Below are 57671 nucleotides of genomic sequence, written 5' to 3'. Positions count from 1 at the left end.
AGTCATATTCTTCATGGAATCCGGAATATTCAGTGTAGGCATTTTCAGAGTTTCTGCGGAAGGGACCTCTGCCTTGACAGCGTTTTCAGTTTCTTCCTGCACTTCTTCAAAAGCTGCCGTTTCCTCTTTCACTTCGTTCTCAGGATCTGCAGATTCTTTAACAGCATCCACAGCTTGCTCCTTCACCTTGCCAGTCTCAGGCTCAAGCTCTGGAACACTCTCATATTCCTTCTCAAAAGCCGGATCACGAAGCATCTCCTCCTGAACTTCCTTGTTCTCCTCTGAAGAAACAATGCTTTCCTCTGTCTCATCCATCTTACGGTTTCCAAAAATATCACGAAGTCCTTTGGAAATCTTGTCCTGAAGACTCTCTACTCCGTCCAGGTCCTCACTCTTGATCTGAATACTCTCAATGCTCTCATCATTATGAGTTTCCTGAGTCTTCTCTTCTTTCTGCACTTTATCTGCATCTTCCGGTTTCAGAAGCTTCGGTACAAACTGCTCTTCATACCGCTCTTTTTCCTCACCAGTCAGGACACCCATACGCTGCTTCAGGTCCATGGCCTTCATTACGTAGCTGCCCTCGTTAAACCAAAGAATGATCTCATTGCAAAGCTCCAGACATTTCTCCTTGTCCCCATCCTGATAATACAGTTTGGCAAGCTCATAGGACCATTTCTCAGTAAATTCTTTCTCTTTGTACTCCTCCAGAACCTTAATCTGCTCTGCAAGAGAAGTTTTCTTGGCTTTCAGGATCTTATATTTCAGAATGTACTGGGTGTTGTCATTTGGTGCAACTTCCCTGTACTCCTGATAAAATTCTACAGCCTCAGAAATTTCGCCCAATTTCAGGGAAACCTCTACCAGACGATAAAGAATGTTCTTACCAATGGAGGCTCTGTGATAAGCAAGAAGGAAAATTTCCTTACTGTCCTCATAGCGTTTATTGGCAGCATAGATCTCACCAACTACACAAAGGGTACGAACATTTTTTACACGGCGCCAGTCAATGCTGTCTACCACATTCATGGCTCCTTTATAGTCTTTCTGTTCTACTAAATGATTAATCTCTTCAAGTTTAACCCGAAATTCCTCTTTGTCCAAATTTTTCACCAACTTTCCATAGTTAATGCCAGTTTAGCATATCGTATAATACTTCGCAAGTTTATTTATCAACAGCGCAACCCTCGAGTTACTGTTCACTCCGTGACCAGCAACTCGCTTCGCCGTGCACAGAAATCATGCATTCACATGATTTTACGCTGGCAAGTAAACCTGTCCAGCCACAACGTGAAACACTTTATTGATCTTGAACTGATGACTGACAAAATCGTCCAAACCTGTACAGGTGATCATGGTCTGGATATCATGAATACTCTCCAGAAGATAATTCTGACGGCTGCTGTCCAGCTCGGAAAGTACATCATCAAGAAGCAGGACCGGTTTGTCATGAATGATCTTCTCCACCAGATAAATCTCTGAAAGCTTCAGGGAAAGAGCTGCTGTCCTCTGCTGTCCCTGGGAACCATATTTTCGGATGTCAATTCCGTTTACCGCCACCATCAGGTCATCCCTGTGAGGTCCGGACGAAGTCATTTTCATCCTAAGATCACGGTCACGGTTGTGGAAAAGGCTCTCTTCCAAAGCCCGGCTCTCCACGCTTGGTTCATAAATCACTTCAATATTCTCGATACCGCCGGTGAGATTTCTGTGGATTTCCTTAATGATCTCATTCAGAGATTCCACAAATTCTCTTCTTTTGTCAATAATCTTGCGGCCATAATTTACCAGCTGCATGTCCCACACATCAAGAGTTGCCTCCAACTCCGGCTGCTTATACATATCCTTCAGCAGCTTATTTCTCTGGTTCAGAACGTGGTTATATCCGGCAAGATCTGTGAGATACAGTTTATCCAGCTGACAAAGCTCCGCGTCCATGAATCTTCGCCGCTCTCCCGGACCATTTTTGATAATATTCAGGTCCTCGGGGGAAAAGAAAACCAGATTCACAACTCCGAGAAGCTCTCTTGCCTTCTTTATGGGAAGCCCGTTGATAGCCACGCCCTTGGCTTTATTTTTCCGAAGGTGCATGTCGATCTTGTACGACATGGAATCTTTTCCAACCATCATGCGGATATGGGATTCCTCCTGATCAAACCGGATGATCTCCCGGTCCTTGCTGCCCTTGTGGGACTTACTGGTTCCACACAGATAGACAGATTCCAGGATATTTGTCTTTCCCTGGGCATTATCCCCGTAGAAAATATTGGTTCCCTTGTCAAAAGAAAGCTCCAGCGATTCATAATTTCTGAAATTGCTTAATTTTATGGATTCAATATAGGCCATTTTATTCGTTTCCTGACAGAACCTTCACATCCTGGCCATTATAGGAAATAACGTCACCGCCATAAACCTTGCGGCCTCTTCTGGTGTCCACCTCTCCATTTACTTTTACAAGTCCGTCGCTTATCACATATTTTGCTTCAACGCCATCTGAAACAAGATCGGCAAGCTTCAGCGCCTGTCCCAGCTTGATAAATTCATCTCTGATTCTGATTTCCAATTTTTTGCCTCCACTCTTCTGGCAGATTATAACTACTGTTCATACTTCCAAACCCCGATCTGCCATCCTTCTTCACTTCCGTTACTCTTCCAATTATCATCTACGCTTCATACTTTAGCCAGCAACAATTATCTAGCCTGGTTCTGATTTATGTTAACCGGAAGGATCAGATAGGTATAAGTTTCCTCTTCATCCCTGATAAAGCAAGGTGCTTTCGGGTTTACCAGGTAAATGTCAATGGTTTCATCATCAATAACCTTCAGTGCATCGATCAGGAACTTTGGATTAAATCCGATCAGGATATCTTTTCCCTCTTTTTCAATGTCAATATCCTCATTCATGGAACCCATTGCAGAATCAATCTTCAGCTCCATACTGTCATCTGTAATGTGGATAATGATTGGTTTCTTATCCCCTTCTCTTACAAGAAGTGTGGCACGGTCGATACAATCCAGGAATTCTTTTTTGTTAATGGAAAGCTTGGTCTCGTAATCGCTGGAAAGCATCTGATCAATACGGAAATATTCGCCTTCGATCAGACGGGAAACTACCATAGTCTGGTCAAATTCAAATAAAATATGATTATTGGTAAAGAAAATGCTGACTACATCATCCATTTCTCCAGATAAAATCTTACTGATCTCATTGAGAGTCTTTCCTGGAACTACAACCTTGCGGTCAGAATAGTCTTTTTTCAGAGGCATTTTGCGGATTGCAATACGGTGTCCATCCAGGGAAACAATTTTCAGACAATTATTCTTAATTTCAAACAGTTCACCAGTCATTAATTTGTTGTTATCATTGACTGCAATTGAGAATATTGTCTGATAAATCATATTCTTTAATGTGTATTGAGAGATAGTTAATGGCTCATCTCGCTCAATCATAGGGAGATATGCGAAATCTTCTCCTGATTTACCAGGAATATTGAATTTCGCTTTCTCACAGGTAATGGTTGCAGCAAATTTTTCGTCAGTTTTAATGGTAACATCGTTGTCTGGAAGTCTTCGGATAATTTCATAGAAGATCTTTGCATTTAGGGCAACCCTTCCTTTTTCTTCTATAGTACCATCAACAATGGTTTCGATTCCAAGTTCCATGTCATTGGTAGTAAATTTGATCTGGTTGGTTGTTGCATCGATCAGAATACATTCCAGAATTGGCATTGTTGTTTTGGATGGTACAGCTTTTAAGGAAATACTGACGCTCTTCAACAAGTTATTTTTGGAGCAAATGATTTTCATAATGTGTATAACTTCCTTTCTGGAGAAAATGGGTTTTTCAGTAAATATATTTAAGAAGATATCCGCAGTATCCGCCGTAGGGGATGTGAATATGTGAAAAACTCACTTCCGCCCAGTGAATAAAAGGGTTTCGGATATGGATAACTTCGTGTAAAAGCATGGGTTTAGGGTGTGAATAATCTGTGTAAAACCACATTAGTGATTTTTGCAACGAAAGTTATTCACATTAATACACATAATGTCAACATCTTATACACATGAAATGTGGAAAAAATGTGTTAAGTTTGTGGATTAATTTTTTTCTTTAAGGTATCGATGGTGCTCTGCAGCTGTTCGTTGGTCTGGAGCTCCTTTTCAATCTTTTCTACGCCGTGCATAACTGTGGTATGGTCACGATTTCCAAGATACTGGCCTACATTTTTCAGCGGGATCGCCAGAATTTCACGGCAAAGATACATAGCGACCTGTCTTGGCATTACGATCTTGGAACTTCTCTTATTTCCGCAAAGATCTGCAGTACTTACATTAAAGTGCTCTGCTACCATAGAAATAATGTAGTCGGCAGTGATCTGTTTGTTTTCATTGGGTGCGATGATATCCTTCAGGGCCTGCTCTGCAAGTTCCAGGGTAACCTCTTTTTTCTCAAGCTTTGCGTAAGCAACTACCTTATTAAAGGCACCTTCCAGTTCACGGATGTTGGATTTGATGTTATTGGCAATATATTTGATAACATCTTCGCTTACATTATAGCCGTCCATGTCTTCTTTCTTATGAAGAATGGCCATTCGGGTCTCGTAATCTGGTAGGGTGATATCCACGATCAGTCCCCATTCGAATCTTGAACGGAAACGCTCATCCAGAATCTCCATATCCTTCGGCGGTTTATCGGAAGAAATGATAATCTGTTTGTTAGCGCTGTAAAGGCTGTTAAAGGTGTGGAAAAATTCCTCCTGTGTGGATTCCTTTCCTATAATAAACTGAATATCATCGATCAGAAGGACATCAATGTTACGGTACTTCTCACGGAATTTGCTCATGGCGGTGTTGTTTCCGTTACGGATGGTTTCGATTAGCTCATTGGTAAATTCCTCACTGGTAACATAGAGAACCTTACTGTTATCATCATTTTCAATAATAAAGTGGGCGATGGAATGCATAAGGTGAGTCTTTCCAAGTCCGGCGCCACCGTAGATAAAAAGCGGATTGTAGGTATTTCCCGGAGATTCCGCTACTGCCAGGGCTGCTGCCTGAGCAAGTTTGTTGTTGCTGCCCACAATAAAAGTATTGAATGTATATTTCGGGTTCAGATTTGCTTCTTCGCATCTGTCCTTAAAACGGCTGTTCTGATCAGGTGCAGCTTCGGAAGTGGATTTTTTCGCTGGAACGTCTTCTGGAAGGATAAATTTCACTTCGCAGTCGGTCATTCCGGTGACTTCGCTTATGGTAACCTGCAGGGGCAGTTTGTAATTCTTATTAATGTAGCTTAATCGCACCTGGTCGGAAGCGACGATGGTAACTACATTTCCACTGACATCATAAACCTTCAGGGGTTTCAGCCAGGTGTCAAAGCGAACATCGGAAAGATCGTGCTCCTTTTTCACAATTTCCAGGATTTCATCCCATTTTTCTATTACTGTGCTCATTTTTTCCTCCCGTACATATCTGATGGATGCTATTTTGGCTGCGTTTAGCAGCGTTTTCTTTCTTAAATTAAGTAATGCCGTCCGTCGGCGACATGTCCGTTTATCAAAATATCAGCTATAAACAGGAGATTCTCTGAAGAATATAAGTAAAAAAATGATTCAATTTACTGGTATTTTGATAAACGGACATAAATATCCTTATATATATTATAATAAATCCTGTCTTTTCGCAACGACAAAATCTTATTTATATAGGAAATTTATGTGGAAAATTAGTTGCTGTTTACTCCGTTCACAAAAAACACCTCGCGGAATATTACCAGTGAACAGTAACTGGAAAATTATGCACATTACTATGGATAGCCGTAAAAGTAGGAATGCCTGGGTTGGAAAATGTAGTTTTTCATAAGAAAATAGGAAAAATAACTGGGGAAAAGTGTAGAATTGTCCACAAAACATCCACAATTTAAAAAAAATGCAGTGGATAATAAAAAAATTCTAGAAAAAAAATGGGGGATATCTTGTGAATAAACTGGAAAGTTATCAACATTTTGTGTGTGGATAAATGTGGATAAAAAGGTTGATAACTATTCTGGTTACCATAACATGGTTTTACTGGTTTCAATAATGAAAAATTATGTGTATAACTCTATCCACTGTCGAATCCCCTCGAAAAACGTGGATTTTTGTGATATTTGCGTTAAAATCAACAGTCAAAAGTGGATATTTTTGCTGATAATCCCTAGGTTATCCACAAGTTATCCACAAAATGTGGATAATGTTACGTAAACCTTTTTAAAATGACAGGTTATGCACAGTGTGGAAAACTTTGTGGATAATAAAAAATCGATTTTGCAAGAATTTTTACTTGACGGGAAGGGCATTTATGAATATAATTGAAATGATGTTCTGATTAGGTTAATTATTTTAAATTCCATATAGATAAAGGAGGTGCTTTACCTATGAAAATGACATTTCAGCCGAAAAAAAGATCTAGAGCGAAAGTCCATGGCTTCAGAGCTCGTATGAGCACAAAAGGCGGACGTAAAGTATTAGCTGCCAGAAGATTAAAAGGAAGAAAGCAGTTATCTGCTTAAGACCGTTAAGACCGCAGTTACTGTGGTCTTTTCTTCTATACAGAAATAATAAATAAAGGAGAATCAGATGGAATACTCAGACTCCTTAAAGAAAAATAACGAATTCCAAAAGGTATACCGAAAAGGAACATCACAGGCAAATCGGTATCTGGTGATGTATGTGCTTGAGAACCATGACAGGCACATGGAGAATCGTCTGGGAATATCCGTAAGTAAAAAAGTAGGGAATAGTGTGGTACGCCACAGAGTCACCAGACTGATACGAGAGAGCTACCGCCTGAATGAGAGATCCTTCCGTCAGGGACTGGACATAGTCGTAGTTGCAAGACCAAATGCAAAGGACAAGTCCTATCAGGAGATCGAAAGTGCGCTTATGCACCTGGCAGGCCGGATGAAGATCCGCCGTGAGGCTGAGCTTCATGTGGAAGAATCAAAGAAAACAGAAGAGTGATCCCAAAACAGTAAGATACCTGGTATTCTATGAATTGTAACATAGCAATCCAACGTTAAACGGTATTTGGGCAGTATTGTTGTTTCGGTAAAGGAGCGGCAATATTGGAACAGATTTGCAGGAGAGTTTATCATGAGCAGATTTAGTCCAAAGAATATCATGATCTACATGATTCGTCTCTATCAGAAATATATATCGCCGATGAAGAGAACAAAATGTCCTTATATTCCCACATGTTCTCAATATGGTTTAGAAGCAATTCAAAAATATGGTGCATTAAAGGGCGGGCTTCTGGCAGTGTGGAGAATTTTGCGCTGCAATCCTTTTTCACATGGAGGATACGATCCTGTACCATAAACCGTGCTGAAAGATTTGGTGTCCAATAAATGAGATTTTAAACTAAATTTCAGCACAAAACGCAAACTTTGACAATTGAATAGTTACACCGAAAAAGCCTAGGAGGAAACAAACTTGGATATGATTTTATTGACGAAGAGCAGTGTCCCGATTATCGGACAGGTTGCTTCTATTATGGGCTGGATTATGGACGGAATCTATAGAGTCCTTGATCTGGTGGGTATTCAGAACCTGGGTCTTTGTATCATTATCTTCAGTATTATTATTTATGCACTGATGACACCCTTGCAGGTTAAGCAGCAGAAGTTTTCTAAGTTAAGCTCTGTTATGCAGCCTGAGCTTCAGAAGATACAGAAGAAATACAAAGATAAAAAAGACCAGGCGTCCGTGCAGAAAATGCAGGAAGAAACTCAGCTTGTATATCAGAAATACGGTGTTTCACCTACCGGCAGCTGTGTGCAGCTGTTGATCCAGTTTCCTGTCCTGATGGCATTATGGCAGGTTATTTACAAAATTCCTGGTTATGTTGGCAGTGTAAAAAATGTTTTTACAGGCCTTGTTGATCAGATCACAAGCGTAAGTGGCTACACAGACCTGATTCAGAGCTTTATCACAGACAATAAGATGACTCGTGTACAGCTGGCGCTGGATAACGGAAAAGCGACCAGTAATTCCGTCATTGATTTCCTCTATGCATTATCCCCATCCCAGTGGAAAGATCTTGCATCAATGGATCAGTTTAAGGGATTTGCAGATACCATTAACACCACATCTGCGGAAATTTCCAAAATGCAGAACTTCTGTGGATTAAACATTGCAGATCAGCCTTTGAACTACATTAAGGCTGCCTTTGAGGGCGCATCTATTGCACTGGCAATCGCTGCACTTCTGATTCCTATTCTTGCATGGGCGACTCAGGTACTGAACTATAAGCTTATGCCACAGGCTACTTCATCTGCGGAAGGAGCCGTTGATACGATGCAGGCTTCCATGAAGACTATGAATACGGTTATGCCGCTTATGTCAGCAGTATTCTGTTTTACATTCCCGGTAGGTCTTGGTATTTACTGGATCGCAAGTGCGGTTGTAAGAAGTGCTCAGCAGTGGTTTATCAACCGTCATCTTGATAAGATGGATATCAATGATCTGGTAAACGAGAACATGAAGAAGATGGAGAAACAGCGTACGAAGGAAGGACTTCCGCCGCAGAAGATCACCAATCAGGCAAACCAGTCTACTAAGAATATCAATACCAGGATTGAGAAAGGTTCCAGTAATACAAACGCAGAAGAGAGAACCAGAAAAGTAGAGGAATCCTACCAGAATGCAAGAAATGCAAAACCTGGAAGTATTACAGCAAAAGCAAATATGGTCAGGGATTTTGACGAGAGAAACAAAAAGAAGTAATTGTTGTCGGGAACGGAGGGTTTCATAAATGGAGGAGTTTATCCAGTTTTCAGCAAAAACGAAAAATGAAGCAATCACCAAGGCGTGCATCGAATTAGGTGTTTCCAGTGATCAGCTGGAAATTGAAGTGGTTTCTGAAGGTAGTTCCGGATTTTTTGGTATCGGAAGCAAACCTGCAATCATCAAAGCACGCAAGATTAATACTGTTTCCGCAGAGGATGAGTTACAGGAGATCGTTGACACAGTGAAGGTGGATGCAATCAAAGAAGAGCAGACCAGAAAGCCTGCCAGATCTTTTGCAAAATCTGAAAAACCGGCACCAAAGAGCGAGCCGGTGAAAGAGAAAGCACCTGTAAAAGAGGCAAAAGAGCCAAAGCCTTTTAAGGAAACAAAAGAAAAACAGCCGCGCCAGCCGAAAGAGAAAACTTTCAAAGAGCGTTCTGTAAAAGAAAAACCGGCTAAAGAAAGAATGCCGAAGGAGCCAAGAGAAGAGAAGCCGAGACAGTCCAAACCTGTTGAGATCATCACAGATTCGGCTGAGATCAAGGATGTAGAAGAGAGAGCAATCGTTTTCCTTCGCGACGTATTTGCATCCATGAATCTTGGAGAAGTCCAGATCACTTCCAAATACAACACAAACGACGGTTGCCTGGAAGTTGCTTTCGAGGGAGAGGATATGGGAATCCTGATCGGTAAGAGAGGACAGACCCTTGATTCTCTTCAGTATCTTACAAGCCTTGTTGTAAACAAGGGTAAATCCAACTATATCAGAGTGAAGCTGGATACAGAGGATTACCGTAGACGCCGTAAAGAGACTCTGGAGAATCTTGCAAGAGGAATTGCATACAAGGTTAAGAAGACCAGAAAGCCAGTTGTACTTGAGCCCATGAACCCATATGAGAGAAGGATCATTCACTCAGCGCTTCAGGGCAATAAGTATGTGGAGACTGTCAGCGAGGGCGAAGAGCCGTATCGTCACGTAGTTGTGAAATTAAAAAGATGGTAAATCTGAAGGTAAGCTGTGGGATTTTTTTCAGGCTACTTGCATAAAACACTTGAATGTGTTATAAAAGATTTACAGAATGAATAAGAGGTTATTCCAGGTGAAAGATGGAAGAACTGAAGCGTTATGCTTTTGTTTTAATATCTTTCCCTGGGGTAACTTTTTTTGTATAATAAAACAGATAAGGATTGCAGTACCTGTTATTGAAAATGGCAGATATGCAGCCAGACAGGTTGGAAAGACTACTGTTTACAGAAAATAGGAACGAAAGTATGATTTATATGCGCTATAAAGTAATTTGTTTTGGATAGAGTGAGCAGTAGTGCTTAGTTTATAATTTGGATTATAATTTACATGGAGGAGATAACATGAATACAACAATTGCAGCGATATCTACTGCTGTGAGTGCTTCGGGAATCGGAATCATCCGGATCAGCGGCCCGGAAGCCATGGACGTTATATCCCGCATTTACCGTTCCAAGGGCGGGAAAAAGAAGATTAAAGAAGTGCCCACCCACACCATTCATTATGGTTATATTTATGACGGGGAAGAAATTGTGGATGAAGTTCTGGTCATGGTCATGCGTGCACCCAAAACATTCACAGGAGAAGATACCGTGGAGATTGACTGTCACGGCGGTGTCTATGCCATGAACCGGGTTCTGGAGACGGTTTTGAAAAACGGCGCCAGGATCGCCGGCCCCGGAGAGTTTACCAAGAGAGCCTTCTTAAATGGCAGGTTGGATCTTTCCCAGGCAGAGGCGGTTATGGATGTGATCCAGGCCAAGAATGAATATGCCCTGAAGAGCTCCATGAGCCAGCTGAAAGGCTCTGTGCAGAAGACTATCAAGGAGATCCGAAGTGACCTGATCTACGAGATTGCTTTTATCGAGTCTGCCCTGGACGATCCGGAGCACATCAGCCTGGACGGCTATCCACAGAAACTACATGGGATTGTGGAAAAAGAGCAGAAATCCATTGAGGAGCTGTTGAAAACTTCCGCAGACGGCAAGATCATCCGGGAGGGAATCGAGACCGTTATTGTGGGCAAGCCTAATGCAGGTAAGTCTTCCCTGCTAAACCTTCTTGTAGGGGAAAATAAGGCGATTGTAACGGATATTGAGGGTACTACAAGGGATATTCTGGAGGAATACATTACCCTTCATGGAATTACATTGAAAATTGTGGATACTGCAGGTATCCGTGAGACAGAAGATGTGGTGGAGAAAATCGGCGTTTCCAGGGCGCGCGAGGTTGCTAAGGGAGCGGACCTGGTGCTTTATGTGGTAGACAGTTCCACACCGCTTGATGAGAATGACGAAGAGATCATAGAAATGCTGAAGGGAAGAAAAGCCATTGTACTGTACAATAAAACAGACCTTGAGGCAGCTGTGAGCATGGATGAACTGAAGGCGAAAATGGATCATCCCATCACTCCCATTTCTGCAAAAGAAGAGACAGGGATCACCCAACTGGCAGATACCATTAAGACCATGTTTTTCACTGGAAAAATCTCTTTTAATGATGAGGTTTATATTACAAATGCCCGTCATAAGGAGGCACTGGAAGAGGCAGCAGAGAGCCTTGCAATGGTAAAACAGAGCATTGAGGACGGCATGCCGGAAGACTTCTTTTCCATTGATCTGATGGCTGCTTACGGAAGCCTTGGAAAGATCACAGGCGAGGAAGTTGGGGAAGATCTGGTAAATGAGATCTTTAGTAAGTTTTGTATGGGTAAGTAGTGGCAGAGGGACGCGATTGGGCAAATAATATTTCACGCAGGTTGCCGAAGCGCTGCGTACTGATTAGGACAATATATGAATGAGTGTGTTATAGAGGAGATAAAAATGAAAAATTTAGAGGAGAATTATGACATAGTAGTCGTCGGTGCCGGTCATGCAGGCTGTGAGGCTGCGCTGGCAGGGGCAAGACTGGGATTAAATACCATTATGTTTACAGTAAGTGCAGAAAGCATTGCGCTAATGCCCTGTAACCCCAACGTAGGCGGAAGTTCTAAGGGACATCTGGTTCGTGAGCTGGATGCTCTTGGCGGTGAGATGGGAAAAAATATTGATAAGACTTTTATCCAGTCAAAAATGCTGAACTGCTCCAAAGGTCCGGCGGTGCATTCCCTTCGTGCACAGGCAGATAAGCAGGCATACAGCAATGAAATGAGAAAAACACTGGAGAACCAGGAGAACCTGACTATTCGCCAGGGCGAAGTAACAAAGCTTCTTGTAGAGGATGGAAAGATCACTGGCGTAAAGACTTATTCCGGAGCTATTTACCATTGTAAGGCTGTGGTTTTGTGTACAGGAACCTACCTGAAAGCACGCTGTATTTACGGTGATGTAAGCAATTATACAGGTCCAAATGGCTTACAGGCAGCCAATTATCTGACCGATTCCCTAAAAGAACTTGGAATCGAAATGTTCCGTTTTAAGACAGGAACACCGGCTCGAATTGCAGGAAATACCATTGATTACAGCAAAATGGAAGAGCAGTTTGGTGATGAGAGAGTAGTGCCGTTTTCCTTTTCCACAGATCCGGAGGACGTGCAGATTGAGCAGAAATCCTGCTGGCTCACTTACACAAATGAGACTACCCACGACATCATCCGTGCCAACCTGGATCGTTCACCGCTGTACTCCGGTATGATCGAGGGAACCGGCCCACGTTATTGCCCGTCTATTGAGGATAAAGTGGTTCGTTTTGCAGATAAAAAGAGACACCAGGTGTTCATTGAGCCAGAGGGAATGTACACAAATGAGATGTACATCGGCGGTATGTCCAGCTCCCTGCCGGAGGATGTGCAGGAGGCCATGTACCACAGCGTACCAGGTCTTGAGCATGCAAAAATCGTGAAAAATGCTTACGCTATTGAGTACGATTGCATTAATCCGAGACAGCTTTATCCCACCTTGGAGTTTAAGAAAATTAAGGGACTTTTCAGCGGCGGACAGTTTAACGGAAGTTCAGGTTACGAGGAGGCAGCAGCCCAAGGCTTGATCGCTGGTATCAACGCAGCTATGGAAGTTCTGGGAAAAGAGCAACTGATTTTGGACCGTTCTGAGGCTTATATCGGCGTTCTCATTGACGATCTGGTTACAAAAGAGAACCATGAGCCATATAGAATGATGACCAGCCGCGCAGAGTATCGACTCCTTCTCCGCCAGGATAATGCGGACCTGAGACTTCGAAAAAAAGGCTGGGAAGTTGGTCTTGTAGATGACGAAACCTATGCAAAAGTAGTGGAAAAAGAACGCTTGATCAAGGAAGAAATCCAGCGTGTGGAGAGTACAAATGTAGGTATGACAGAGGCTGTCCAGAGCCTTCTGGAGAGCAAAGGAAGCACCCCGCTTAAGTCTGGAATCAGCCTTGCAGAGCTGATCCGCAGACCAGAGCTTTCCTATGCGGACGTGGCACCTATTGATAAGAACCGTCCTGAGCTTGCATGGGATGTGCAGGAGCAGGTAAACATTAACATTAAATACGACGGCTATATCCGCCGCCAGATGAAGCAGGTAGAACAGTTTAAGAAGCTGGAAGCCAAGAAGATCCCGGAGAATCTGGATTATGAAAAAGTAAAAAGCCTGCGCATTGAGGCACGCCAGAAACTGGAACTTTACAGACCTGTATCCATCGGACAGGTCTCCCGAATTTCCGGGGTTTCACCAGCGGATATTTCAGTGCTGCTGGTTTATATGGAGCAGTATGGGAAGGAGCGCCACTAAACGGATGCGTTTCTGCAAGGAATATTCCACACAGGCCGGTGCAATAAATACTACGGTGAACTGGTAACTACGGCTAAGACGCTCGGGAGAGCCCTCTCGTCTAAGCCGACCTGACCAGTGAATTTCACCTTCATTAAAAACGCACCTGAAATGATCTGCTAAGGAATATTACTTGCAAAAACGTTGTGTATTAGCAACTGAAAAGTAAAAAAAGTAAGTAGTTTGAGGTATAAGGAGACGTTTATGGAATACGATTTAACCCTTTTTGAGAAAGGATTAGAAGAGCTTGGAATTGCTCTGTCCCAGGAGCAGAAGAAGCAGTTTCTTACTTATTATGAGCACCTTGTAGAGAAGAATAAGGTAATGAATTTAACTGCAATTACTGAGTACAACGAGGTGATTTTAAAGCATTTTCTTGATAGTTTATCTATTGTAAAAGTAGGCAGCTTTGACCAGAAAAACCTGGCTGGAAAGTCCGTGATCGACATGGGAACCGGTGCCGGTTTCCCTGGAATCCCACTGAAAATTGCTTTCCCAGAATTGAAAATTACGTTGTTGGATTCCCTGAACAAGAGAGTAAATTTCCTCAATGAAGTGATCGAAATGCTTGGTCTAAAAGACGTAACAGCTGTCCACGGAAGAGCCGAAGACTACGCCAAACAGAAGGAGCACAGAGAAAAATACGACTTCTGCGTTTCCCGCGCAGTAGCCAACTTAAGCACCCTATCCGAATACTGCATCCCTTTTGTGAAAGAGGGCGGAAGCTTTATTTCTTATAAATCGGGTAAGATTGATGAAGAACTTAAACAGGCAGAAAATGCTGTGAAAATTCTTGGCGGAAAGGTTCAGAATGTGGTGAAATTCCCCCTTATGGACACGGATATGGACCGCTCTTTTGTAGTAATTAAGAAGATGAAACCGACTGCGAAGAAGTATCCGAGAAAAGCAGGATTGCCGTCGAAGGAGCCGTTAATATAAGAAGTAAGTAACCAGCAATTTTGCAAGGTATATTCATGTAGTCGTGTATTTTAGGAGTATTCTTAATGGAGCTGAGATCCACGGTGGTGAATATATCTTGTAAAAGCGCGTCCGAGAAAACACATCTTCAAGACACACTTCCAACACAAAATAATCACATATTTCTCACACAATCATCTAAATTTTCTCACAGGTTGCACATAGAATTATCATAGACAGATGCATGGGATAAGCCATGCATCTGCAACTTGAAGGAGGTAAGAAACTTGATTGAAGTAAAAAATCTGGTAAAACGCTACGGCGACCACACCGCTGTAGACCACCTTTCTTTTGAAATCGAGAAAGGCAAGATTTATGGCTTTCTGGGTCCAAACGGCGCCGGAAAATCTACAACCATGAATATGATAACCGGCTATATTGCGTCCACTGAAGGAACAGTAGTCATAGACGGTCATGATATTCTGGAAGAACCTGAGGAGGCAAAAAAATGTATCGGATATCTACCCGAAATGCCGCCCCTTTATTTTGATATGACCGTTCTGGAATATCTGAAATTCGTAGCAGATCTGAAGAAAATTCCTAAAGATAAAAAAGCATCCATGATCGAAGAAATCATGGACATGGTGAAGATCACAGACATGAAAAACCGTCTGATCAAAAACCTTTCCAAAGGTTACAGACAGCGTGTAGGAATTGCCCAGGCTGTCCTCGGCTACCCGGAAGTCATCATTCTGGATGAGCCAACTGTCGGTCTTGACCCGAAACAGATCAACGAGATCCGTGATCTGATCAAAAGCTTGAAAAAGAAACACACCGTTATCCTCAGTTCCCATATTTTGTCCGAAGTCAGTGCAGTCTGCGATTACGTGCTGATTATTTCCCATGGAAAACTGGTAGCCAGCGATACCCCTGAGAATCTGGGCAAACTGGCAGCAGGCTCCAACAACCTGAACCTGCTTATAAAGGGCCAGAAAGACACCATCAGAGCCGCTTTGGAGACTGTTGAAGGGGTAAAAGAGGTTGCAGCAAAGAAAAGTCCGGAGGAGGGCGTATACGCCATTACAGTGGGCACAGAGGAGAATACAGATGTGCGTGAAAAAGTATTCTACAGCATGGTAAATGCCGGCTGTCCGATCCTTGAAATGCAGTCTAAGAAAGTTTCTCTGGAGGAGATCTTCCTTGAACTTACAGAAAGTGAGAAAAGAGAGAAAGATGATACTGGGAAAAAGTCTGGAAAACCTTTCTTCAAGACGGCAGCAGATGCAGAAAAGTATCTGAATAAGAAAAATGAGGATACTGTCCCTGATAATGGACTTGAAGATAAAAACGCAGAAGAATCAGACGAAATATCTGATTCTGTGTCAGATAACGGACTTTCTGGTGAAAATCAGAGTAGTATGGATGAAGAAAAGGGGGAAAAGTAAACCATGCTTGCTATCTATAAAAGAGAGCTGAAAAGCTACCTGACCTCCATGGTCGGCTACCTGTTTATGTTTTTCGTACTGTTAATTGCAGGTATCTACTTTTCAGCATATCAGCTTAGCGCTGCTTATCCGAAATTTGAATATACCTTAAACGCCATGACCTTTGTGTTCCTGATCGCAGTGCCGATCCTGACTATGCGTGTACTTGCTGAGGAAAGAAAACAGAAAACAGACCAGCTGCTGCTCACATCCCCGGTATCCGTATTCGGCATCGTAATGGGAAAATATCTTGCGCTTGTAACCATATACGCGATTCCCATTGCAGTACTGGCTACCTATCCGCTGATCATGTCAAAATTCGGAACCGTTGCATTTGGCTCCGCGTATACAGCACTCCTTGGATTTTTCCTTCTTGGAAGTGCAAACATTGCAATCGGTGTATTTTTCTCAGCAATCACTGAGAGCCAGGTAATCGCAGCAGTCCTTACCTTTGTATTTTTATTTGCCTTTTATATGATGAACGGAATTTCCTCTTTCTTTTCACAGACAGCAATGTCTACATGCGTCACATTTGGTCTTCTGATCATAGCACTTTGCCTTATGATCTACAGCATGATCAAAAATGCAGTGATCTCAGGGGCTATTTGTGTAATCGGAGAAGTGGCACTGGTGATCGTTTATGTTGTAAAATCCAGTGTATTTGAAGGCGGAATCCAGAAGGTTCTTGAAGTGTTCAACTTAAGCTCACACTTCGAAAACTTTACAAACAGTATTTTTGACGTGACCGGAGTTCTTTATTTCCTGTCTGTCATTACCATTTGTATATTCCTTACCATGCAGACCATTTTGAAGAGACGTTGGAATTAAGGAGGTGGGGAAAATGTTTTTTAAGAAGAAAAATAATAACAATGTTGACAATAATGATATAAACAGCGAAAATACAATAAATACGGAAAATGTCGAAAACAATAACAATAATAACAAAAAAGAAAAACGAAGATTTAAAGACAGCATTAATAAAAAGTATTTAAAAAATGGAAGCTACAGTTCCATTATGATTGTTGTTTTTGTTGCAATCATTATTGTTATAAATATGATCGTGGGAAACCTTCCCTCAAAGTACACGCAGCTGGATATCAGCTCTGAAAAACTTTACACAATCGGCGATGAAACCAAGGCCATGCTGAAAGATCTGGACAAAGATGTGACCATATATCAGATTGCCCAGAGCGGAAGCGAGGATGAGACCATCAGTAATCTGCTTCAGAGATATGCAGATGAATCTGACCATATCACCGTAGAACAGAAGGACCCGGTGGTAAATCCCAAATTTGTCAGTGAATACACCAGCGACAACCTTTCTTCCAACAGCCTGATCGTTGTATGCGGCGATAAAAACAAGGTTGTAAATTATAACAATATTTACGAATCGTCACTTGACTACAATACGTACAGCTATCAGACAACCGGGTTTGACGGCGAGGGACAGATCACAAGTGCCATCGCATACGTAACTAGTGAAAATCTGCCGGTGTTGTACACATTAGAGGGACATGGAGAGCAGGAGCTTGATTCAACCATTAAGGAAGATATTGAGAAAGCAAACATGGAAATCAAATCCCTGAATTTGCTTACAGAGGGAAGCGTTCCGGAGGATGCAAGCTGTCTGCTGATCGATTCTCCTACAACAGATATCTCAGAGGATGAGAAGAATGTATTGATCGATTACCTGGAAAATGGTGGGAAAGCCATGATTTTCTCCGATTATACAGGAGAGAAGATGGAAAACTTTGATGCAGTCCTGGAAAACTACGGTGTAAGCAGAGTGGACGGCCTGGTATTTGAGGGAGATGCACAGCATTATGCAGCTCAGATGCCTTATTATCTGGTTCCTACTGTGAACAGCACAGACATTACATCTGATGTTGCTTCTTCCGGATACTATATCCTGATGCCGTACGCACAGGGAATCCAGAAATCCGATGATGTGAGAGATACAGTAAATATTGAAAGTCTTCTTACAACCTCTGGCAGTGCGTATTCAAAAACTGATTTAAACAGCGGCACTCTTGAAAAAGAAGACGGCGATGTGGATGGACCATTTGATCTGGGCGTCAGCATTACAGAGACGGCAGATGATGATAAAGAGACACACATTATTTATTATTCTACCTCTAACCTGCTGCAGAGCCAGATCAATCAGATGGTTTCCGGTGGAAATGAGAAGCTTGTGATGGTTTCCTTAAGCTCTCTGGTCGATACAGAAGACAGTACAACCATGTCTATTCCATCTAAGAGCCTGGAAGTATCTTACCTGACTTTGACAGCATATGATGCAAGCTTCTGGAAAATCTGTACCATTGGTTTGATTCCTGGAGCATTCCTGTTAATTGGATTTATGATTTGGTTAAAGAGGAGAAAAGCCTGATGAAGAAAAAATCGGTAAATCTTATAACTGCAGTAGGCGTTCTGGTAGTCCTCAGCGGAGCTTACGTAGGTGTAAAAGCCTACGTAGCAAAGCAGGATGCCGCAGAATCCGAGAGTGCGGAGGAGGAAAATTCGGAAATTGTATCTATAGCGTCTGCTGATGTGAAATCAATAAAATTTGTGATTGATAAAAAAGAGGTTACTTTTGAAAAAGATGGAGATTCCTGGGTGAAAAGTGATGAGACTGATTTCCCAGTGGATCAGGACAAAATTGATACACTGGTTAGTTCCCTAAATTCCATAACAGCGGAGAGAACATTGAAAGATGTGGAAGATGCCTCTGAATATGAACTGGATCAACCGGAAAATACCATCACAGTTACCACGGAGGATGGAGAGACAACAGTTATTCGGCTTGGAATGGAAAATGACGCTACCAGTCAGGAATATATTGATCTGAACAAGGATTCTTCCACTGTTTATGTGGTAAGCAATTCTACGTTTTCTTCCTTTGAGGGAAGTTTGTATGACTTTGCTAAAAGTGGTACGTTCCCAACAGTGGATTCCTCCACAGTCAGCAAAATTTCTGTAGATGCAAAATCTTCTTCTTATGTTGTGGAAAAAGACGAGAATAATTTCTGGAACATTACTGGAGATGGAGATACCGAAAAAGCAGATTCAGCGAAAGCAACTACGCTGAGCACCGCATTATCCAGCATGGCTTATTCTAGTTATGTAAACTATAACTGTTCAGATGACCAGCTTTCCCAGTATGGTTTAGATAAGCCTTATGCAGAGATTACTGTAGATTATCAGGAAGAGGTCGAGAAAGAGTCCACTGATACGGAAAATGAGGCTAAAAATGGCGCTGAGGACGTCTCAGAGACATCTGAGGATGAGAGCCAGGCGGATGAAAATACAGATGATAGTACCGCAGAGGGTTCAGAAAATATAGAAGACAGTGATACTGATAAGGAAGAGTCTGGAGAGGCAGATGAATCAGACATCACAGATTCTGATTCTACAGAAAGTACAGAGACTTCAGAGGAAGACGCAGAACCGGAAACAGAAATGGTAGACAGAGAACTTGTGATCCAGGTTGGAGACCTGTCCTCAGACGGTGGACGATACGTTCGTGTAAACGACAGCAACGAGATTTACACAATCTCCGAAGATTCGCTTGATACATTCCTCGGAAAAACATATTCTGATTTCTGGGATTTAACAGTAAGTTATCTATCTGTTAATAATCTGGATACTTTGGATGTGAACTATGAGGGCAAAGATTATATTGTAAATGTTTCACGTGAAACATCTGAGGATGAGTCAGATGATACGACAGAAGACAGCAGTAGTGATGCTTCTGATGAAAGCACTGCTGCAGATGCTTCAACTACCTCAGCTGAGACAACAGTTGCGGATATCGAAAGCTCAGACGACAGTTCTTCAGATTCCAACACCACAAGCTCTGCCAGCGTAACTTTATCTTACACATTGAATGGAAATGATCTGGATAGTACAACATTTACAACGTTCTACAACAAATTGATCAATATGGTGGGACAGAAACGTCTGACGGATGAATTTAAATCTAATACAGATCCGGAGATGGCTGTGAAATTTACAGATACAGATGGAAATGAAATAGATGTTGAGTATTATTCCTATGACACGAATTACTATGCTGCTGTCACGGACGGAAAAGTTTATCTGGTAAACAAAATGACAGTGAAAGAACTGTTCCAGGCATTTGAGCCTGTAATTGGTGAAAAAACAGAAGGGAAGAGTGTCGAAACAATTGAAGAGACTGAAAATTCAAAAGATACAGAAGAGTAGCACTGGAACGTGCCCCCAAAAATCATTCCCGTAATCTGTATGTCCCGCTTTGCGGTATATTTTGTCCGAATTCGGTTGTCGTAGCTTGCTAAGACGCCCTCATCCGGGCAAAATTTCCCGCAAATTGTGATGCACATCTTGCAGAAAGCTGTTTTCAGACACGCTCTAGAAAATAAGATTTGAAATAAAATGGATAAAATAAAAAAAGATCTTTGCCTGTGAGAAAACAGGATGGAGATCTTTTTTTTATTTTGGTCGAATTTGTTTGAAGAAGATAATACACTGTTCATCCTGGGATGTTTTGGAATTATATGCATAAACAATGATGGCAGAGTTTTTCTTCGTAACAGTAAAAGTACCAGTGGTCTTGATCCAGTTTTTTGTAAGATGTTCCTTTTGCAGCTGCATCTTCCAGATAGTGGATGTTTAAAGCCCATCCTTTTTTGGCACTATACTGAAGTTTAAGCGTTTTTCCCCGGTACTTATTATAACTCAGTGTATAATTGGATTTTGACTTGAATTTGGAAGCTAGGTTTAAATTATTAATCTTTAATGATTTAAATGGATTAGCGTACTTTTTGATAGTGACTTTTGGCTATATTTCTGCTTGCCAATTTTGTAAGTAATAGTGGTTGTACCTGCTTTTTTGGCTTTCAGATAAGCAGAAGTATAAAGCTTATCCTGTGTAAGGGCTAGAGCATAGTTGTTGTAGTACACAGCGGATACATAGGATGATTTTTTTGCCTTTATTGATGTTGCTTTGTTCCCGTAATAAAGGTTTGTGTTTAAAATAGTTTCATTTGCTGGCGCATACATGCGGCGATTCTCGTTATAAATTTTTGAGGATTTGGGGTATAACGTGAGAACCTGAGGCATGTTTGTCAATGTTTTTTCGTTAACACATACAGCGGACAGCATAACTGTTACGAAAGTTAAAATAACGGGTAAAATGTGTTTTAATTGCTTTTTCACGGGCTTTCCTACTTTTTTGTGAAATAATTATATCGCAAAATAGAAATAATTGAATAAGAAAATTTATAATGTTGCTATAGATTTCAGAGATAGCAAGTAAAGCGACTTTTTCACTGATTGTAATTCGATTTCCATTTTGAAGTGAACTGTATAGTTTAAGGTAGCGTGCCCACACGATTCTATCTCTGTTCCTGGTGCGAACCGACGAAGGTTACCTGGCTTCTTCAATAAATGCTGTTTCTGACAGATTATTTTTCATGGCAAGCTTCATCACAGATTCCGGTGAAGGACAGGAAGCACACATACGGCTGCAGGATTACCGGAAAATGGGGTGTTGGTAAATACGTCTACAGTATACTGCTTCATATTAGCCACTCCTGTGCAATGAAATAATATGCTGACCGATTATTACTTATTAAATGTTTACATAGTCCTAAAATAGGAACCTAGATGGGAAATACTATATCATAAATTGAACTGAAAGTAATTAAATGTGACGAGAAAATGCAAGAACAAATATAAAAGTACAATAAATAACACTTTTTGCAAATAAAAAAGAAGAAAGTACAATAAATAGGACTTGCAGGAGGAAAAAATATACGAAAATATAAAAAATATGTTGAACGATTGCTGCTACATAAAATAGAATTTAATTTATAAGATACTAATACGATTGCAAAACTAGTATAAATGTTAAAATAAATAGTGCTTTGTACACCAGGCTGCTTTAAGACATAAAAAGAAAAAACTTTAAAATTATATTAATGAAAATACAATTTTAAAGCTTTTTTATTAGGGGTACATCTAGACTATATATCCTTTATTTAACTAAAAAAATGTGCCAACTTGTTCGAGAAAAGCTTCTACATTCTCAATATGCGGAAAATGCTTGGAACAAGGGATTGTTGCAGACTCAATTGCTGGATTTACTTTTTGATAAGTCTCTACGATCAGAGCTCCGTTAGGTTCATCTTCGCCTTCTACAATATAAATACTGTTATCCAGAGATTCTAATGCATGACGGATATTAATATTCATATATTTGGCACTCTGGCTGGAATAGAGGCATTTCGCATAGTATCCACCCTTGTGTGCAGCTTCATAGTATGCATCCATTATATCTTTATCCACATGGAATGGGTTGTAGTAGAGGCTATCAAGAAAGAAATCATTAATTGTTTCACGTGAAACAATTATATGGTAAATGAATGTTCCAAATATAGGTAATTCAATAAAGAACTTGAACAATTTATCCTTTTTTGTAGTAATCTGCGCAAGAGAAACCATGCTTACAGGGTTAATAAACATGATTTTATTAATGTTTTCTTTATCATAAGCTGCAGCAGTAGTGACAAAAGAACATGAAAAACCACTTGCGATGATATCGGTTTTCTCTTTTATTACATTTTTTATGAAATCACAGATGATCTGTACGAAAAGGAAGTTGGTATATGTAATTCCAGCCTTTTCAGAGCGTCCGCATCCTAATAAATCTATGGTATAGACGGTATGCTCCTGTGCAAGCTTATCTTCCACACGGGACCATTCGTAGCCGCTTGCACCTGGCATTGTGTCATGAATCAAAAGAAGAGGGGAGCCCTTTCCCTTTTTGGTATAATAAATTTTTCCAAAGCGCCAATGATAGTAGTTGTGATTGGAAAAATCAAGCATTTCTTTCAACTGAGAAGAGGCAACGATTACTCTATTGGTAAGATGGATGACACCCGCTGCAATAGTGGTTAAGGCAGCCAGAGTCAGGATTTTATGTTTACTGTCTTTCATTTTTATAGAGAACCTCCTTTGGGTTTGTATGTATATTATACGCCAAAAAGGTTGATTTTACAATGCTTTTTGGTATATAAATGGGAATTGACAGAATATATTAGGGCGGACGTGGCGAGCTTTTGATATGAAAATAGTCGGTATAATTAATGCTGTTTAGTGTGTTAATTATTGGGTTCCCGGACGCGCTTTTACAATGTATATTCACCGCCGTGCGTCGCAATGCTCCGGTGAGCTAATACTTAACTGCGACTAAGCCGCTCGGGAGAGCCCTCTCGTCCAAGTCTCTGTAAGGCCTGGATCTTACCGCCACTAAGAGCGCTTCTGAAATGCGCGGCTACATGAAGATACATTGCAAAAGCGCTGGAGTCTGGTAACGGATAAATGGTAATAGGGGCATTTTATGACAATAGTGTTAGAAATTTTGCTTATTCAAAACATGTATAACACATTAAATGGCTTTATGTTTTTGAAATTATTGGTTACTGACAAGGGGAGGAAGCCTAAAACTGTTATTAGCAATAAAACATAGGGAAAGCAACTCACGAACTTCCCTCCTGGTAAAAGTTCCTACGTACCAGACTGTTTCAGACAGTACATAGCATTTGGGCAATGGGTATTACTCCGGCGAACCATTTCAGGCGCGCTCCTAGCGCCGGTGAGCGAGTAATACCCATTGCCCAAATGCGTCCCTCCTAAAACACTTACAACATTCTAAAGAAAAATACCTCCCTAAGTAACAGTGAAAGTTCGATAATAAATGTCTGAACTTCCCAAATCCTGGGTATAATTAGTAAGAAGATAAAAATAGACAATATTTTTGCAAAAAAAAATGGCATTTTCTATGTTTCACGTGAAACATTATGTGGCGAGATAAAATTAAAAGTGCTATAATAACAATAGTTATATGATAAGATTGCGAAAACTGTAAAATGGTGGAACAATCTGTAAAAATCAGACATTGTCTACAAGTGGTGTTCGCGAAATGTTTCACGTGAAACATTAGTTGTAAGCAGTGACAAAATAATATGAAAGGGAGGGTTGATATTGGGCAGAACGATTGCGGTTGCTAACCAGAAAGGCGGCGTTGGCAAATCTACTACAGCAATTAACCTTTCGGCATGTCTGGCAGAACAGGGGAAAAAAGTTCTGACAATTGACATGGATCCTCAGGGAAACACTACCAGTGGATTAGGTGTTGATAAAAATGAAGTAGAAGATACACTCTATGAACTTCTGGTAGGACAGTCTGATGTTGAGAAAACGATTGTCAAGGATGTAGTAGAAAATGTAGATTTGATACCATCCAATGTAAACTTGTCCGGTGCAGAAATTGAACTGGTTGGGATTGATAATAAAGAATACATATTGAAAGAGATCACAGATAAAATAAAGGACAATTACGATTATATCATCATTGATTGTCCACCATCTTTGAATATGCTTACCATTAACGCACTTACTGCTGCGACATCCGTTTTGGTACCGATTCAGTGTGAGTATTATGCACTGGAAGGTCTGTCACAGCTGATTCATACGATTGACCTGGTAAAGGACAGATTGAATAATGATCTGGAGATTGAAGGCGTTGTATTTACTATGTATGATGCCAGAACAAACTTATCTCTGCAGGTTGTAGAGAATGTAAAAGAAAATCTTCAGCAGAACATTTATAAGACAATTATTCCGAGAAATGTCAGACTTGCAGAAGCTCCAAGCTATGGACAACCGATCACTCTTTATGATCCAAGATCCACAGGAGCGGAAGCTTATCGCCTTCTTGCAGAAGAAGTGATCAACAGGGAGGTTGAATAATGGCCGTTAAGAAAAAAGGTCTTGGAAGAGGTCTGGATGCTCTTTTTCCAGAAAAGTCAGTAAAACCAGCAGAAAAGAAAATTGTACAGAAGCCTGTCGCGTCAGAAAGCAATTCATCTTTACAAGCTGGAACTGCGACAAGTGCTTCGGATGTGAAACCTGTTACACCAACAAACAATGCAGCACAGACAGCTTCCGCTGAGCCAAAGAAATCCGAAATGCTTGTAAAGATTTCGAAGGTTGAGCCAAATAGAACTCAGCCACGTAAGCAGTTTGATGAGGACGCTTTGGTAGAGTTATCAGAGTCCATCAAGCAGTTTGGTATCTTACAGCCTCTTCTGGTATCAGACAAAGGTGATTATTACGAGATCATCGCTGGTGAGAGAAGATGGAGAGCTGCCAAGCTTGCTGGTTTGAAGGAAGTTCCGGTAATCATTAAGGAATTTAATGATCAGCAGGTTGTGGAGATTTCTTTGATTGAAAACATTCAACGGGAAGACTTAAATCCAATTGAAGAAGCGATGGCTTATAAGCGCCTTATTGACGAGTTTAAGCTGAAACAGGATAATATTGCAGAACGTGTTTCCAAGAGCAGAACTGCAGTTACCAATTCCCTTCGTCTTCTGAAACTGGACGACAGAGTACAGCAGATGCTGATTGACGAAATGATTTCTGCTGGACATGCGCGTGCGATTCTTGCGATTACCGACAAGGAAAAGCAGGCCAGTGTAGCCATGAAGGTTTTTGATGAGAAATTAAGCGTTCGAGAGACTGAAAAACTGGTAAAACACATTGTGGAACCGCCGAAAAAGACTCCAAAACAGGTAAATACAGCAGAAGATGCGATTTATGAAAGCCTTGAGGAGAAAATGAAGGGAATTGTAGGAACCAGAGTTTTCATCCACAGGAAAAAGAACAATAAAGGTAAAATTGAAATTGAATATTATTCCAGAGATGAGCTGGAAAGAATCATTGAGTTGTTTGAGTCAATAAGATAAGGAGAGTGCATGAGCAGTATTTTTGACAGCTTGGGAATTGATCCGGGTATCATCACTATTTTACTGTTGATTCTGACCATCGTTCTGGCGGTGAATGTATTCAGCAGCAAAATGAGGCTTAGCCGGTTGGAACGTAAGTATAAAATGTTCATGAAGGGCAGCGACGCACAATCTCTTGAAAAAGTATTTGTTCGTAAATTTGCCCAGATTGACCGTCTTTACGAGGCAAAAGAGGATCATGAGCATGATATCAGCTTTATTAAACACCATCTGGAAACAATGTTCAGTAAGTATGGTGTTGAAAAGTATGATGCATTCGATGATGTAGGAGGTAAACTTAGTTTTGCATTTGCACTGCTGGATCAGGACAATTCAGGTGTTATTCTGAATGCAGTACACAGCAGAGACAATTGTTTCCTTTACCTGAAAGAAATCGTAAAGGGAGAATCGTATGTAATGCTGAGTCAGGAAGAACTGGAAGCCTTAAGAAAAGCTGTTAATTTTGGCTTGGAAAATATTGAAAAAGATGAGTAAACCGGTGATTGATGAGAATTGAGTTGATGAAAATGTTTCACATGAAAAGGAAAATGAAAACCTATTAAAGAGGAAAAATTAACGAAATTCAACATAAAACGACAATATTGTTATAAAACAAAAAATAAATATCAATATTGTTATAGAAAACACCCGTCGATTAACCAATCCATTTTTACAGCATAAATCAGTAATAAGCAATACAAAATATGGAAAAATAAAACAGATACTTACTAATAAATGTATCAGTACAGGAGGAAGACATGTTAGATATTAAATTTGTGAGAGAGAATCCGGAGATCGTAAAGCAGAACATCCGCAACAAATTCCAGGATAGCAAACTGGAACTGGTTGATAAGGTTCTGGAGCTGGATAAAGAGAACCGTGAGATCAAACAGGAAGTAGAGGCACTTCGTGCAGAGAGAAATAAAATTTCCAAACAGATCGGTGCTCTTATGGGCCAGGGCAAGAGAGAAGAAGCTGAGGAAGTTAAAAAACAGGTTGCAGCTTCCGGTGAGCGTATTGAGGAGCTTTCTAAGAGGGAGAAAGAAGTTGAAGAAGAGCTTCTGAAAGATATGATGGTTATCCCGAACATCATAGATCCGTCTGTACCGATCGGTAAAGATGACAGCGAGAACGTCGAGATTGAGAAATTCGGTGAGCCGGTTGTTCCGGACTTTGAAGTTCCATATCATACAGAAATTATGGAAGCTTTCGATGGAATCGATCTTGACAGCGCAAGACGTGTTGCGGGTAATGGATTCTACTATCTGATGGGAGATATCGCAAGACTTCATTCCGCAGTTATCGCATATGCACGTGATTTCATGATCAACAGAGGCTTCACATACTGTGTACCGCCTTTCATGATCAGAAGCAACGTTGTTACAGGTGTTATGAGCTTTGCTGAGATGGACGCTATGATGTACAAGATCGAGGGCGAGGATCTTTACCTGATCGGAACCAGCGAGCATTCCATGATCGGTAAATTTATCGACCAGATTATCCCAGAGGAAGAGCTTCCGAAAACTCTTACCAGCTATTCTCCATGCTTCCGTAAAGAGAAAGGTGCTCACGGACTTGAGGAGAGAGGTGTTTACCGTATCCATCAGTTTGAAAAACAGGAGATGATCGTAGTCTGCAACCCAGAGGATAGCAAAATGTGGTTTGACAAACTGTGGCAGAACACAGTAGATCTGTTCCGTTCTCTGGATATTCCGGTTCGTACACTGGAGTGCTGCTCTGGTGACCTGGCAGATCTGAAAGTGAAATCCCTGGATGTTGAAGCCTGGTCCCCAAGACAGAAGAAATACTTTGAGGTAGGAAGCTGCTCCAACCTTGGTGATGCACAGGCGCGTCGTCTGAAAATTCGTGTAAATGGAAAAGATGGCAAGAAATATCTTGCTCATACTCTTAACAACACCGTTGTTGCTCCGCCAAGAATGCTGATCGCATTCCTTGAGAACAACCTGAATGCTGATGGAAGCGTAAATATTCCGGTTGCTCTTCAGCCATACATGGGCGGAATGACAAAAATCGAGAAAAAGTCCAAATAATCGGACTTATAGAACAAAAAAGTATAAAGCCCTATTGTTTGAACTTTGTACTAAAAATAGAAAAAGATATTAGATGAATGTATAACACTAAAAGTTATAAAATATTATCTGGAATCTGTTTTAAAGTGCTGTTATAAGATATTGGAACATTACATGTAAGCTACAGTCAGGGAGGTGATAGTGTGCACAGTTATTTAAGAACTGTTGGCTTTTCTAAGGTAAAGTCACGTAAAGAAATGCAGGAGATTATCCAGGATGTGATGAATACTTACGATGAAAAAATTGCAGTGGAGAATCATCCTGACGGTGTTTTTATACAATATTCCAAGAATTATGGCTGCGACTGTGGAATCACAGTTTGCGGACAGTATGATGAGGACAATGAGTTTCATGTGGAATATACATTCCCATTTTTTCGCGGCACAGGGATCACCAGCCAGGAGCATGTGATTGTGGAAAGACATGCAGAGAAAGAGTCTTACGCTGGTGCCTGCGATGACATGCGGCTGGGCGTGACCTTGATCTTTTATCTTCAGAACCCTGCTGAATATATGCTTGAGAAGTACAAAGGCAATATGCGGGAAGGACAGCCGCTGACCATTACCGGACTGGCGAGGGAAGGCAAGATCCTTTTCCCGGTTCAGAAGGATAAAGAGGCAGTGAAGGTAGAGCGGGAGCTGACCAAGAACCGCAACAATCTGATTGCAGCCGCCAGAAATGGCGACGAAGAGGCCATGGAAGATCTGACGATGGAGGATATGGACACCTACTCCATGATTTCCGAGCGTATTGTCACAGACGATGTGCTGACAATTGTGGATACCTGCTTCATGCCTCACGGAATCGAGTGCGACCAGTACAGTGTGATGGGTGAAATCGTGGATTTCGTGAATTTTAAGAACATTCTCACTGGTGAAGAACTGTGCCAGATGACCATCGACTGCAATGATATCCAATTTGACGTCTGCATAAACTGCGCAGACCTGCTGGGCGAACCAGCGGTCGGTCGCAGGTTTAAAGGATTGATCTGGCTACAGGGGCAGTTGCATTTCTAAATTCAATACTCTATATGAAATATGAGCCGTAAAATGCTGATGATTAAATTGCATTTTGCGGCTTTTTGATTAGTTTATTACTTAGAAGGGATGGTTTTTATGATTGGGAGAACCTCGGCGCGAAATCATGCATGCGCATGATTTCTGTGCATCGCGAAGTGTGTTACTGGTCACGGAGAGAACAGTAACGAATACAGATTGACAGCCTATCCAGCTAGGGCATATAATTATGACATATACACAAAAATATGTATAAAATTGCAAAATATCTGGTGACTATTTAATGTTCTATGGTTTTTGTAAAGATCTGAGATGGTGCTGGATCTGTAAATTAAGGTAACTATTCAGTAGGTAATATTTCGTGTAACTATGAAGGTACTGGACAGTTACAAATCAAGCATAAGTAACTGGGGAAACGAATGAGTAAAATAAGAACATATTTGTTGATTTCCTTCGGGGCGGCGTCTTTTCTGCTGGGAGGCTGTTCGGGGGCTTCGAAGACAGAGGCGGAAACGGCAGAAGAATCGGCGGTCGTAGAGTATAGCTGTATTTCCCATCCAGAGAGCGAAAATAAAATTTATGTTATTTTGAAGAATTATCACGGCGCTTACTGGGAAAAAGTGATTAATGGGATAACGGAAGCGGCGGCAGAAATGGACGAAGGGGTTTATCTGAGTGGGATTGACAATGAGACGGACATTTCCGGGCAGATCGGCTTGATGGATGAGGCTGTGAAGCAGGGGGCTGATGGGATCCTGCTGGCACCGGCGAATTCCAATTCTCTTATGGACAGCTGCAAGAACATCCGGGACAAGGATATTCCGCTGGTTTTGATTGATTCTTCCATTAACAGCAGTGAATTTGATGTCTGCTACATGACGGATAATATGGATGCGGGAGAAATGGCTGCTAAGAAAATGCTTGAGCAGCTGTACGACGCGGGCAATTCCCCTTTGGACCCATTGGAAGTGGGAATCATGCTGTCGTCGGATACTTCACAGGCCATGGTGAACCGGGTTTCTGGCTTCCTGGACTATTGGACAAATTATGCCCCGGAGCAATGGGATGTTGCACAGGATATTCCCATTAATGGGGGAAGTATCAAGAAAGCACAGGCAGATGCCGGGAAGCTGCTGAAGGAAAATGGAAATATAAAAGGTATTTTTGGATGCAATAATACCTCTACAGTGGGAATCGTGAACACTCTTCTGGAGGAAGAAAGAACGGATGTGACTTTGGTTGGATTTGATCTGGCGGATGAAACCAGGGAGTTGATTCTGAATCCGGATTATCGCGCAGTCACAGTGCTTCAAAAGCAGGATCAGATGGGATATCTGGGAATGCTTTCTCTGGATTCCTTTATAAAAGGAGAAAAATCCGAACAGAAATATTTTGATACCGGAGTTACCATGGTGGATTCCGAATATCTTATGGAGAAAGATAGCCCATGAAAGATCGAAGAAAGAACAAGAGAAAAAGAAAAGTGCTGCTGATCTTATACCTGGGAATTTGTCTGGCTATTATTGTTGCGGCATATTTTCATCTTAGCAGAATTGCACGAAACTTTAATACACAGCATCTGGAATTGATTACTGGCCTGTATGCCGAGAAAATGAATGATTCCATGGAGTACCTTCAGAATTACGCCCAGGAGGATGTAAAAATGATCCAATCCATGGAAAATGCAGAACCAGAGAAACTTCTTCAGCGTCTGCAGAAGAACCTGGACCGGACCGCTTTCTGCAACATAGGATTCATTATGAATAATGGGGAAATATATGGAAGTGACTGCGCCGTTTCTGATATTAAGAAGAATCAGCTGGATGAATTGGCGCTGGCTTTGGATACCTCATTTAATTCAGATCCTTATCAATCCAGTGAAACAGGAAATATGATCATGACTGTTTTTGTACCGGTAGAGGATTCTTCACAGATCCATAATCTTTATGTGTCTATTATGATCGAAAAACTCAGACAGCTCGGGGATTATGAGCTGCTGCAGGACAAGATCAGCATTCATCTTTTAAAGGCGGATTCTGAAAATTTTATTACTTGTATCAGCGATAATTCCAACACAGCTGGCAGCTGGAACAATCTTCTGCTTCAGCAGAGATATTTCCAGTATGATGAGGATTATTCCTATAACCAGTGGATAAAAGATATGCGTTCCGGGAAAAGAGAGGGCAGATTTTCCGCAATCATCAGAGGCGAGGAATCTACTATTTCTTACAGGAGTATTTCCAGTATGCCTGGCTGGTATGTGGTTGTTCAGCTGACGAACAAGAACATTTCGGATATTACCCAGCATTTTTCCATCTGGGGTGGTATTTATGGAACCATTTTAGTTGGATTCACGATTTTATACATGCTGACTATTTTATTGTTGGAAAAGAGGGATAAGCAGATTTACATGGGACTTTCCACCCTTGATCCGCTCACTGGAATTATGAACCGGAGAGCGTTCCAGGCGGCAGTGGAAGTGGAAATCAATAAAAAAACTCCTGGAGTGTTTATTTTTATTGATGTGGACAATTTCAAAAGCTATAATGATATGTATGGACATAACAATGGAGATTTCTGTCTGAAGCATTTTGCCCAGACTATGAAGGCGTGCTTCCCGGAAGATTGTATCATTGGGCGGTATGGCGGAGACGAATTTGTTCTTTATATGAAGAAACTTTCTGTGGATGCGGTTCAGAAGTATATGGCGGAATACCAGAAGCGGATTTCCCATCTGACGCTGCCTACTGGAGAAGAGGTTCAGATGTCTGCAAGTGCGGGAGGTGCGGCTTTCCCAGAGCAGGGAGAAGATGTAATGGCTCTTTGTAGAAATGCGGATGTAGCCTTGTATGAGGTGAAACAGAATGGAAAGAATGCGTTTAAGATGAGGGGAATGTAAGGTGTAGCCAACTCGGTTAGCAGTGAACCGTAAGCTGGTTAGCAAAGTGAATTGCATTGAAAAAAGAATAAAGAAATGAATGAAAAACTGGAGAAGGTCATGCAGCGGGCCAATGCAGTATTACCTGGATGCGCATATTACGAAGCCGCTGAATATGGAAGCGTTGTTTGGGATTATTGGGAAGTTTGTTAAGAAATAATAGAAAGCGAAATCATGTTGGAACAGATATGATTTCGCTTTTCTTCTCAAAAAATAGCAGATGGGAGAAATTTGAATATGGATATTTATTTTGAAGAGAAATTTATGCAGCTGATGGAAGAGAAAAATCTGGATACTGTGGTTTTGATGGGACATATTAATCCGGATGGGGATGCAGTTGGTTCGGTTATGGGACTGGCGCATTATATTAAGGTGAATTATCCACAGTATAAAGTTTTTCCATATTTGGGGAAAAATATGGATAAGGGTGCGGCGAAGATGGTTCAGAAGGATCGGGTGTTTGCTCCTTTCAAAATGCCGGAGCTGTCTGAGGGCAGATATGGCGTGATCGTGTGCGATACAGCGACGCTGAAAAGGCTGGTTGGGCTGGAATTTTATGAAAACGCGGCAGCTTCTATGGTAATCGATCATCATGTATCCAATGAGGGATTTGGGGATATTAATATTACGAAAAAAGCAGTGGCGTGTGCTGAGAATATTTATTATCTGCTTGATCAGGACAGGCTGCAGAAAGCGGCGAGGGAAGAGTGTCCTACGGCAGCTGATTATATTTATATGGGAATTTTACACGACACGGGCTGCTTTACACGAAATGGAATCAGTACCATGGAAGCAATGACCGGACTGCTGAAATTGGGTGTGAAGCATGAATATGTGATGGAGACTATGCATAATGATACTTTAGAAATTTTGGAAAAAAGAGCCAGACTATTGCAGCGGGTGGAATGTGTGCTGGACGGGAAAGTGGCGTATATCTGTATGAACCGGCAGGAGAGCATGGAGGAAAATATCAGCTACGCAGACCTTCATTCCATGAGTCCGATCCTGTGTGCCTGCGAGGATATCGGACTGGCGTTTATTATGTATGAGGAGGAAACCAGATGGCATTGCTCTTTTCGGTCAAAGCCAGGGTGGCTTGATGTGAATAAATTGCTGGAGCCATTTGGCGGCGGCGGTCACGCAGAGGCTGCTGGGCTGAGGGTAAAAGTTAAGGATATAACGGAGATGCGGGAGAAGATTCTTGAGAGGGTTCAGGAGATTGCTAATAATATAGCTTTTAATTAAAGCAAGGAGCCAGTTTATTCGGGGCAGGTTACTGTTCACTTCGTGACCAGTAACGCGCTTCGCGATGCACAGAAATCATGCATTTGCATGATTTTGCGCCGAGGTTCTTGGGTAGGACCTTAGGTAAATAAAAAATTCTTGTAATTTGTGTGCAATTATAGTACAATTATAGTCACAGATTTGTCCTGTTAGTTTAATGGATAGAACAAGTGCCTCCTAAGAGAAAGCCGAGGCATTCCCCAAAGGGAAAAAATGAAAAACAACTTTCAGTTCGAATCTATTCTGAAAAATGCTAATGGTGACAACAAAGCATTCCCCAAATGGGGGAACGTTCTAATGTTACCAAATCGAAAAAATCTGTAGATTGACAACTCGAAAAAGAGTTGATAATCTTATATATGGCCGAAGGGAAAAATCCAAGAAACCCAGTAAAATCAAGGGTTTACGGCATGTGTCGTCATAGCTCAGCTGGATAGAGCACTCGCCTCCTAAGCGAGGGGTCGGAGGTTCAAATCCTCTTGGCGACGGGCTTCAAAGCGTTCGAAAATGTTAGCTGGATTAGCTGACAACGAACGCTTTTGTTATTTTCAAATCACGTTCGTGACACAAAATTCCATTCAAAATGATCAATTTCCAGCTAACGCAATCCGATTTTTGTTAGCTGACAGCTAATCAAAATTACCGGTTTGCAAACATGGGTTTTAAGAAGTCCAGCTAACATTTGGGTTCCGCTCCGTTGTCACCCCTTATTCGGGGATGTAAATCAGAGAAAAGGCGGGAAAAGAAACAATCTCTCCCAAACCTGCAAACATGAATTAGCTGAAACAGTATTTAATTCTATTAGCTACAGCTAATGGTCAAACAGCAATGTCTGTTTGGAACTTTACTATCTATAAAAGTTCCAGGCAGGCATTTTTTATTTCCTGAATCCTGGAGGAAAGGAGTCAAGATGACTGAGCCAAACAGACAATCAGGAGAAAACGAAGAAAGAATCATAGAAATTGAGATTGAGCGTCTTCGTCCGTTCAAAGAGCACCCGTTTCAGGTAAAAGATGATAAGGAAATGTTTCTTTTGCAGGAAAGCATTGAGAAGTATGGAATTTTAAATCCGCTAATCGTCAGACCAGTACCGGATGGATACTATGAGATCATATCCGGTCACAGAAGAAAACATGCTGCGGAGAAACTGGGATACCGTAAAGTACCAGTAATCATCCGGGTATTAAGTGAAGATGATTCCATTTTAAGCATGGTAGATTCTAATCTTCACAGAGAACGGATCAGCTACAGTGAAAAAGCTTTTGCTTACAAACTGAAGAATGACGTATTAAAAAGAAAAAGTGGTCGAAAAAAGAGCCAAGTTGACCACAAAACACCAAGAAAGCGGGCAATAGAAATCATCAGTGAAGATTGTGGTGATAGCCCAAAACAAGTGCAGCGTTATATCTCACTGACAAAACTGATACCGGAAATGCTGCAGAAACTGGATGATGAGATCATTTCTTTTTGTCCGGCTGTAGAGATAGCTGCATTAAGTGAAAAAGAGCAAAAGGAACTGCTTGTAGCAATGGAGTATGCACAGGCAATCCCATCACTCTCACAGGCCCAGAGGATCCGGCAACTGAGTAAAGAAAAACAGTTGTCACTGGAAAAGATGGAAGAAATCATGTGTGAAGTGAAAAAGGGTGAGATCACAAGAGTGGCATTCACAAACGAGCAGTTACACAAGTATTTTCCAAATTCTTATACACCGGCAATGATGAAGCGGGAAATACTGGCATTGTTGAAATTATGGAAAAAAGAATCATGGGAAAGTTAAAGGAGGAAGAAATCATGTGTAAAGTTATATCCGTAGTAAACCAGAAAGGTGGCGTCGGAAAGACCACCACAACCGTAAATGTAGGCATTGGACTGGCAAGAGAAGGTAAGAAAGTGTTGCTGATCGACGCAGATCCACAGGGAAGTTTAACCGCAAGTCTTGGATATGAGGAACCGGATGATCTTCGCATCACACTGGCAACTATTATGATGGACGTCATCAATGAAGAAGAAATCTCTCTGGAAGATGGAATCTTACATCACCAGGAAAATGTAGATCTTCTTCCGGCAAATATTGAGCTTTCTGCCCTGGAAGTAACGATGGGAAATGTTATGAGCAGGGAAATGATCATGAAGGAATATATCGATGCGATAAGATCCCGATACGATTATATCCTGATCGACTGTATGCCGAGCCTTGGTATGATGACGATCAATGCACTGGTCTCTTCTGATTCTGTTCTGATACCTGTGCAGGCCGCATATCTGCCTGTTAAAGGACTTCAGCAGCTGATCAAAACCATTCTTACAGTAAAGAAAAGACTGAACCGAAAACTGGCGATTGAGGGCATTCTCCTGACTATGGTAGATTTCAGAACCAATTACGCAAGGGACATTGCATCGAGAGTACATACAACCTACGGAAGCCAGATTGAAGTATTTGAAAATGTGATCCCGATGTCTGTAAAAGCTGCTGAGACCAGTGCAGAGGGAAAAAGTATCTATATGCACTGCCCGAAAGGAAAAGTTGCAGAGGCATATAAGAACTTAACACAGGAGGTTTTGAAAAATGAAAAATAGAAGTGGCGAAAAGATTAAACTGGCAAGCATTGATGAACTGCTGGGTGTGGTAAATGAAGAATCTGCAATGGAGATAGAGATTAGTAAGATCCATCCGTTTAAAAATCATCCGTTCAAGGTGCTGGATGATGAAAAGATGCAGGATCTGGTTGAAAGTGTAAGGATCAATGGAGTACTGACACCGGTATTGCTTCGCATGGATGAAAACGAAGAATATGAAATGGTATCCGGTCACAGAAGAATGCATGCAGCACAGCTTGCAGGACTTACAACTATTCCGGCAATCGTAAGAGAATTATCAGATGATGATGCCATTGTGGTGATGGTGGACGCTAACATTCAGCGAGAGGAATTGTTGCCAAGTGAAAAAGCTTTTGCTTATAAGATGAAACTTGATGCAATGAAAAGACAGGGGAGTCGGACAGATTTAACTTTGTGCCAAAGTGGCACGAAGTCGAGAACAGATCAGTTATTAGGAGAACAGGTTGGAGAAAGTGCACGAAGTGTTCAGCGTTATATCCGACTGACAGAATTAATTCCGGAACTTCTTGATCTGGTAGATAACAAAAAGCTTCAATTCACGGTTGCTGTCAATATTTCCTACATCGATAAGGAAGTACAGGGATGGATCTACGAATATATCAGCGACACCGGATTCATCAAACCAAAACAGATTGCAGCACTCAGAAATCAGCTAAATGATGGACCAATCAATCAGATTCAGATGTTATCAATTTTCAATAACTGTGTGATGGCAAAGAAAGCATCCCGGTCTCTCACTTTCTCAGAAAAGAAACTGACAAAGTACTTTCCGGATGATTATACAGCCAAAGATATGGAGCAGGTGATTGAATCATTATTAGAAAAGTGGATGCAGGAACAGTCCTGTTAAGGAGAGAAAAAGCTAAGAAAACAATGTCAAAGAAGTTTAAAAAGAGGACTTCTTAGCAGAAAATGAAAGGAGGAAATTATGGAGAAAAAAATGACATTTAATTATTTTTACGGTACCGAAGCTGACCAGTTCAGCTTCTACCGTATACCAAAAGCATTATTTACAGACAGCTATTTTAAAGATTTATCAAGCGATGCTAAAATTTTATATGGACTGATGTTGGATCGAATGTCTCTTTCCATCAAAAATCAGTGGTTTGACGACAAAAACAGAGCATATATCTACTTTTCCATCGAAGATATCATGGAATTACTGAACTGTGGCAGAAATAAAGCCATCAAATCCATGAGAGAGCTGGATGACGAAACAGGAATTGGTCTGATTGAGAAACGCAGGCAGGGATTTGGAAAGGTGAACGTTATCTACGTGAAAACCTTTATGCCTGAGAAAACAGATGAGAAAAAATATGAAGAGGAATTAAAGAAGTTTAAAAAACAAACTTCTGTGGAAAATGAGGAATCTACAGAAGTTTACATTTCAAACTTCATGAAGTCCCAAAATCAAACTTCTAGAAGTCCCGAAAACAAACTTCAAGAAGTTTACATTTCAAACCCTAATAATACTAATCTTAGTGATACTGAAATGAATGATAATAAATCTAATCAAATCGTATCTGCAGATGAGAATCGATCCGATGGCGATAACCGCTCTGAGGATTATCAGGCTTATGAAAACCTTGTCAAAGAGACCATTGATTATGAATCACTGGAAGTAACCCATCATGACGATATGCGGCAGGTAGATGAAATCGTGAACCTGATCGTAGAGACTGTGATGTGTAAAAATGACAAGATCTTGATTGCCAGCAACTGGTATCCGGCATCACTGGTGAAGAAAAAATTTCTGATGCTGACCTATTCACATATCGAGTATGTCTTACACTGTATGAGTGGTAACACCACAAAGGTGAAGAACATCAAGAAATATTTATTAGCAGCTCTGTTTAATGCACCGTCAACGATGAACGGGTATTATCAGGCAGAGGTGAACCATGATATGCCAGGACTGGTAAGATAGGAGGTGCACATGTTTATTTTAAAACTTGCTGGGAAGATCTTATTACTGCCGGTATGGTTGATCCTTTTTGTGATCGGCCTGGCAGTAAAAATGACAGTACAGACTTATGCGGTTGTCAGAGGAATCCTTGGATTTATATTCACTTTATTGATTATAGCGACTGCATACTGTTACCATGACTGGGTACAGGTTGCATTTCTGTTTTCGCTGAGTGTAATTCTGTATCTGATCCTTTTTGCAGGAGTGTTCGTAGATACTGTACTGGACATGACAAGAGAACGTATTATTGATTTTATTATATCGTGAGGAGGATATGAAAATGAGCGAAAACAATGATTTTATTCAGTTACCACCACTTAAAAAAGACACACCGGCCGATGTGGTAGCATTTATGTGGGAGTACATGAAAGTACCGGAGAATTCAAGAGAAAAAGTTAAGAATCTGCTTAAAGATGCAAATGAAAATGGAGTAAAATTAAGTCATCAGGCACCAACCCTGTATGATGTTGTCCCAAAAGAAGAAATTACTGAATTTGAAGAGCTTATGCGCAAAACCATAGCTGACATTGTATCAGAAGCCAGTAGCATTGCCTGTTGGGTGTATGTGCAGAAATATGTGAAACAGAAAACTCTTGACGAAATGCTACAAGAATTGCCAGGAGCAGGCCAGTTTATCATTGTCATGGATACCTGGTTCGAAAGACTGATGGCGGAATAATGGATGCTATGATAGAATAAAGAAAACGATTTGAAGTGCAAATCGGAGATTGAAACAGTTAGATAACTTGAATTTAACAAAGGAGTGTGAATGTATGAAAAAATTGATAGCATTAGTTCTAACATTGGCTTGTGTTCTTGCTTTGACAGGATGTGGTAAGAATGATACCTACAAAATCAAAATTGTTGTCCCTGCAGGAAGTACCGAAGAAATTGTTTATCAAGAGGATTTTGTCTATTCCGATGAGGAAATCTCCCCGATAGGCAACAAGATTACAATTTATTCTGGCGATGGATTAGGCGATACAGAGGTGGTGTTAAAACCAATTAGTGTCAAGGAAGAAAATGCATACGAGCCAACATATCTTACCCCAGGAATGCCAGTTGAAATGGATGTAGAAAAAGGCGCTTGGTTTAAGGTAGGTATAAATATGCAAAACAACACTGATACCGACAAAATCGTTTATGTTGAGATTGAAGGTGTCGAAGTAAGAATTGAGTAAATTCAAGTTTACAGAACTGAATCAAAAGAGCTCGAAGGAGCTCTTTTTCCTTTTTTATAATAGTATCTGGGACTGTTGTTCCGTTGATAAGATTTTCAAGTTGTTGTGCGACTTCGGCTTGTTTGTTTGGATACAGACTACTATAAGTATTTAAGGTTTGAAAGAATTGTAGAGCAGATGAAACAGGCACAGGGGATCACGGAACAGTTAAAGGCAGAAAATCAGATGGAATGGGTAGCGAGAATGAACAATATGTAATCGTGTGCAAGGGAGATTGTGGATACAGAGATGGTTTATCAATAATGGAAATAAAATGAAGGAGAAAAGGCGGCAGTTTAGAAAGGCTGTTGCCTTTTAGGAATTGTTGTTTATTTGTTGTTTTTTATAAGATATACTATAAAGAAAAGATAGCATTATAGCCAGAGGTGGAATTTATGAACTATAAAATTTTAATGGTTGATGATGATAGAGAATTGCTAAAAATGTTGAATCAATACTTTACATTGAAGAATTATACAGTGATTATTGCAGAAAATGGCATAGAAGCAATGGAAAAGATAAGTGCAAATCCCGATATTATTTTATTGGACGTAAATATGCCGGGAATGGACGGAATTGAAGTGTGCAGAAGAATCAGAGATATGGTTTCCTGTCCGATTATTTTTTTGACTGCAAAAGTAGAAGAACAGGATCGAGTAATGGGATTGTTGTCTGGTGGTGATGATTATGTTTTAAAACCATTTAGTTTGAAAGAATTAGATGCTAGAATTATTGCCCATTTGAAACGTGAAGAACGTTTACATAGGAAAAAAGAACAAAGGTTTTATGGAGAATTAGTGATTGACTATGCCAGTAAATGTGTACATATTAAAGGGAATGCTTTAGAGCTTACGAAATTAGAGTATGAGATCATAGAATTTTTGTCTATGAACCCTGAAATGGTATTTGATAAAGAACGAATCTATGAGAAGATTGGCGGATATGATGCAGAAGGGGACAGCCGGGTGGTTACGGAGTTGATTCGCAGAATCCGCAAGAAAATGAAAATGTATTCGGAACACGAATATATTGCAACGGTATGGGGGAGGGGATATAAATGGGCAAAATAAAAAATCTTTCGTTAAGGAAAACCATTGTTTTGTATATGATAATTAGTTTAATAATTAGTTTTTATCTTTCAGCACTAATTATGCGAATAGCAAGCACAGTACAAAACAACATTTGGTGGAATTATGTAGACCAAGAAGAATATTTTGAAATGGCTGAAGGGGATGGTAGAAGGTATTTGCCAGATGTTCCGAGACCACATTCTTATGAAATGAAAGAATTTGATTATCATGTATCGGAAATATGTGATTTTCTTCAGACATTTACAGTGCTTATCGTATCTGTTGCAGGGAGTATTATAGCGGTATTTCTTTTTTATAAGCATAAACTGAAATGCCCTATCGAAGAATTAGAACTGGCTTCCCGACAAGTTGGTCGAAATAATTTAGATTTCCATATCACTTATGAAAATGAAGATGAGATGGGCGGATTGTGCAAAGAGTTTGAACGAATGAGAGGACAGCTGGCAGAGAATAATCAACAGTTATGGAAAATGCTTGAGGAAGAAAAGGCTTTGCGGGCTGCCATTGCACATGATATACGTTCTCCGCTCTCTGTGCTGGAGGGGTATCAGGAAATGCTTTCAGAATATCTTCCGAAGAAAGAGATAAACATGGAGCAAGCCTTAGAAATGGTAAATGAAAGCAAAAAACAGATTGAACGTATGGATATCTTTGTGGAAACTATGCGAAAGATGAGCAGTTTAGATACAAGGGAGTTAGTAGCAGAAGAAATTACCAGTAAACAGGTAGAAATAGACGTACGGGCAGAGATGAACGTGTTTAGGAAAAAATTTGGAAAGCTATATGAATTAGAATGTTCGGAAACAGAAGAAAAATTTTCAGGAGATAAGGAAGTGATTTTAGAGGTTATAGAAAACCTTTTGTCAAATGCCTTTCGTTACGCCAAGACAAAAGTGGAAATGGAAGTGTTTCTTACCTGTTCTGAATTACAGATCAGAATAAAGGATGATGGAGTGGGATTTACAATAGATAAGCAAAAGGCAACAGAGCTTTTTTATCAGCAAAATGTGAAAGACAGTTTGAAACATTCAGGAATGGGCATGTATATCAGCAGATTGTATTGTGAAAAGCATGGTGGTCAGTTACTGATAGAAAATGAAAAACAGAGTGGAGCTGTAATAACAGCAGTATTTCATCGGATTGCATGAGCGGTCCGATTTTTTTATGCTGTTGTCTTTTTGTTGTGATTTATATTTTATGATGTCTATAACGAAGGAAAGGAGGAATACGTATGATTGCTATTTTTAAAAGAGAGATTATGAATTATCTAAAGCGACCGTTATTTTGGGTAGGTGTTCTGCTTGTGATTTATGGTGTGTTTAATGCGACAAGTCCATATTTAACCACACATTATCTTACAACGGGGGAGAAAATCATCAATGATCAGTCCAACACTTCGGTTGAAGGAGAAGTGTATGAGGGCTATATTCCAGCCACGCCTGAAAAGCACAGAGAGGTATGGCATGAAAAGGTAAAAATAAAATTAACGGATGTGTTTGGATTGACGGATTCAGAAGCACAGAATGTCATTGAAAAGCTGGAAAGCATGAATTTAAAAGAGGCCTATGCGTATTTGGAGCAGGAATATGACTGGTACGGGGCAAGGTATTTATACGAGGACAGTACGTATTATAAGGGAACGGCAGAAGAAATCAACGCATATCTAGATAAAAAATTGGAAGATAAGACATTTTCTTTTTATTACGCAAGAAAATTTGCTGATTTTGCGGGTCTGTATATGGTGTTTTTTGCAATTATTATGTTGGCGGTTTTATTTTTACAAGATACAAAAAAGCATACTTATGAATTGTTGCATACAAAGCCTGTGACTGCCGGGAAGTATGTAATGGGAAAAGTGAGTGCAGGATTTACAATTTGTTTGCTTGTGCTAACTATTTTGAATATACTGTTTTGGGTATTGTGCCGCATCTATACAAAGGATAGTGGATTTGAAGTGCGACTATGGGATTTTGTGGCTTCTACGGTACTTTATATATTGCCTAATATGCTGATGATTGTGAGTATATATACATTGATTTCACTCATATTTAAAAATCCACTTCCGGGTGTACCACTTTTGATTCTTTATATGGTGTATTCCAATTTGGGCGGAACTAATGCAGAGGGAGTTTACGGATATTGGGGCAAACCTTTGGCAATCATGGTACGATTTCCGGGGCAGCTTTTTGATACGACACCGCCCCCGATGGCGCTCTTAAATCAAAGTTTTCTTATTATTGTATCGGTAGTAATTATACTGATTTCGATACAGATTTGGAAGCGGAGGCGAATATAAATGAAGAAGGAAATGAAGATTGTTCTGCCATTTTATAAAATTGCTTATGCAGTATCCTTTGTTGTAATTTTAAGTGTGATTCGTGCAGTTGTTTTCACGTATGAAATAGGACTATCCATAGAGCCGCCTTTTGCGATATTGACTGCTGTTTTTTGTGCAGATACTTATGTGCAGGAAATTACAAGCAACCGTTCCGAAGTTCAGAGACTGTATCAGATAAAAAAGAGAATCTATTCTATTATACAGAGACTGATGATACAGGGAACTTTTTTGCTGCTGCTCGCTGTTCTTGGATATGGATTGTTTTTTGCGTTTCAGAAACCAATTACACATCCAGTAACAGAAAGTGAAATACTTCAGTTTATTACCTGTTTTGGGGCGATTGTAGTAACTATTTTCTTTTGGGGAATATTGGCTAATACATTGTCTATGCTTTTTCGCAATATGTGGATGGGAATTGGAAGCAGTCTTTTGATATGGGTAGCAACAAATTCCACAGGTGGAGATAAACTTTTTGGAGCATGGAATCTGTTTTCTTATTCTTTTAGAGATATAGAAAATACTGCCGATATTACATGGCTGTATGGGAAAGGCTTGTGTATTTGTATCGGACTGATTTTGTTACTGGCATTGCCGAAGATCGTAAGAAAGAGAGGGTAAATTTATGAGTATTCATATTGAGGATTTAACGGTAAGATTTAAGAATAGTGTCACAGCAATCGACCATGCAGATTTAGATATACCAAATGGGATATTTGGACTATTGGGAGAAAATGGAGCGGGAAAGACAACTTTGATGAGAGTTTTGACCACTGTGCTTAAACCTACAAACGGAATGGTTACATTAGACGGAATTTTGTATAGCGAAGGAAACTATGAAAAAATCCAAAGAAAGATAGGGTATTTACCACAGGAAATTGAACTGTATCCTAATTTGACGGTTCAGGAGTGTTTGGAGTATATGGGAGATCTGGCAGGTGTTCCGAAAGCAGAATGTAGAAAGCGGATAGATTATTATTTGAAAAAGACCAGTCTTATAGAACATCGTAAGAAGAAAATGAAGCAGTTATCAGGCGGTATGAAGCGACGGGTAGGATTGGTGCAGGCGCTTTTAAATGAACCGGAATTTTTAATTGTGGATGAGCCAACTACCGGTTTAGATCCGGAGGAACGTATTCGCATCCGCAATTTGTTAGTAGATTTTTCTGAAAACAGAACGGTTTTGTTTTCAACTCATGTGGTAGAAGACTTAGCTGCCACCTGCAATCAGCTTGCAATTATGCATAAAGGTCGATTTCTGTATGCGGGTTCTATGAAGAATTTGACAGAAGAAGCACAGGGGAAAATCTGGATTTGCAAAGTACCTGATGAGAGAAAAGCAAGAGAAGTGGAACAGAAGTATCGTATTACATCTAAACAGTATGTTGAGGGGGGATTGCAGTTAAGAGTGATTTCTGAAATACAGCCAGAATTGGAGTGTATGTCAATTCCTGCAACGTTGGAAGATGCTTATATTTATGTGACGAATCAATACGAGTAGATAAAGCACCATCTGATGCTTTACTACCAGTTGCACGTTGTTCGCTTTGAATATTTGTGGAGAAAAAGTATGTATTATTTTGGCTTTCTATAAAACCTATAAACCAGCCATTTATATCCTGCCCGTTCACTCGTCCGGTTCCGGTTTTTCCATAAATTCTCCATTTTCAGAGGCGGTAAGATGGATGGAATTTTTGACGGCATGAATATTAGCAGGAGTAAAGTTGAAGTTGTTTCGATATAAATTTTTCAAAAGTTCAACTTGTTCTACTGGTGAAATCTTTAAGGATGACTGCATCCAGTAGGAAGAGAAATCTCCGGATATATTTTTATTGCCATATCCTATTTGCTGAAGGTATGAATTTATAGTGGAAGATCCGAGCTGCTTGTCGATTGATTCAAAATACCAGTTTGTATATATCTTTTAAAAGGTATATGATTAAGAAAAACGGCAGGAGGTATCTGAATGAAATCACATAAATATTGGTCTATCGGTGCACTGATTACAATGCTTGGAACTTTTTATACAGGTTATAAGGGATCAAAAGAAGGCCATAAGTACTTTGCAGCAAGTTCTTTGCTTTGCATGATTATGGCTATTTATACAGGACACAAGATGATTTCTGGTAAAAGTAGGAAGAAAAAAGAAGTTTCAGTAGAGAGTGTTGAAGATTAAAAAACAAAATATTTTAATAAATAACGCCGGTGCGGGATTTGATATCCAGTACTGGCGTTATTTATTCTACAGGGGCTTGGGGGTGTAGCCACCAAATATACTATTCGTTTTCTGCTTCGGCAAGTTTGTTAAGGATCCACTCCCTATTGATAACTATTTCATCATCATCGCGGAGATCCTTGAAATCATTGCAGTGTGAAGAAGCAAATTCATACATATTGTCAATGTCAACTGCACCAGTAATCTCACCCTTATTAATGATTACAAGAATATTTGTTCCGTCGTCGTCGACAGCAAAGCGCAGTTCATCAAATTCTATATCGGGATCATTTTTGAGAATAGAATCTGTCGCAAGTAATTTAACAAGTTCCATTACCCTGTCATCTTTACCTGCATCAAAGATCTGGATCTTTTCAACGAGCTGATTTGCTGATGTCACAATCCGGTATAAGTACTTTTCGGTACGATAATCAGCCAAAGCATTTTCTCCATAAAACATTTCATATGTCTTCTCTACTTCTGATTCAGGAACCAGATAAATCATGACAAGATCTTCCATCTGGTGATAGAGTGTAGGATAGTTTAAACGAAAGGTCTCTCCACAGTTTGGGCAGGTATAAAGGAAAATAGACTGATTAAGTACCTTCTCTTTCATTGCAGGATCCAGTACAGTATTAATGCTGTCCCAGACTTCAAAATCTCCCTCATGATGGCAGGAAGGGCAGGTTACCTTTTCTATATGATGTTTTGACATAAATAATCCCCCTTTCAGTGAGATAAATCTATAGTTTTCTTATTGTAGAATACACTTATCCTTTATTATTTTGCCAGGAAATTACTCTGAATCTCCATCGGCATATGATAAGCCTGGCCTCGTTTTGTCAGGCTGTATAATTTAAAGCTCATGAGTTCCGGAGTCGCATTCAATGAACTGCAGAGTCCGAAATAATCCAGGTCTTCGTTCTGAACCATCTCTTCAATGTCTTCATCTTCAATCAGCAGATCGGCAGCAAACAGATTGGCCTGATATTCTGTATTATCCGTCATATTGTAGAGGGTATCATCTTGCATCGGAGCCATTTTCAGCTGGGAACGATGCAGAATGATATGCCCTAATTCATGGGCGGCAACAATCATCTTTTCTTCTTCTGAAAGGAAACTACTGATCATGACATAGATCGTCTTGCAGCTCATAAAACAATATCCTTTCAGTGTCTTATATCTGGAAGTTTCCCCGACAACAATGTTCATCTGATCCATGATCTCAAATGGATCTCGGGTTCCATATTTCTTGATTAATTTCTTTGTTTCTGTATATATGTAAGTGTTTCTCAAATAAATCACCTCAAAAGTAAAAAATAAAAGGGCAGAAATATCCTTGTAACTATAAGGTAACAGATTAGGTGTACAATAATCCCGCCTTCTATTATTTTTCCTCTTGGTTTTTCAGATATTTTTTCGGTGTAAATTTCTTTGCACGTCTTTTGGAATCCAGATAAAGGCTCTGGATCTCATCCATAAAAGCTATTTTATCTTCGTCTGTCAGTGATCCACCGGCAAACATAGCTGCAGCCTGTTCCAGAATCTGCTGAGCCTGTCTGGCACCACGGTTACCAAACTGTTCGGATGCTTCTGTGATAAAAGCTTCATTCTCACTCATGAGATAAGAAACGTCACACTGTAATGCATCTGCCAGTTTCTGATACAGAACATTTTGTTTTGGAAAACGTCCTTCTACTTCCCAGGATCGAATAGTCCTATATGAAACACCAACCATACTGGCCAGTTCCTGCTGACTCATCTTTTTTTCTTTTCTTAATGATCTTACTTTTTCACCGAATGTCATAAACATACCTCTTTCTAAGCCCTGTCTTATAAGTTTCATTAGCCGCTTCAAGGCAAAACGGGAAATGTGTTTCCTTAAAAATAAAAATTAATCTTGACAAAGGGAAATATCTCTCCTATAATGTGAATCACAGATAAGGGAAACATCTTTCCTATAAGATACACAATATTTCCTCTTTTGTCAATGGATATGTGAAATGAATTTCCTGTAATTCAATGAAAACAGGAAGGATAGACAATCATTGATAGTCAAAATGGGATACATGTTACAAAAAGAGGAAAGACGTATGGGAGGTGGCAATGTGAGTCAGGATCAGACTTCTATTATCTGTATTGATTTGAAGTCCTTTTATGCTTCTGTAGAATGCGTAGAACGTGGGCTGAATCCATTTAAAACAAACCTGGTGGTTGCAGATCCTACCAGATCAAAGTCAACAATCTGCCTGGCAATCACTCCGGCCATGAAGGCGCTTGGCATCAAGAACCGGTGCCGGATCCATGAGATACCGGATTGTGTGAAGTACATTACAGCCATGCCGAGGATGCAGTTGTACATGGATTATTCCGCAAAGATCTATGGAATCTATCTGCGGTATGTCTCAAAAGAAGATATCCATGTGTACAGTGTTGATGAGTGTTTTATTGATGTGACAAACTATCTGCAGCTTTATCATCTCACTGCAAAAGAAATGGCGGTAAAGCTTATGCAGGCAGTCATGGAGGAAACTGGCATCACTGCAACTGCAGGTGTGGGAACCAATCTGTATCTTGCTAAGATTGCAATGGATATCGTAGCAAAGCATGTGGATGACCATATTGGAATCCTGGATGAATTCTCTTACAGAGAGCAGCTATGGGATCATAAACCATTAAGTGACTTCTGGAGGATTGGATCCCGGACCGAAAAAAAACTGGCCGGTTACGGGATCCATACGATGGGCGATATCGCAATGGCTTCTTTAAGATCCGAAGACTGGCTGTATAAGATGTTTGGGATTGATGCAGAGCTGTTGATCGATCATGCATGGGGTTATGAAACATGCCGGATGAGTGACATCAAGAACTATCATTCTGAGGAACACAGCCTATCGAATGGCCAGGTGCTGATGCGAAATTATTCTTTTGACGAAGCACTCGTGATTGTAAGGGAAATGACAGACAACCTGGTCCTGGATCTGTTTGAAAAGGGACTGGTGACAAGTTCTATCACCTTATGGATTGCATACGACCACAGGTATGAGCATGAGGCATCCAAAGGAACAGTAAAACTTGAAAGAGGAAGTAACAGTTCCAAAAAAATCATAGATGCAGTGGCAGATTTATATCTCAGGATTGCAGACAAATATACCGGAATCCGAAGAATCGAGGTGTGTGCGAACAGGGTTGCTCCTGAAAGTTATGTGCAGTACAGCCTGTTTGATGATCCCAAACAGACCGATAAGGAACGGCATTTACAGGAAGCAGTATTGAATGTAAAGCAGCGTTATGGAAAGAATGCGATCATGCGTGGATCCAATCTGCTGGAGTGTTCCACCTATAGAGAACGCAATGAACAGATTGGTGGTCACCGTGCTTAGAGGAGGTGCAAAAAGTGCTGGCAAGTGCATATCAACCGTATTTATATTTACCAAGACCGGTTTCCAGGAGGCATCCCATGGATGTAGGACGCAGGGCAAAACAGTTTGCTCCATTTGCGGCACTTCGTGGACTGGATGAAACGATCCGGCAACAGGAAATCATTTATGAACCAAAAAGAGATTTATCTGAGGAAAAGAAAAATGAGCTGGATATGAAATTAAGAATCCTGGCATATGGAATGAAGATACAGGCAACTTATTTTCAAAAGTCATGGAAGAATCCATTAATTGGTCAGTACCATACATTATCTGGAACCGTAGAATTTTTTGATCCATCAGTCCACTTACGGATTGATGATACCGAGATTCAGATCCAGGACATCTGTGATCTGACTGGTGATGTATTTGAAACTATTGAAATATCATGTTAATTAATCACAGCGGAATTTTTTATACCGGAAAGAGTGAGTGGTAGCTGGTGAAAGGATAAAAAAGGATGCACAGATCGACAAAGCAGATCTGATCAGAATAGAAATCGTGCTGTTCGTGTAGCTTTGGCACTTACGGAATGGATGGCATGATGCTCATAAGGCGGATTTGATTTCCCTTTGGTCCGTTGAGTAATAAATGGAGAAATATCTTATTGCTTAAAGGAGGAAGCCTATATGGGATCAGGTGCTATTAAATGGCATGTACACTGCTCTGTATGTGGAGCATTTATTGAAAAGAGCGCACAAAGCGATTCAGAAGTGGAGTGCAAAAAATGTCGCAGTACATTGGAGATATTTGTAAAGGATGATATGGTGTCGGTTCGTCCGATCCACATCCGAGATGAACAATTAAAGTCCAGGATGCGGACGTATTCCCGAAAGATGATGAATCAGGGATCATAACAGAATAGAATGAGCTGTCTGTAGTAAGTGTTGGATTTGGCAGGAACCATCAAGAACGCACCAGATAGCAAGAGTTTGTCAAGGAGCTGAACCTGACTGGAATCACTAAGAGCCCGGCAAAACATTTACGGATACACTGCAAGATCAGAAGTATTTTCTGGTTTTGGAGATTGTTGAAGTATTTGTTTTGTCGGGCTTTTTTGATGTATTTCAAAAAATTTTTAAATTTTTTGTCGTACCCCACTGTAAAACAGGCTCTCAGCGTTTCGTTATATAGAGGTTGAATTCTCTTCTGCAAAAATAATTGCAGAGAGAGATTTTGATAATATGACACAAAGGAGGAAGCAAAGATGACTGAAATCGAATACCAGGAATTTGTAAGGCATTGTCCTTACGATGCTATGGGCGATTATTCCATGTTTCGCAAAGAGCAAACAGAGAATGAATCAGAAGATGCACATATCAACTGAATAAGCCAGGCAATCTGGCAAACTTAATCTAAACGCAGATACATGCGTTACAAAGGAGTCGCGGATTCCCGTTCAAAAAAAACGGGTGAGTTCGTGACCTCTTGTACTGCAGTTCTTTATGTCTGTGCAGAAATTTCATAAAAGATGGAATGGACCACCCGGAGCCGAAAGGCAGAAAGGTGGTCTTTATGTTGACATTAAAAGAACTGAAAAAAATCGTGAAAGTTGCTGATGTGGAGAAGAGAATCCCAAGCGTGAAATCCTTGAAGGAACACAAAGTTGTAGTAAAGGAAATGATCAATGCAGATACAACAATCTCTGTTTATGATCACGGATATGTACTTTATACAGCAGGAAATCAATCAACCGTATTTCCGCTTCATAGTTGTGATGACTATGAATATGTGAGTGTAACTGGCGATAACAAGGAATTCAATAAAGAGTTCTTTGATAATGAAAACTGGTATATCCGTCTGCTGATGGAGGCTGAAGACCGTATGGCATACAGCCAGAGCAAAATCAGCACCAATCATGGTGTGTTTTCTAACAGCGATGTTACAGATGATGCGGAGATTATGAGAGGATCTTCAAAAGATTTTGTTGACGATGTTATCGACAGAGAAATTCTAAACGCTTTGATCAAAGAGTTAACAGAGAGACAAAAGACGGTACTCAATCTGGTTTATTTCGAGGAAATGCGTCAGCAGGATGTTGCAGATTATCTGGGAATCAAACAGCAGAGTGTAAATGACCTCCTGAACAGGGCATTAAAAACGATGAAAAAAAAGGCGGAAAACGAAGAATTTTAAAAAAATTGAATTAGACCACTGTAAAACAGGCTCTGAGCGTTTCGTTATATGAAGGGTTTGCATAGAACACCTTCATGTACCTTGAAAAATGAATAGCCTGCCCGGAGTGATATTCGGTTTGAACATGCATAGAGCGAAAAGCTGCGTGTCTGCCAGAAGAAAACGTATCAGAGATGGAAACTGATATAGGAACGGATCCGGGAAAGAAAACAGGAAAACGCTTAAATCTTAAATCAAAATAAAATGTCTGAATCTGAAAAGAGGATGACAGTAGAAATCATGTGGCGGTATTTGTGACAAACAGGTACCGCCATATATTTGTGCTGTTATCTCAGCTTGTGCTGACTGTCCCAAATAGCGCAAATTTCAGGAAAGGAGGCGATCATCTTCGTATAAAAGATAATACGCAGACACGAACAGATAACCATACACAAAAAAATCAGAAAGGAAGGATTTAAGAGAATGAACGTGAAAAAGAAAGCACGCAGGGTGATGTCCGGTTTACTGACTGCAGTAACGGTTCTATCGACGGTACTCTCTCCCGCTGTTGCCTATGCTTCTGATGATGCCGGATCTGTAAAAAAGATTCCGTATTATGAGGAGATCAAGGATCAGTTGGATGAAGATGAAGTGGTAACTGCAAAGGATTATGAGATCAAGGTTGGAGACAATTTCGATGTAAAGAGTGATTATACCGGTCTTACGATCCAGGATGACAGCAAAGTAAAAGTTACATTTCAGGAAGCAAAAGATACGGATGGAAATGACTTTTCTACCGATTATGCCAATTCCTATAAGGCAGTCTATTATGTAGAACCACAGACAACGGATCACCCAACCTACCAGATCAATCGAAAGATCGTGGTAAAAGAAGCGGATCAGCAGAAAGATTCGCAGTCAGAAAGTTCTTCTGATCAGGATGCTGGTTCTTCCGATAAGACAGAAACAGAGGATTCTGAGGCTGACTCGTCTACAGAGGAAACTGGTGCTGCTGACACGGAGAGCAAAACAGAACTGACAGAAAAAGAATTTGATGCAGAGATCGAAGCAACGGAGGATCAGGAGACCGTTGATCCGGAAACAGGGATCACACTCTCAGAGGTTATGCAGGAAGCGGTTGACCAGGAAGTTGCTCTTGCAGATCTTGAAGCAGGCGAAAGTATTACTTTTGATATGCCAATGATGCTTGCTTCCGGTGAAACAGGAACAAAATCAGTCACCGTCACAGCCGGTTCCTGGTACTATTACGCAGATTATGGATTAGGTTCTTATCTGACTTGTCCATATTATGTGAAATGGGGAAACATCAATGCGACAGCATACTGTGTTGAACCATCGAAAAAAGGACCGGGAAATGGAACTTATACGATCCAGAAACTTGCCGATGGAAAGACACTTGCAAAGGTCTGCTATTACGGAACAAAAGCAAGTGATGAGAATGGTTTCTTCGATGAGAAACATCCGGATTTTCCGGCAGGAAAGAGATTCATCATTACCCATCTTGCAGCGGCTTATGCAAATGGATCCAGTGACTGGGCATCCGGAACCAATGCGACAGGAAAGAACCTGGCAATGGAACTTTATAACTATTGTGTAAATATGCCGGACATTCCGTCTGTAGATATGAGCTTTTCCGAATCTAATGTAAAGGCTTATGTGGAAGGAAACAGCCAGCGAACAAGTGTGATCACATTCAAAGCAGATAAACTGCAGACGATTACATTTAAGTTGCCAAGTGGTGTAAAGCTTGTAAATGTGTCAACCGGTAAAACAAGTGCTGCAGGAGCAAGTGTAGAAATCAGTGGAGGTACACAGTTTTATCTGACAGCACCACTTGATCAGGCAGAGAGCGTCAGTGCTACATTTTCTTCTCAGATGAAGGGAAGCATTGATAAAGAATACTCTGCTTACAAGATTGTAACAGGATCCGGAACACAGGATCTGGCTCTTGTTTTCGGTGAAGGTGTCGGAAATGAGAAATATGTGGATTTTAAAGTAACCTGGACAAAAGAATGTAAGGTATCCATTGTAAAGAAAGACCAGGATACAGGCAATGCACTGGCTGGTGCAGTGTACGGGATCTATTCCGATGCTGCATGTACAAAGCTGATCGCAGAGATGCCTGAAACTGATCAGAATGGTGCTTCACAGCTTACAATGGAAAAGACACAGGAAGTTGTTTATCTGAAAGAAATCTCTGTTCCAACAGGGTATCAGATTGATACAAAGTCTTATAATGTGACTCTTGCTATCGGAAAGACAACGACCAAAAATGCAACGGATAAGCGAACAAATGCAAAGCTCAACATTGCAAAACAGGATGCTGAGACAGGCAATGAAGCCCAGGGAGACGCAACACTGGAAGGTGCGGTATATGGTCTTTATGCAAGAGAAGACATTGTTCATCCGGATGGAAGAACCGGAACAATCTATAAGAAAGACACCCTGATCACATCCCTGACAACGGATAAGAATGGCGAAGCTTCTGTATCAGATCTCTATCTTGGAAAGTATTATCTGAAAGAGCTTAGTGCTCCGGTGGGGTACGTACTGGATCCGACAGAACATGATGTGGACTGTACTTACGAAGGTGCTACTGTTCCGACAGTAGAAAGAACTTCTGTATGTAAAGAAACAGTCATTAAGCAGCCGTTCCAGATCATTAAAGCCGCAAACAATGGAAAGACCGATGCAGATCTTCTGCAGGGAGTCGGTTTTTCAGCATGGCTTGTCAGTGATCTGAAAGTAAAAGCAGATGGAAGTTATGATTTTGACTCAGCCAGACCAGTTGTACTGACTGCAGATGGCCAGGCAGAAATGTTTACCGATGAAAAAGGATATGCAAGATCGATTCCGCTTCCATATGGAACTTATGTGGTAAGAGAAACCACAAGCAAACACAACTATGCACCGGTTGATGATTTTATAGTGAAGATCACAGAGAATCATCCGGATACACCGCAGACATGGCGAGTGCTTCTGGATAAAGAATTCAAAGCAAAATTAAAGATCATCAAAAAGGATGCAGAAACACAGAAATCTGTACTCCTGGCAAATACTGAGTTCAAGGTATACGACCTGGATAATCAGAAATATGTGGAACAGACAACATCCTATCCGAAGCCAACGGTACACAAATCCTATTTCACAAATGAGGAAGGATACCTGGTACTGCCAAAGAATCTGAAACCTGGCAACTACCGGATTGAGGAAGTGACGGCACCCGATGGGTACACAATATCCAAAAACTATGTGACAGTTGCAGTTGATACAGATACTGCTTATCTGACCGATCCTGTCACAGGAGATGCAGTCATTGATGTGGAATATACCAATGCCCCGGTCAAAGGTCAGTTAAAGATCTATAAACAGGGTGAAGTGTTAAAGGGATTTGATAAGGACTTCCAGTATGAAATGGCTGGACTTGCAGGTGCTGAATTTGAAGTCTATGCGGCAGAGGATATCTATACTGCCGATCATCAGGTAGATGCAGATGGACAGAGAACTCTGTATTTTGCAAAGGATGCACTGGTAGCAACCGTCACAACGGATGCAGATGGTTATGCAACCGTAAAGAATCTTCCACTTGGCAGGTACTATGTTAAAGAGAAGAATGCACCGGACACTTATGTGTTAAATACCGTGCCGGAAAATGTCGAATTTGCTTATGCGGATCAGGATATCAAAGTGATTGAGAAAGAAATCTCTGTCACAGATGAACGACAGAAAGTGTCGATTACGGTCGAAAAACAGGATGCTGAGACAGGTAATACAGTAGCCGGAGCAGTGTTCGGTATTTACAATGCAAAAGACATCCAGACAAAAGATGGAAAAGTGATCGTCAAAGCAGATACTCTTTTACAGGAAATGATTTCTGATGAAAAAGGTCAGGCAGCATGTACACTGGATCTTCCACTTGGAAGCTATTATGTAAAAGAACTGAAAGCACCGGATGGATTCGTATCTTCTGATGAAGTACTGAGATTTGATGCTTCTTATCAGGGGCAGGATGTACAGACAGTAACATTAAAATCCGTAAAGAAGAACCAGCCAACAACTGTTGAGATCACAAAATCAGATGCAACAACTGGTGTAGAACTGGATGGAGCTTATCTGAAAGTAACGGATAAAGATGGAAATGTGGTAGACAGCTGGACATCTTCCAAAGATGCACCGCATGTGATCAAATATCTGAAAGTGGGTGAGACTTATACCCTTCATGAAGAATTTGCACCGCATGGTTATCTGGTAGCCAATGATGTGACATTCACAGTCAAAGATACCGGAGAGGTTCAGAAAGTGGAAATGAAGGACGAGGTACCGGTTGGTGAACTCATCATCAACAAAAAGGGAGAATTTCTGGATTCTGTTACACTGGCCGATAAGGTCAAAGGTGTGGTGGAACACATTTTCAACTATGTAACCGGAAAGCTGACAGATGTTACTTTTGAAGTCTATGCTGAGGAAGACATCAAGGCTGCCGATGGCGTCAGTGACGATTACTATAAAAAGGATGAACTGATTGCAACGATCAAGACAGATGAAACCGGTATTGCAAAACTGGAAAATCTTCCACTTGGTAAATACTATGTGAAAGAAACAGGAACTGCTTACGGTCATGTACTGGATGGTGAAATCCGTCATGTAAATCTGACTTACGTGGATCAGAATACACCGGTTGTAGTCTATGACAAAGACTGGCAGAACAACCGTCAGAGAGTAGAAGTCAGTGTACTTAAGAAGGAAAAAGATTCTGACCGTACACTGGAAGGAGCTATCTTTGGATTATTTGCCAAAGAAGACATTAAGTCTGAGACAACTGGTAAAGTCCTGATCGAAGCCAATGAGATCATTGAACTGAAATCTACGGATGAAGAAGGAAAGATCACATTTGTTGCAGATCTTCCAATAGGAGCCACTTACTATGTAAAAGAACTCTATGCACCGGATGGATTCGTAACCAACGATGAAGTAAAGGAATTTACTTTTGAGTATGCAGGTGAGAATCAGCCGACTGTAACCTATGATTTTACCTTTGAGAATCAGCCAACCGTTGTAGAATTTACCAAATCCAGTCTGACAACCGGAAAAGAACTTCCAGGATGTAAGCTGAAAGTGGTAGATGCCGATGGAAATATCGTGGATGAATGGACTTCCGGTAAAGAAGCACATGTGATCCGTGAGCTGACTGTCGGAAAAGAATACGCACTGGTTGAAACAAAACCGGCCGATGGTTATGTGACAGCTGAAAGCGTGAAGTTCACCATCAAAGATACTGCCGATGTGCAGAAAGTTGAGATGAAGGATGATGTGACGAAGGTGAAAATCTCCAAACAGGATATCGCCGGAAAAGAACTTCCGGGAGCAAAACTCACGATCCTTGATCAGGATGGAAAAGTTGTGGAAAGCTGGACCAGTACAGAGAAAGCACATTACATCGAAATGCTTCCAATCGGAAAATACACTCTCCGTGAAGAAACAGCACCGGATGGCTATCTGGTTGCAAAAGATGTGGAATTCGAAGTAAAGGATACTAGTGAAGTACAGCATGTAACCATGGTAGATGAGGAAAAACCGGCAGAAAAGACACCGGAAGGTGGAAAACCTGTCAGTGATTCACCAAAGACTGGGGATAACACCAATCTGTGGCTGTGGTTTATGCTTCTCGGCATTGGTGCGACTGGTACAGGAGCCCTTGCATTTATGAGAAAAAAGAAACACTAATCAAATAAGAATGAGCGTTCATGGAAACCGAAAGGAATCTGTGGACGCTTTTTTAGATGGGAGAAACCATGAGAAATATCATTATTTTTGTTGCTCTTCTGGGAGCAGCGGCAATATTTACAGTTTTGTATTGTCTCATTGCTGCCGGAAGTCAGGCAGAGAAAAAACTGACAGAAATCATGAGAAAAGAGGAAGAACAGAATGAAGACAAATAAAGATCTGATCATAGAACCAAATGCAGCTATAGAAGGAAGAAAGTACAGCGAAGAAAAGCCATGGTCCTGTAAGTACTGTTACTGGTGGGGAAGCAAAAAGAAAGGCTGTAACTTGAAGCAGTGCCATTATCTGCTTCCTGAAAAGAAAAAAGCGGTAAAAACAACACCATGTGGTGGCTGTCCGTATGGAAAACATGTTCCATGCATCGGATATTGTATTGCCCGTCTTCATTCTGAAATGAAAGGAAAGAAAGGACGTGGGTAATTGCAGGAAGAAGTAAATCAGAAAGTGATCAGCCTGAGCATCCAGGGAGTCAAGATCACTGCCAGTGTGCTAAAAGCAGCCCTTCGGAAGTTCCTGGAAATGGACAACCGGAGGAAACAGAAAGCAACGCAGGTGAAAATGGCTGAAAAGACCGGACGGGCCCAGGAGAAAGGAAGGGAAAAAGCCCGAAAAAAGATTGAAAAGAAAAAGCCACATGGAAAGCAGACCATCAAGCAGCTGAATGCACAGGGAGTACAGCTTTCCAACATAAAGATCACAGATGAAAATATCAAATCCTTTGACCGTGTGGCAAGAAAATACGGGATTGATTACAGCCTGAAAAAAGAAGTCGGTGCGGATCCACCGAAATATCTGGTCTTCTTTAAGGCTAAAGATGTGGATGTGATGACAGCGGCTTTCCGGGAATATGCCGGAGTAGAACTGAAAAAGAAACAGGTGAAGAAACCATCGGTCAGAAAGAAACTGCAGAAATCTGTAGAAAGAAAAGCAAAGCACCGCCAGCGTGTGAAGCAGAGACAAAAATCCAGAGGTCAGGAACGATGATGCGGGAGAAATTACAGAAGATCCAGATCAAACGGCTGGTGATCTTAAATCTCCCATATTTCTTTATCTTCTATGTAGCAGATAAAGGATCCTGGCTGTACCGGCATTGCCTGGGAGAAAGCATGGTCCAGAGACTTGGCGTGATGTTAGTCAATTTTCGACTGGCATTTTTAAGCTGGCTGCCAAGTATCGCTTTGCAGGACCTTACAGTAGGTGTTCTGGCTGCAGGTGCATTAAAACTGGTTGTCTACTATCGTTCTAAAAACGCAAAGAAGTTCCGGCAGGGTGTGGAGTATGGATCTGCAAGATGGGGAAACAGAAAAGACATCGAACCCTTCATGGATCCGGTTTTTGAAAACAATGTCATCCTCACAGAAACAGAACGTCTGACCATGAACAGCCGACCAAAAGCTCCGAAGTATGCCAGAAATAAGAATGTGATCGTTATCGGTGGTTCCGGATCCGGAAAGACAAGATTCTATGTGAAGCCCAATCTTATGCAGATGACGGACCACGTATCCTATGTGGTCACCGATCCGAAAGGAACGATCATCGTTGAATGCGGGAAGATGCTGGTAAATGGAGGATACCGGATCAAGGTATTAAATACGATCAACTTTAAAAAGTCCATGCATTACAATCCGTTCCATTATATCCGGAGTGAAAAAGATATCTTGAAGCTGGTCAATACCATTATCGCAAATACCAAGGGTGAGGGCGAAAAATCAACGGAAGATTTCTGGGTCAGTGCGACTCGTTCGCAGACGGTAAAAAGTCTGCGCACGAGCAACGGTTTTCCGT

General features: G+C 40.8%; 54 protein-coding genes, 1 tRNA gene and 3 pseudogenes (1 of these 58 running past the window's edge). 46 read left to right on the top strand and 12 right to left on the bottom strand.

Going from position 1 to position 57671, the window contains the following annotated elements:
• The 5 genes from LIQ05_RS12495 to dnaA all read right to left on the bottom strand — a co-directional run.
• Positions 1–1113 carry the 5' end (the start) of a tetratricopeptide repeat protein gene (locus LIQ05_RS12495; protein ID WP_226821032.1) on the bottom strand. 1491 nt of this gene lie to the left of the window's left edge, so the window shows 1113 of its 2604 coding nt (coding positions 1–1113); it begins with the start codon at positions 1111–1113; its stop codon lies off the left edge, out of view.
• A gap of 144 nt (positions 1114–1257) precedes the next feature.
• Entirely contained in the window at positions 1258–2346 is a 1089-nt protein-coding gene (gene recF, locus LIQ05_RS12490; RefSeq protein WP_226821030.1) for a DNA replication/repair protein RecF, read from the bottom strand.
• A 1-nt stretch (position 2347) separates the two neighbouring features.
• Positions 2348–2563 carry an RNA-binding S4 domain-containing protein gene (locus tag LIQ05_RS12485; protein WP_226821028.1) on the bottom strand — a complete coding sequence of 72 codons (216 nt, stop codon included), beginning with the start codon at positions 2561–2563 and terminating at the stop codon, positions 2348–2350.
• A 128-nt stretch (positions 2564–2691) separates the two neighbouring features.
• Complete coding sequence (gene dnaN / locus LIQ05_RS12480; protein WP_226821026.1) at positions 2692–3807, bottom strand: DNA polymerase III subunit beta; 1116 nt, start codon at positions 3805–3807, stop codon at positions 2692–2694.
• Positions 3808–4085: 278 nt separating this feature from the next.
• A complete protein-coding gene (gene dnaA, locus LIQ05_RS12475; RefSeq protein WP_226821024.1) occupies positions 4086–5450 on the bottom strand; it encodes a chromosomal replication initiator protein DnaA in 1365 nt (454 codons plus the stop codon).
• 962 nt (positions 5451–6412) lie between these two features.
• On the opposite strand from dnaA, the gene rpmH reads away from it, so the two are divergent.
• From rpmH to LIQ05_RS20355, 14 genes and pseudogenes are all read left to right on the top strand, one after another.
• On the top strand, positions 6413–6547 hold the full coding sequence (rpmH, locus tag LIQ05_RS12470) for a 50S ribosomal protein L34 (protein WP_005423866.1): 135 nt from the start codon (positions 6413–6415) through the stop codon (positions 6545–6547).
• 67 nt (positions 6548–6614) lie between these two features.
• Positions 6615–6998: a ribonuclease P protein component gene (rnpA, locus tag LIQ05_RS12465; protein WP_226821019.1), complete on the top strand. Its 384-nt coding sequence runs from the start codon at positions 6615–6617 to the stop codon at positions 6996–6998.
• Between the two features lie 132 nt (positions 6999–7130).
• Complete coding sequence (gene yidD / locus LIQ05_RS12460) at positions 7131–7355, top strand: membrane protein insertion efficiency factor YidD (protein ID WP_226821017.1); 225 nt, start codon at positions 7131–7133, stop codon at positions 7353–7355.
• Between the two features lie 120 nt (positions 7356–7475).
• Entirely contained in the window at positions 7476–8762 is a 1287-nt protein-coding gene (yidC, locus tag LIQ05_RS12455; RefSeq protein ID WP_226821079.1) for a membrane protein insertase YidC, read from the top strand.
• A 28-nt stretch (positions 8763–8790) separates the two neighbouring features.
• Positions 8791–9768, top strand: a complete 978-nt coding sequence (jag, locus tag LIQ05_RS12450; protein ID WP_226821015.1) for an RNA-binding cell elongation regulator Jag/EloR — start codon at positions 8791–8793, stop codon at positions 9766–9768.
• A 97-nt stretch (positions 9769–9865) separates the two neighbouring features.
• On the top strand, positions 9866–10027 hold the full coding sequence (locus LIQ05_RS12445) for a hypothetical protein (protein ID WP_226821013.1): 162 nt from the start codon (positions 9866–9868) through the stop codon (positions 10025–10027).
• Positions 10028–10133: 106 nt separating this feature from the next.
• On the top strand, positions 10134–11507 hold the full coding sequence (gene mnmE, locus LIQ05_RS12440) for a tRNA uridine-5-carboxymethylaminomethyl(34) synthesis GTPase MnmE (protein WP_226821011.1): 1374 nt from the start codon (positions 10134–10136) through the stop codon (positions 11505–11507).
• 105 nt (positions 11508–11612) lie between these two features.
• Complete coding sequence (gene mnmG / locus LIQ05_RS12435; RefSeq protein WP_226821009.1) at positions 11613–13499, top strand: tRNA uridine-5-carboxymethylaminomethyl(34) synthesis enzyme MnmG; 1887 nt, start codon at positions 11613–11615, stop codon at positions 13497–13499.
• Between the two features lie 243 nt (positions 13500–13742).
• The gene (gene rsmG, locus LIQ05_RS12430) at positions 13743–14477 is read left to right on the top strand and encodes a 16S rRNA (guanine(527)-N(7))-methyltransferase RsmG (RefSeq protein WP_226821007.1); all 735 of its coding nucleotides are present in this window, start codon (positions 13743–13745) and stop codon (positions 14475–14477) included.
• A 266-nt stretch (positions 14478–14743) separates the two neighbouring features.
• Positions 14744–15901 carry an ABC transporter ATP-binding protein gene (locus tag LIQ05_RS12425; protein ID WP_226821005.1) on the top strand — a complete coding sequence of 386 codons (1158 nt, stop codon included), beginning with the start codon at positions 14744–14746 and terminating at the stop codon, positions 15899–15901.
• A 3-nt stretch (positions 15902–15904) separates the two neighbouring features.
• Positions 15905–16768, top strand: a complete 864-nt coding sequence (locus LIQ05_RS12420) for an ABC transporter permease (RefSeq protein ID WP_226821003.1) — start codon at positions 15905–15907, stop codon at positions 16766–16768.
• A 13-nt stretch (positions 16769–16781) separates the two neighbouring features.
• Positions 16782–18329 carry a GldG family protein gene (locus LIQ05_RS12415; protein WP_226821001.1) on the top strand — a complete coding sequence of 516 codons (1548 nt, stop codon included), beginning with the start codon at positions 16782–16784 and terminating at the stop codon, positions 18327–18329.
• Positions 18329–20164, top strand: coding sequence for a DUF4340 domain-containing protein (locus LIQ05_RS12410; RefSeq protein ID WP_226820999.1), 1836 nt, complete (start codon positions 18329–18331; stop codon positions 20162–20164). Before LIQ05_RS12415 ends, LIQ05_RS12410 begins: the two co-directional genes overlap by 1 nt.
• Before the next feature lie 2 nt (positions 20165–20166).
• Positions 20167–20340: pseudogene (locus LIQ05_RS20355) on the top strand (DUF6783 domain-containing protein).
• A gap of 373 nt (positions 20341–20713) precedes the next feature.
• On the opposite strand, the gene LIQ05_RS12405 reads toward LIQ05_RS20355, so the two are convergent.
• From LIQ05_RS12405 to LIQ05_RS12395, 3 genes are all read right to left on the bottom strand, one after another.
• The gene (locus LIQ05_RS12405) at positions 20714–21136 is read right to left on the bottom strand and encodes a hypothetical protein (protein ID WP_226820997.1); all 423 of its coding nucleotides are present in this window, start codon (positions 21134–21136) and stop codon (positions 20714–20716) included.
• Between the two features lie 270 nt (positions 21137–21406).
• Entirely contained in the window at positions 21407–21502 is a 96-nt protein-coding gene (locus tag LIQ05_RS12400) for a PhzF family phenazine biosynthesis protein (RefSeq protein WP_226820995.1), read from the bottom strand.
• A 462-nt stretch (positions 21503–21964) separates the two neighbouring features.
• Positions 21965–22918 carry an alpha/beta fold hydrolase gene (locus LIQ05_RS12395; protein ID WP_226820993.1) on the bottom strand — a complete coding sequence of 318 codons (954 nt, stop codon included), beginning with the start codon at positions 22916–22918 and terminating at the stop codon, positions 21965–21967.
• Between the two features lie 1047 nt (positions 22919–23965).
• Here LIQ05_RS12395 and LIQ05_RS12390 point away from each other — a divergent pair.
• The 22 genes and pseudogenes from LIQ05_RS12390 to LIQ05_RS12285 all read left to right on the top strand — a co-directional run bounded on the left by LIQ05_RS12390 (position 23966) and on the right by LIQ05_RS12285 (position 43833).
• Complete coding sequence (locus tag LIQ05_RS12390; RefSeq protein WP_226820991.1) at positions 23966–24733, top strand: ParA family protein; 768 nt, start codon at positions 23966–23968, stop codon at positions 24731–24733.
• Positions 24733–25731, top strand: a complete 999-nt coding sequence (locus tag LIQ05_RS12385; protein WP_226820989.1) for a ParB/RepB/Spo0J family partition protein — start codon at positions 24733–24735, stop codon at positions 25729–25731. Before LIQ05_RS12390 ends, LIQ05_RS12385 begins: the two co-directional genes overlap by 1 nt.
• Positions 25732–25740: 9 nt before the next feature.
• Positions 25741–26265 carry a DUF4446 family protein gene (locus LIQ05_RS12380; protein WP_226820988.1) on the top strand — a complete coding sequence of 175 codons (525 nt, stop codon included), beginning with the start codon at positions 25741–25743 and terminating at the stop codon, positions 26263–26265.
• 263 nt (positions 26266–26528) lie between these two features.
• The gene (gene serS, locus LIQ05_RS12375; protein WP_226820986.1) at positions 26529–27821 is read left to right on the top strand and encodes a serine--tRNA ligase; all 1293 of its coding nucleotides are present in this window, start codon (positions 26529–26531) and stop codon (positions 27819–27821) included.
• A 182-nt stretch (positions 27822–28003) separates the two neighbouring features.
• Positions 28004–28876 (top strand): DUF3881 family protein, encoded by an 873-nt coding sequence (locus tag LIQ05_RS12370; protein WP_226820984.1) that lies wholly within the window; start codon positions 28004–28006, stop codon positions 28874–28876.
• Between the two features lie 419 nt (positions 28877–29295).
• Positions 29296–30327 carry a substrate-binding domain-containing protein gene (locus LIQ05_RS12365; protein ID WP_226820982.1) on the top strand — a complete coding sequence of 344 codons (1032 nt, stop codon included), beginning with the start codon at positions 29296–29298 and terminating at the stop codon, positions 30325–30327.
• Complete coding sequence (locus LIQ05_RS12360; RefSeq protein WP_226820980.1) at positions 30324–31775, top strand: sensor domain-containing diguanylate cyclase; 1452 nt, start codon at positions 30324–30326, stop codon at positions 31773–31775. Before LIQ05_RS12365 ends, LIQ05_RS12360 begins: the two co-directional genes overlap by 4 nt.
• Positions 31776–32051: 276 nt before the next feature.
• Complete coding sequence (locus LIQ05_RS12355; RefSeq protein ID WP_226820978.1) at positions 32052–33059, top strand: DHH family phosphoesterase; 1008 nt, start codon at positions 32052–32054, stop codon at positions 33057–33059.
• Positions 33060–33512: 453 nt separating this feature from the next.
• Positions 33513–33586 (top strand) — tRNA-Arg (locus LIQ05_RS12350).
• Positions 33587–33912: 326 nt separating this feature from the next.
• On the top strand, positions 33913–34878 hold the full coding sequence (locus LIQ05_RS12345) for a ParB/RepB/Spo0J family partition protein (RefSeq protein WP_117754071.1): 966 nt from the start codon (positions 33913–33915) through the stop codon (positions 34876–34878).
• Between the two features lie 14 nt (positions 34879–34892).
• Positions 34893–35678, top strand: coding sequence for a ParA family protein (locus LIQ05_RS12340; RefSeq protein WP_055225992.1), 786 nt, complete (start codon positions 34893–34895; stop codon positions 35676–35678).
• On the top strand, positions 35668–36570 hold the full coding sequence (locus LIQ05_RS12335) for a ParB/RepB/Spo0J family partition protein (RefSeq protein WP_226820976.1): 903 nt from the start codon (positions 35668–35670) through the stop codon (positions 36568–36570). The genes LIQ05_RS12340 and LIQ05_RS12335 overlap by 11 nt, the downstream gene beginning before the upstream one ends.
• Positions 36571–36648: 78 nt before the next feature.
• The gene (locus tag LIQ05_RS12330; RefSeq protein ID WP_173909141.1) at positions 36649–37647 is read left to right on the top strand and encodes a DUF6017 domain-containing protein; all 999 of its coding nucleotides are present in this window, start codon (positions 36649–36651) and stop codon (positions 37645–37647) included.
• Between the two features lie 9 nt (positions 37648–37656).
• A complete protein-coding gene (locus tag LIQ05_RS12325; protein ID WP_005334864.1) occupies positions 37657–37953 on the top strand; it encodes a hypothetical protein in 297 nt (98 codons plus the stop codon).
• A 7-nt stretch (positions 37954–37960) separates the two neighbouring features.
• Positions 37961–38365: a hypothetical protein gene (locus LIQ05_RS12320; RefSeq protein WP_173721525.1), complete on the top strand. Its 405-nt coding sequence runs from the start codon at positions 37961–37963 to the stop codon at positions 38363–38365.
• Between the two features lie 94 nt (positions 38366–38459).
• Positions 38460–38867 (top strand): hypothetical protein, encoded by a 408-nt coding sequence (locus LIQ05_RS12315; RefSeq protein ID WP_118692979.1) that lies wholly within the window; start codon positions 38460–38462, stop codon positions 38865–38867.
• A gap of 150 nt (positions 38868–39017) precedes the next feature.
• Positions 39018–39125: pseudogene (locus LIQ05_RS12310) on the top strand (TnpV protein); the annotation flags it as partial.
• A gap of 176 nt (positions 39126–39301) precedes the next feature.
• Complete coding sequence (locus tag LIQ05_RS12305) at positions 39302–39976, top strand: response regulator transcription factor (RefSeq protein ID WP_117947870.1); 675 nt, start codon at positions 39302–39304, stop codon at positions 39974–39976.
• Entirely contained in the window at positions 39964–41145 is a 1182-nt protein-coding gene (locus LIQ05_RS12300; protein WP_025580964.1) for a HAMP domain-containing sensor histidine kinase, read from the top strand. The genes LIQ05_RS12305 and LIQ05_RS12300 overlap by 13 nt, the downstream gene beginning before the upstream one ends.
• 83 nt (positions 41146–41228) lie before the next feature.
• Positions 41229–42293: an ABC transporter permease gene (locus LIQ05_RS12295; RefSeq protein WP_015521695.1), complete on the top strand. Its 1065-nt coding sequence runs from the start codon at positions 41229–41231 to the stop codon at positions 42291–42293.
• Complete coding sequence (locus LIQ05_RS12290) at positions 42294–42953, top strand: hypothetical protein (RefSeq protein WP_015521696.1); 660 nt, start codon at positions 42294–42296, stop codon at positions 42951–42953.
• Positions 42954–42957: 4 nt separating this feature from the next.
• Positions 42958–43833, top strand: coding sequence for an ABC transporter ATP-binding protein (locus tag LIQ05_RS12285; RefSeq protein WP_015521697.1), 876 nt, complete (start codon positions 42958–42960; stop codon positions 43831–43833).
• Here LIQ05_RS12285 and LIQ05_RS20350 read toward each other — a convergent pair.
• A pseudogene (locus LIQ05_RS20350) lies at positions 43820–44244 on the bottom strand (penicillin-binding transpeptidase domain-containing protein); the annotation flags it as partial. The gene LIQ05_RS12285 and the pseudogene LIQ05_RS20350 overlap by 14 nt on opposite strands.
• A gap of 54 nt (positions 44245–44298) precedes the next feature.
• On the opposite strand from LIQ05_RS20350, the gene LIQ05_RS12275 reads away from it, so the two are divergent.
• Positions 44299–44508, top strand: coding sequence for a DUF6219 family protein (locus LIQ05_RS12275; RefSeq protein ID WP_008392833.1), 210 nt, complete (start codon positions 44299–44301; stop codon positions 44506–44508).
• A 100-nt stretch (positions 44509–44608) separates the two neighbouring features.
• Here LIQ05_RS12275 and LIQ05_RS12270 read toward each other — a convergent pair whose 3' ends face one another.
• The 3 genes from LIQ05_RS12270 to LIQ05_RS12260 form a co-directional block, all read right to left on the bottom strand.
• Positions 44609–45262, bottom strand: a complete 654-nt coding sequence (locus LIQ05_RS12270; RefSeq protein ID WP_015521698.1) for a CpXC domain-containing protein — start codon at positions 45260–45262, stop codon at positions 44609–44611.
• A gap of 65 nt (positions 45263–45327) precedes the next feature.
• Positions 45328–45852 carry an ImmA/IrrE family metallo-endopeptidase gene (locus LIQ05_RS12265; RefSeq protein ID WP_226820974.1) on the bottom strand — a complete coding sequence of 175 codons (525 nt, stop codon included), beginning with the start codon at positions 45850–45852 and terminating at the stop codon, positions 45328–45330.
• Positions 45853–45934: 82 nt separating this feature from the next.
• A complete protein-coding gene (locus tag LIQ05_RS12260; RefSeq protein WP_005423558.1) occupies positions 45935–46393 on the bottom strand; it encodes a helix-turn-helix domain-containing protein in 459 nt (152 codons plus the stop codon).
• Between the two features lie 214 nt (positions 46394–46607).
• Between LIQ05_RS12260 and LIQ05_RS12255 the strand changes: the two genes are divergently transcribed.
• From LIQ05_RS12255 to LIQ05_RS12215, 9 genes are all read left to right on the top strand, one after another.
• Entirely contained in the window at positions 46608–47930 is a 1323-nt protein-coding gene (locus LIQ05_RS12255) for a DNA repair protein (RefSeq protein WP_055163282.1), read from the top strand.
• Between the two features lie 14 nt (positions 47931–47944).
• Positions 47945–48361, top strand: coding sequence for a hypothetical protein (locus tag LIQ05_RS12250; protein ID WP_226820972.1), 417 nt, complete (start codon positions 47945–47947; stop codon positions 48359–48361).
• Positions 48362–48595: 234 nt separating this feature from the next.
• On the top strand, positions 48596–48823 hold the full coding sequence (locus tag LIQ05_RS12245; RefSeq protein ID WP_005334838.1) for a hypothetical protein: 228 nt from the start codon (positions 48596–48598) through the stop codon (positions 48821–48823).
• 619 nt (positions 48824–49442) lie between these two features.
• Entirely contained in the window at positions 49443–50102 is a 660-nt protein-coding gene (locus tag LIQ05_RS12240; protein ID WP_033126083.1) for a sigma-70 family RNA polymerase sigma factor, read from the top strand.
• A gap of 462 nt (positions 50103–50564) precedes the next feature.
• Positions 50565–55826: a SpaA isopeptide-forming pilin-related protein gene (locus LIQ05_RS12235; protein WP_226820967.1), complete on the top strand. Its 5262-nt coding sequence runs from the start codon at positions 50565–50567 to the stop codon at positions 55824–55826.
• Positions 55827–55894: 68 nt separating this feature from the next.
• Entirely contained in the window at positions 55895–56041 is a 147-nt protein-coding gene (locus LIQ05_RS12230) for a hypothetical protein (RefSeq protein ID WP_162290843.1), read from the top strand.
• Complete coding sequence (locus LIQ05_RS12225; protein ID WP_055163284.1) at positions 56028–56306, top strand: hypothetical protein; 279 nt, start codon at positions 56028–56030, stop codon at positions 56304–56306. Before LIQ05_RS12230 ends, LIQ05_RS12225 begins: the two co-directional genes overlap by 14 nt.
• Complete coding sequence (locus tag LIQ05_RS12220; protein WP_055163285.1) at positions 56307–56870, top strand: PcfB family protein; 564 nt, start codon at positions 56307–56309, stop codon at positions 56868–56870.
• Positions 56867–57671, top strand: an 805-nt coding sequence (locus LIQ05_RS12215; protein WP_226820965.1) for a type IV secretory system conjugative DNA transfer family protein, incomplete at its 3' end; no start/stop codon positions are given. The genes LIQ05_RS12220 and LIQ05_RS12215, both read left to right, overlap by 4 nt.

Origin of the sequence: Blautia glucerasea, assembly GCF_020537505.1 — a bacterium.
Lineage (GTDB): Bacteria > Bacillota > Clostridia > Lachnospirales > Lachnospiraceae > Blautia_A.
The sequence above is the reverse complement of the archived record's forward strand: the minus strand, read 5'-3'. Positions and strand labels throughout refer to the sequence as shown.

Excerpts from the sequence above, each read along its gene's own strand:
- LIQ05_RS12225 (WP_055163284.1), top strand. The coding sequence starts at position 56,028 with ATGAAGACAAATAAAGATCTGATCATAGAACCAAATGCAGCTATAGAA.
- LIQ05_RS12245 (WP_005334838.1), top strand. The coding sequence starts at position 48,596 with ATGGGATCAGGTGCTATTAAATGGCATGTACACTGCTCTGTATGTGGA.
- LIQ05_RS12295 (WP_015521695.1), top strand. The coding sequence starts at position 41,229 with ATGATTGCTATTTTTAAAAGAGAGATTATGAATTATCTAAAGCGACCG.
- mnmG (WP_226821009.1), top strand. The coding sequence starts at position 11,613 with ATGAAAAATTTAGAGGAGAATTATGACATAGTAGTCGTCGGTGCCGGT.
- LIQ05_RS12355 (WP_226820978.1), top strand. The coding sequence starts at position 32,052 with ATGGATATTTATTTTGAAGAGAAATTTATGCAGCTGATGGAAGAGAAA.
- LIQ05_RS12255 (WP_055163282.1), top strand. The coding sequence starts at position 46,608 with ATGGGATACATGTTACAAAAAGAGGAAAGACGTATGGGAGGTGGCAAT.
- LIQ05_RS12420 (WP_226821003.1), top strand. The coding sequence starts at position 15,905 with ATGCTTGCTATCTATAAAAGAGAGCTGAAAAGCTACCTGACCTCCATG.
- LIQ05_RS12285 (WP_015521697.1), top strand. The coding sequence starts at position 42,958 with ATGAGTATTCATATTGAGGATTTAACGGTAAGATTTAAGAATAGTGTC.
- yidC (WP_226821079.1), top strand. The coding sequence starts at position 7,476 with ATGATTTTATTGACGAAGAGCAGTGTCCCGATTATCGGACAGGTTGCT.
- LIQ05_RS12320 (WP_173721525.1), top strand. The coding sequence starts at position 37,961 with ATGAAAATGAGCGAAAACAATGATTTTATTCAGTTACCACCACTTAAA.
- LIQ05_RS12335 (WP_226820976.1), top strand. The coding sequence starts at position 35,668 with ATGAAAAATAGAAGTGGCGAAAAGATTAAACTGGCAAGCATTGATGAA.
- dnaA (WP_226821024.1), bottom strand. The coding sequence starts at position 5,450 with ATGAGCACAGTAATAGAAAAATGGGATGAAATCCTGGAAATTGTGAAA.
- mnmE (WP_226821011.1), top strand. The coding sequence starts at position 10,134 with ATGAATACAACAATTGCAGCGATATCTACTGCTGTGAGTGCTTCGGGA.
- recF (WP_226821030.1), bottom strand. The coding sequence starts at position 2,346 with ATGGCCTATATTGAATCCATAAAATTAAGCAATTTCAGAAATTATGAA.
- LIQ05_RS12275 (WP_008392833.1), top strand. The coding sequence starts at position 44,299 with ATGAAATCACATAAATATTGGTCTATCGGTGCACTGATTACAATGCTT.
- yidD (WP_226821017.1), top strand. The coding sequence starts at position 7,131 with ATGAGCAGATTTAGTCCAAAGAATATCATGATCTACATGATTCGTCTC.
- LIQ05_RS12240 (WP_033126083.1), top strand. The coding sequence starts at position 49,443 with ATGGACCACCCGGAGCCGAAAGGCAGAAAGGTGGTCTTTATGTTGACA.
- LIQ05_RS12360 (WP_226820980.1), top strand. The coding sequence starts at position 30,324 with ATGAAAGATCGAAGAAAGAACAAGAGAAAAAGAAAAGTGCTGCTGATC.
- rpmH (WP_005423866.1), top strand. The coding sequence starts at position 6,413 with ATGAAAATGACATTTCAGCCGAAAAAAAGATCTAGAGCGAAAGTCCAT.
- LIQ05_RS12325 (WP_005334864.1), top strand. The coding sequence starts at position 37,657 with ATGTTTATTTTAAAACTTGCTGGGAAGATCTTATTACTGCCGGTATGG.
- LIQ05_RS12260 (WP_005423558.1), bottom strand. The coding sequence starts at position 46,393 with ATGAAACTTATAAGACAGGGCTTAGAAAGAGGTATGTTTATGACATTC.
- LIQ05_RS12410 (WP_226820999.1), top strand. The coding sequence starts at position 18,329 with ATGAAGAAAAAATCGGTAAATCTTATAACTGCAGTAGGCGTTCTGGTA.
- serS (WP_226820986.1), top strand. The coding sequence starts at position 26,529 with ATGTTAGATATTAAATTTGTGAGAGAGAATCCGGAGATCGTAAAGCAG.
- dnaN (WP_226821026.1), bottom strand. The coding sequence starts at position 3,807 with ATGAAAATCATTTGCTCCAAAAATAACTTGTTGAAGAGCGTCAGTATT.
- LIQ05_RS12330 (WP_173909141.1), top strand. The coding sequence starts at position 36,649 with ATGGAGAAAAAAATGACATTTAATTATTTTTACGGTACCGAAGCTGAC.
- LIQ05_RS12385 (WP_226820989.1), top strand. The coding sequence starts at position 24,733 with ATGGCCGTTAAGAAAAAAGGTCTTGGAAGAGGTCTGGATGCTCTTTTT.
- LIQ05_RS12345 (WP_117754071.1), top strand. The coding sequence starts at position 33,913 with ATGGTCAAACAGCAATGTCTGTTTGGAACTTTACTATCTATAAAAGTT.
- jag (WP_226821015.1), top strand. The coding sequence starts at position 8,791 with ATGGAGGAGTTTATCCAGTTTTCAGCAAAAACGAAAAATGAAGCAATC.
- LIQ05_RS12400 (WP_226820995.1), bottom strand. The coding sequence starts at position 21,502 with ATGAAGCAGTATACTGTAGACGTATTTACCAACACCCCATTTTCCGGT.
- LIQ05_RS12315 (WP_118692979.1), top strand. The coding sequence starts at position 38,460 with ATGAAAAAATTGATAGCATTAGTTCTAACATTGGCTTGTGTTCTTGCT.
- LIQ05_RS12270 (WP_015521698.1), bottom strand. The coding sequence starts at position 45,262 with ATGTCAAAACATCATATAGAAAAGGTAACCTGCCCTTCCTGCCATCAT.
- rnpA (WP_226821019.1), top strand. The coding sequence starts at position 6,615 with ATGGAATACTCAGACTCCTTAAAGAAAAATAACGAATTCCAAAAGGTA.
- rsmG (WP_226821007.1), top strand. The coding sequence starts at position 13,743 with ATGGAATACGATTTAACCCTTTTTGAGAAAGGATTAGAAGAGCTTGGA.
- LIQ05_RS12235 (WP_226820967.1), top strand. The coding sequence starts at position 50,565 with ATGAACGTGAAAAAGAAAGCACGCAGGGTGATGTCCGGTTTACTGACT.
- LIQ05_RS12415 (WP_226821001.1), top strand. The coding sequence starts at position 16,782 with ATGTTTTTTAAGAAGAAAAATAATAACAATGTTGACAATAATGATATA.
- LIQ05_RS12230 (WP_162290843.1), top strand. The coding sequence starts at position 55,895 with ATGAGAAATATCATTATTTTTGTTGCTCTTCTGGGAGCAGCGGCAATA.
- LIQ05_RS12365 (WP_226820982.1), top strand. The coding sequence starts at position 29,296 with ATGAGTAAAATAAGAACATATTTGTTGATTTCCTTCGGGGCGGCGTCT.
- LIQ05_RS12300 (WP_025580964.1), top strand. The coding sequence starts at position 39,964 with ATGGGCAAAATAAAAAATCTTTCGTTAAGGAAAACCATTGTTTTGTAT.
- LIQ05_RS12380 (WP_226820988.1), top strand. The coding sequence starts at position 25,741 with ATGAGCAGTATTTTTGACAGCTTGGGAATTGATCCGGGTATCATCACT.
- LIQ05_RS12340 (WP_055225992.1), top strand. The coding sequence starts at position 34,893 with ATGTGTAAAGTTATATCCGTAGTAAACCAGAAAGGTGGCGTCGGAAAG.
- LIQ05_RS12290 (WP_015521696.1), top strand. The coding sequence starts at position 42,294 with ATGAAGAAGGAAATGAAGATTGTTCTGCCATTTTATAAAATTGCTTAT.
- LIQ05_RS12305 (WP_117947870.1), top strand. The coding sequence starts at position 39,302 with ATGAACTATAAAATTTTAATGGTTGATGATGATAGAGAATTGCTAAAA.
- LIQ05_RS12395 (WP_226820993.1), bottom strand. The coding sequence starts at position 22,918 with ATGAAAGACAGTAAACATAAAATCCTGACTCTGGCTGCCTTAACCACT.